Source organism: Roseococcus microcysteis (genome assembly GCF_014764365.1).
Lineage (GTDB): Bacteria > Pseudomonadota > Alphaproteobacteria > Acetobacterales > Acetobacteraceae > Roseococcus > Roseococcus microcysteis.
The window spans coordinates 3618482-3674282 of sequence record NZ_CP061718.1 but is presented as its reverse complement, the minus strand read 5'-3'; the positions used below and the strand labels follow the sequence as shown (position 1 = coordinate 3674282).

Sequence of the window (55801 nt, the reverse complement as noted above, 5' to 3'; positions counted from 1 at the left end):
CGCGGCCTGGCGCACCCGACCGTCACGGAATGGCTGACCGATGTCTGGCGCCGCCTGCGCGAGGCGCTGGTGGCCGATGCCCGCAACCCCAGCGGCCGCACGGTGGCGTTGGTCGAGGCCTCCTTTGCCAATGCCGGCACCTTCCTGGCCGAGGATGCGGTGGCCCGCGCGCGCCTCAACGCCGCCATCGAGACCACCTTCGCAAGCCTGGTCCCCACCGCCCAGGACCGACTGGCCGCCTTCATCGCCCAGGTCGTGGCCGGCTGGGATAGCCGTGAGGTCAGCGACAAGATCGAACTGCGGGTGGGCAAGGACCTGCAATACATCCGCATCAACGGCACGCTGGTGGGCTTCCTGGTGGGCGCCGCCCTCTATTTGCTGATCCACTGGCTGAACGAAGGGAGGGTCGCGCATTGAACACGCCGCTGGAGTCATTCGATGAATTGTCGCCGGGGCAGCGCTTCGACTATGGCAGCTTCCGGCTGAGCGAGGCCGAGATCATCGCCTATGCGCGCGACTTCGACCCCCAGCCCTTCCACACCGACCCCGAGGCGGCGCGCGCCGCGCCCCTGTTCGGCGGGCTGGTGGCCTCCGGCCTGCACACCATGGGCATGTGCTTCGGCATGATCATGCGCAGCGGCATCTGGACGCGGATCAGCCTGGGCGGATCAGGCATAGACACGAAATGGCCCGCGCCGCTCCGCCCCGATGAGGAAGTGGCGGTAGCTTCCGTGGTGGAGAGCGTGAAGGCCTCCCGCTCGCGCCCCGAGATGGGTGTGGCGATGGTGCGCCACACCGGCACCCGCTTGGCCGATGGCGTGGTGGTCATTGATATGCTGGGGACGCATTTCCTGAAACGCTGAAATGCGGAAGGGGCCGGAGGTCTCCCCCCGGCCCCTTCTCTTGTTCGCCTGAAGGCGCCAGCGTCAGCCGGCGGCCTTCATGATCTCGTCCGCCACATTGCGCGGCACGGGGTCGTAGTGGTGGAACTGCATGGAGAAGGACGCACGGCCCTTCGTCATGCCACGCAGGTTGGAGATGTAGCCGAACATCTCCTTCAGCGGCACATGCGCGCGGACGATGACCGAGGTGCCGGCCATGTCCTGCGACTGGATGACGCCGCGGCGGCGGTTCAGGTCGCCCACCACGTCGCCCACATGGTCCTGCGGGGTGGTGACCTCCACGTCCATGATCGGCTCCAGGATCACCGGGCCGGCCTTCTTCATGCCTTCGCGGAAGCAGGCCTTGGCGGCGATTTCGAAGGCGAGCGCCGACGAGTCCACGTCATGGTACTTGCCGTCCGAGAGGGTGAACTTGAAGTCCACCGTCGGGAAGCCGGCCAGCACGCCGGTGTCGGCCTGCACCTTGATGCCCTTGTCCACCGCCGGGATGTATTCCTTCGGCACCGCGCCGCCGACCACGGCGTTCACGAACTCGATGCCCGTGTTCCGCTCCAGCGGCTCGAAGGTGATCTTCACCTCGGCGTACTGGCCCGAACCGCCCGACTGCTTCTTGTGGGTGTAGACCTCGGTGTGCGGCTTGGTGATGGTCTCGCGATAGGCCACCTGCGGCGCACCGATGTCGCACTCCACGCCATATTCGCGGCGCAGGCGGTCCACGATGATCTCGAGGTGCAGCTCGCCCATGCCGGACAGGATGGTCTGGCCCGTCTCCTGGTCGGTCTTGAGGCGCAGGCTGGGGTCCTCGCCCGCCAGCTTCTGCAGGCCGAGCGTCATCTTCTCGACCGCTTCCTTGGTCTTGGGCTCGACCGAGATGTCGATCACGGGCACGGGGAAGGCCATGCGCTCCAGCACCACCGGGTCCTCGGCGGAGGCCAGGGTGTCACCGGTCCCGGTGTCCTTCAGCCCCACGAAGGCCGCGATGTCGCCGGCGATGACTTCCTTGATCTCCTCGCGCTTGTCGGCGTGCATCTGGAACATGCGGCCGATGCGCTCGCGGTGGCCCTTGGTCGTGTTCATGACCATGTCGCCCTGGCGCAGCACGCCCGAGTACACGCGCACGAAGGTCAGGTTGCCGTACTTGTCGTTGATGATCTTGAAGGCGAGGCCGGCGAAGGGGCCGTCTTCCTTCACGGGGATGATGCGGCGCTCGGCCGTCTCGTCCTGACCCTCTTCCGGCGCGACCTTGATGCCTTCCACGTCCACCGGGCTCGGCAGGTAGTCGATCACGGCGTCGAGCAGGGGCTGCACGCCCTTGTTCTTGAAGGCGGAGCCACAGAGCACGGGGCGGAATTCGCCGCTCACGGTGCCCTTCTTGATGCAGCGCTTCAGCGTCTCGACGGAGACGTCGCCCTTGTCGAAATACTCTTCCATCGCCGTCTCATCGATGCCGACGGCAGTGTCGAGCAGCTTCTGGCGGTACTCGGCCACGCGGTCGGCCATGTCGGCGGGGATCGGCGCCTCATGGTACTTGGCGCCGAGCTCGTCGCCTTCCCACACCAGGGCCTTCATCTCGACCAGGTCCACCACGCCCTTCAGCGTGTCCTCGATGCCGATGGGCAGCTGCAGCGCGACCCAGTTGATGCCGAGCTTCTCGGTCAGCGTGGCGGCCGCCTTGTAGAAATCGGCGCCGGTGCGGTCGAGCTTGTTGATGAAGATGATGCGCGGGACGTTGTAGCGGTCCGCCAGGCGCCAGTTCGTCTCGGACTGCGGCTGCACGCCGGCCACGCCCTCGATGATGAAGATGGCGCCGTCGAGCACGCGCAGCGAGCGGTTCACCTCGATGTTGAAATCGATGTGGCCGGGGGTGTCGATGATGTTGATGCGGTGGCCATTCCACTCGGCGGTCACGGCCGCGGAGGTGATGGTGATGCCGCGCTCACGCTCCTGCGCCATGTAGTCGGTGGTGGTGTTGCCGTCATGGACCTCACCGATCTTGTGGCTCTTTCCCGTGTAGTACAGGATGCGCTCGGTCGTGGTCGTCTTGCCGGCGTCAATATGCGCCGTGATCCCGATGTTCCGGATCTTTTCGAGAGCGGTGTGTGCCACTGCGGGCCTCCATGCGGCAAAAGCAGGACAACGCCCATCGAGGGGCGCCGCCTGCTCTTCTGAATCGTGGGCAGAGATCTATACGAGGCGGGACATGCACCTTCCCGCCTTTTTTTGCAACCCTCGCCGGCTACAGGGCCAGGCGCAGGATCGCCGCGACATCTTCGGGCCCGCCCACCGGCCGGGGGTTGGTCGCGATGGGCGGGTCGCCCAGCCAGCGCCCGGCCAGGTCCGGGATGTCCGCCTCCGTGATGCCGACCTCGCCCAGCGTCACGGGCAGGCCGAGCCCGCGGATGAAGCCGCGCAGCGCCGCATGGCAGGGCCCGCCGCCGAACAACCTCGCCAATTCCCCCTGGCGCACGCCGTTCACCGCCTCGTTCCACTGCATCACGGCGGGCAGCATCAGGCAGGAGGTGACGCCGTGCGGCACGCCGCGCGCGCCGCCCAGGATATAGCCGATGCCATGGCTCGCCCCCACCGGCACCCCGGCCCAGCCGCCCATCACCGACATCCAGGCCGCCTGCTGGCACAGGGCGCGGGCCGCGCGGTCGTTCGGGTCCCGCGCCACGGCGAGCAGGCCCTCGGCCAACATCCGCAACGCCTGCCAGGAGACGGCGTCCGAGAAGGGTTGGGGGGCGGCCGAGCACCAGCGCTCCGCCCCATGGTCCACCGCCCGGATGCCGGAGGAGAGGAAGAGCTCCGCCGGCGTCTCCATCACCGCCTCGGGGTCCAGGATGACGCTGCGTGGCACCATCCAGGCCTCCAGCAGCCGGTATTTCCGGCCGGCCACCGTGTCGGTCACACCCGCATGGGGCGCGAATTCCGCGGCCGAGAGGGTGGTGGGCACGGCCACGATGCGGGGTCTCGGGGGCGCCCCCTCCCATGCGCCGGGATGCGCGGCGCGGCCGGCCGCCGCCCCCGTCACATCGGCCACGGCACGGAAGCCCCGCCACACGCCCTGGCAGGCCACCTTGCTGCCATCCACCACCGAACCACCGCCCACCGCCACCACCAGGTCGGCGTCGGTCTCGACCAGCAGGGCGGTCAGCGCCAGCACATCCTCGATGGGACTGTGGGCGCGCATGCGGGCAAAGGTCCCGGCCAAGGCAGAGCCGATGGCGCGGCGGGCCTCGGCGACAATGCGGCTGTCCGCGAGCGAGCGGGTGGTGACCAGCACGACGCGGCGCGCGTCCGTGATCTCGGGCGGAAGCGCCTCGGAGAGCGGCGCGCCGTGGCGCACCCTCTCCTGCGCGGGCCAGCGATGGATGCCGGGGGTGATGGCCATGGCGCTCAATCCACCCGCGCGCCGGCGGCGCGGACCACCTCCGCCCAGAAGGGGATTTCCTCGGCGATGAAGGCGTCGAAGGCGGCGGGCGATTCCGAGGCCAGGCCCTGCAGCCCCTCCCGCGCCAGGCGCTCGCGCACGCCCGGGTCGGCGGTGATGCGGCGCGCCGCCTCGAAGACGCGCTGGCGGATGGGTTCGGGCAGGCCGGCCGGCGCCCAGAGCCCCCACCACCCGCCGATGTTCAAGCCGGGCAGCCCTTCCGTGCCGGTGCCGGGAATGCCCTCGATGACGGGCGAGGCCTCGCGCGTGGTCAGCGAAAGCGCCCGCAGCTGGCCGCCCCGCACCGGCGGCAGCGCCACGGGCGGCGTGCCGATCAGCAGTTCCACATCGCCCGAGAGCACGGCCTGGAGTGAGGGTGCGCCGCCGCGGAAGGGCACATGTGTCAGGTTGATGTTGGCGGCCTTCGCCAGCATGACGCCCGCCAGGTGCGAGGGCGTGCCATTGCCCGGTGTGGCATAGTTCCACCGTCCCGGCTCCGCCCGCACCCGCTCGATCAATTGCGCCAGCGTCGTGATGCCAAGCTGCGGCCGCACGGCCAGGATGGTGGGCAGGTCGGTCAGCCGCGTGATGGCGGTGAAATCGCGCACCGGATGAAAGGGGATGCGGGCATAGAGGGCCGGGTTCACCGCATGGCTGAAATTGCCGCCCAGAAGCAGGGTGTGGCCATCGGGCTCGGCCCGCGCCACGGCTTCTGAGGCGATGTTGGAACCCGCGCCGGGCCGGTTGTCCACCACCACGGCCTGGCCCAGCGCCTCGCGCAGCGGCTCGCTGAGGGTGCGGGCGATGAAGTCACCGGAGCCGCCGGGTGGGAAGCCCACCACGAGGCGGACGGGCCGCGTGGGCGACCAGGATTGGGCGATAGCCAGGTTCGGGGCAGCAAGCAGCGCGGCACCGGCAGCGCCGAGGGCGCGGCGGGAGATGGGCATGGACGTTCCTCCGAGGGGCTTCTTGGCCGGGGAACACGCCCGGCCCCGGAAGCTTCGGCCAGGGGCCCTGCCCGCGCAACCCGCGCGGAGAATGGGATGCGGCGGCATGACCCGCCGCATCCAGGTCAGCGCTGCTTCACTTCAATCCTTTGCAGAAGCGCTGGATGCGCGTGCAGGCCTCGACCAGCGTCGCGTCATCGGTCGCGTAGCTGATGCGGAAATGGCCGGGGAACATGAAGGCCGAGCCGTGGACGGCGGCGACACCCTCCTCCTCCAGCAGCGCCTCCACGAAATCGGCGTCGGTCTCGATCTTGCGCCCACCGGCCGAGGTCTTGCCCAGGCAGCCATGCAGCGAGGGGAAGACATAGAAGGCGCCCTCAGGCTTGGCGCAGCGCAGGCCAGGCGCCTGGTTCAGCATATCCACCACCAGGTTGCGGCGGCGCTGGAACACCTCGCCCATCGCGGCCACGCTGTCCTGCGGGCCATCCAGCGCCTCGATCGCCGCGGCCTGGCTGACGCTGCTGGTGTTCGACGTGCTCTGCCCCTGCAGCTTGTCCATGGCCTTGATGAGCGCCACCGGCGCGCCCGCGAAGCCGATGCGCCAGCCCGTCATGGCATAGCCCTTGGAGCAGCCATTCATCGTGATGGTGCGGTCGCGCAGGCGGGGTTCCACCTGCACGATGGTGGCGGGCTTGAAGCCGTCGAAAGCCAGCTTCTCATAGATGTCGTCGGTGAAGATCCACACATCGGGGTGGCGCAGCAGCACGTCGGTGAGCTTCTTCAGCTCCTCCGCGCTGTAGGCCGCGCCCGTGGGGTTGCAGGGGTTGTTGATGATCAGCCACTTGGTCTTGGGCGTGATCGCCGCTTCCAGCTGCTCGGCCGACATCTTGAAGCCGGAATTCTGCCCGCAGGGGACGAAGACGGGCGTGCCCTCGGCCAGTGCCACGATGTCCGGATAGCTCACCCAGCAGGGGGTGGGGATGATGGCCTCGTCGCCCGGGTTGATGGTGGCCAGCAGCGCGTTGAAGATCACCTGCTTGCCGCCGGTGGTGACGATGATCTCCTCGGGCGAGTACTCGATGCCGCTGTCGCGCTTGAACTTCCGCGCCACCGCCTGCCGCAGCGCCATGGTGCCGGCCACGTCGGTGTATTTCGTCTCGCCGCGCTCGATGGCCGCGATGGCCGCGTCCTTGATGTTGCGGGGGTGTCGAAATCGGGCTCGCCCACCGAGAGGCTGATCACATCCTTGCCGGCCGCCTTCAGCGCGCGGGCCTTGCCGGTGATGGTGATGGTCTGGGAGGGCGAGATGCGGTCGAGACGATCGGCGGTGAGGTTCATATCCGTCCAGGTCCTGGCGTGGAGCTGATTCACGGTTTTGGCGTGCCCGCCAAAGCCGATCAGGCTCCAGGACGCGGACCCTATTCCCGTGACGGAGGGGTTTCAACCCGCGCCCACCCCTTGGCGGCGATGGCAAAGGCCAGAAGCAACGCCGCGGCCGCCCCCAGGAGCAGGCTGGCCAGCGCATTGGCCTCGGGCGTCAGGCCCAGCCGCAAGGCGGAGAAGAGATAGACCGGCAGGGTCGTGGCGCCGGGGCCGGAGACGAAGCTCGCCAGGACCACATCATCCAGGGACAAGGTGAAGGCCAGCCCCCACCCCGCCAGCAGCGAGGGCGTGATGAGCGGCAGGGTGATGGTGCGGAAGATGGTGAAGGGCCCCGCACCCAGATCCGCCGCCGCCTCCTCCAGCCGCGGGTCGAGCGCGGCCAGGCGCGCCTGCACCAGCACCGCGACGAAGGCCATGCCGAGCGCCGAATGCGCGAGCCAGACGGTCATGGCCCCACGCTGGGCGGGCCAGCCCGTCAGCCCCTGCAAGCCCACGATGAGCAGCAGGAAGGCAAGGCCCATCACCACCTCGGGCAGCACCAGCGGCGCACCCGCCAGGGCGCCAAACAGCGGGCGCCCGCGAAACGGCCCATGCCGCGCCAGCACCCAGCCGAGCACCAGGCCCAGCAGCGTGGCCAGCGTGGCGGCGGCGGCGGCGATCCGCAGCGAAAGCCAGGCGGCCTCCAGCAGCCGTTCATTCGCGGCCAGGGCATGGAACCAGCGGAGGGAAAAGCCGCCCCAGATGTAGGGCGTGCGACCATCCGAGAAGGCATAACCCACCATCAGCGCGATGGGCGCCCAGAGGAAGAACAGGCCGAGAAAGAGGGCCGCGCGCCTCATCGCGCCGCCAACCGCTGGAAGGCGGCCAGGGGCAGCAGCAGCAGGGCCAGCAGCGCGGTGGCCAGGGCGGCCGCCACGGGCCAGTCGAGGGTCTGGAAGAATTCCTGCCAGATGGCGCGCCCCACCAGCAGCGCCTCCGGCCCGCCCAGCAGTTCCGGGATCACCACCTCGCCGGCGGCGGGGATGAACACCAGCAGAAAGGCGGCCGCCAGCGCGGGGGCGGCCAAGGGCAGCGTGATGGTGAACAGCACCCGCCACCGCCCGGCGCCGAGGTCGGCCGCCGCCTCCTCCAGCGTCAGGTCGCGCCGCGCGAGGCTGGCGTAGAGGGGCAGCACGGCGAAGGGCAGATAGGCATGGACCATGCCGAGGATCATCGCGCCCTCGGTGTGGAGCATCCGCAGCGGCGCCTCGATCAGCCCGAGCTTCATCAGCATGCCGTTCACCCAGCCCGAATCCCGCAGCAGCCCCACCCAGGCCGAGACCCGCAGCAGGAAGCCCGTCCAGAAGGGCAGCAGCACGAGTGCGAGCCAGGTGAATTGCCGCGCGGGTGGGACGGCCGCGATGCCCATGGCCATGCCGAAGCCCAGCACCAGGCAGAGCGTGGCCGTGAGGAAGGCAAGCCGCAGCGACTGCCACAGCGCGTCACGATAGAAGGGATCGGACAGCACCAACCCCCAGGCCTCCAGGCTGCCCTGCCAGCCCGAGGCACCCCAGGGCGGGATCACCGGCGGCACGCCAGAGGTGGCGGTGCTGAAGCCCATGGCCAGCACGATCAACAAGGGCGCGGCCACCAGCACCCCCAGCGCCAGCCAGCCCGCCGCGCGCATCACGCGGAAAGCGGCGCCAGGGCGGACGCCTCCCAGCCCAAAGCCACGCGCTGGCCCGGTTCGGGCGCGGCCTGGCCGGCCACCAGCACCACGCGCAGCGACAGCCCGCCCGGCGCGCGCGCCAGGACCAGGGTATCCGCGCCGCGGAAGGCGACCTCCTCCACCAGGGCCTCGGTGCCGTTGCGGACGGGGGCGGCCGGCAGCAGGGCGATGCGCTCGGGCCGCAGCGCATAGGCGGGCGCGGGTGTCGCGGCGTCGAGCGGCACGGAGCCCCCCGCCTCCAGGATGTTCGCGGCGCCCAGGAAGCGCGCCACCGCCCGCGTGGCCGGGCGTTCATACAGCGCGCGCGGCGTGTCGAACTGGGCGATGCGCCCGGCATCGAGCAGCGCCACGCGGTCGGCCAGGGCCAGGGCCTCGGCCTGATCATGCGTCACCATCACGAAGCTGGCGCCCGTGCGACGTTGCAGGGCGCGCAGTTCCAGCCCGGTGCGTTCGCGCAGCCCGGCATCCAGCGCGGCCAGGGGTTCGTCCAGCAGCACCAAGGCGGGGCGGCGGGCCAGGGCGCGGGCCAACGCCACGCGCTGCTGCTGCCCGCCCGAAAGCTGGGAGGGCCGGCGGCGCTCCAGCCCTTCCAGCCGCAGCAGCCCCACCAGTTCGGCCACGCGGGCGCCGATGTCACGCGCATCCATGCCGGCGCGGCGCAGCCCGTAGGCGATGTTCGCCGCCACATCCATGTGCGGGAACAGCGCATAGGACTGGAACATCATCGCGACATCGCGCGCCTGCGGCGGCAGGGCGGTGATGTCCTGGCCGTCCAGATGGATGCGCCCCGCATCGGGCCGGTCGAACCCCGCCACCAGCCGCAGCAGCGTGGACTTGCCCGAACCCGAGCCGCCCAGCAGCGCCACGAATTCCCCCGCCCCCACCTCGAGGCTGAGCGCATCCAGCGCCACCGCCGCACCGAAGCGGCGGGTCACGTCCTCCAGGCGCAGCAGGGCGTCAGCGCCCCGCGCGGAAGCGGGCCCAGACGCGGGCACGGGCACGTTCCCCCGCCGCGGCGGGGGTGCCGGCCACGAAGCTGGCGGCCAGCGTGGCGGTGTCGGGATAGACGGAGCTGTCCTCGCGGATCTCGGCCGCCAGCAGGGGCAGGCTGCCCGGCACCGCGTTGGGATAGCCCACCTGGGTGGTGATGGCGGCCATCACATCGGGTTGCAGCACGAAGTTGATGAAGGCGTGGGCGGCCTCAGGGTTTGGCGCGTCGGCCGGGATCGCCATCACGTCGAACCAGAGCTGGGCGCCCTCGCGCGGAGCGACATAGGTGATGGTGTGCCCGCGGTTGGTCTCCGCCGCGCGGCCCGCGGCCTGGATCACATCGCCCGAGAAGGCGAAGGCCAGGCAGATCTCGCCGGCCGCCAGCGCCTCCAGCAGCGCGGGCGGCGAGGGGATGGAGCGCAAGTAGGGGCGGATGGCGAGAAGCGCGCGCTGGGCGGCCTCCAGCTCGGCCGGCGCCACGCTGTCGGGGCTGAAGCCCAGATGGCGCAGCACGCTGGGCAGCACGTCGCCCGCACTGTCCATCACCGCGATGCCGCAGGGGGCGATGCGGCGCGCATGCCGCGGGTCAAGCAGCAGGGCAAGGCTGTCCAGCGGCGCGTCGGGGGCCAGTGCGCGGATGCGCTCGGCATTCATGCCCAGCCCGATGCTGCCCCAGAGGTAGATCAGCCCGTGCCGGTTGCCCGGGTCCACATTCGCCACGCGGGCCATCAGCGCCGGGTCGAGGTTCGCCGCGTTGGGAATGCGCGCCATGTCGAGCGGCCGCAGCGCGCCCGCACGCAGCAGGCGGGCAAAGGTGGGCTCGGCGGTGGGGACGATGACGTCATAGCCGGAGCGGCCCGCGGACAACTTTCCTTCCAACGCTTCCAGCGTGTCGAAGACATCGTAGCGTACGCGAATGCCGGTCTCGGCCGTGAAACGCTCGATCACGGCGGGGTCGATGTAGTCGGTCCAGTTGTAGACGTTCACCACCTGCTGCTGGGCGGGGGCCGGTGCGCCCGGCAGCGCGGCGAGGGCCAGGGCGGCGACGGCGGCAAGGAGGATGCGGCGCATGGACCATGTCTCCGGCTGGGGCGCCCTCGCTCATGCAACAAGGGATGGGCGGCGTCCATACCTGAATATATTCCTTGACTGCGGCAGGAATTCATTCTATTTCGGCCAGGCCAAGGGGCGAATTGCGCCCGCATGGCATCCCCCATTCCCCGCCCGACGCCCCAGCACCGCGCCCCCCGCGCGGGAGGAGATGCACGCCCATGCCCTTCGCGCCCACCGCCCTCACCCCCGTCTTCCAGTCGCAGAGCTTCAGCCTGTGGCACTACCGCAGCACCGACACGCGCGACCAGATCACGACCGTGGGTTACTTCGCCCCCGCCCGCACGCAGCTGCGGGTGGGCGACGTGATCATCGCCCAGGCCTCGGACGCGCTCTCCATCCTGCCGGTCCGCAGCAACGCCGTCATCGGGACGGGTGTGAACCTCGACGGCGCGGTGGCGCCGATCGCCCTGACGCGCACCGTCGCCAAGTCCTTCCAGTTCGTGCAGCAGGCGAGCGCGGTGGTCACCACCATCATCCTGGCACCCCTGCTGGCGGGGCTGATCGCGGGCACCTCCATCCCGGTCTCGGCGCAGGTGGTGGGCCCCATCAGCCAGGTGGTCGTCTCGATCCGTGACGCGCAGGGGCAGCTTGTCCCCCCGCGCAGCTGGTGGACGTGTCGCAGGGCTTCGCCACCACCACCCTGCCCACGCCGCCCGTCGGCACCGGCTACCGGCTTCGTGTCGAGGACGCCGGCGACAGCGGCGTGGCCGCCATCTCCTCCAGCTTCAACATCCTGCCCGACCTGCGGCTGATCCTCACCGAGGCCGGCGTGAAGCTGCTCCAGGAGGACGGATCGGCCATCGCCCAGGGCTGAGCCACCGCCGCCGCCCTTCCCCCAAGCGCCCCAGCCCGGACGGAGCCCCATGCCCGACCTCAAGATCAGTGAGCTGCCCGCAGCCACGACCCTCAACGACGCGGATATCACCGCGCTCGTCCAGCCCAGCCCCAACACCACCCGCCGCGCCACGATGGGTCAGCTTCGCCGCCAGCTGCTGACCGACCGCGGCGTGGACGTGCGCGACTTCGGCGCGGTGGGCAATGGCGTGGCGAACGACGCGCCCGCCATCCAGGCCGCCATCAATGCGCTCGGCAGCGCGGGCGGCGTGGTGAACCTCGGTGCGCGCACCTATCGCCTCGCCTCGGCCATCGTCGTGAACAGCGGTGCCATCCGCCTGGTGGGACAGGGTTTCAACGAGGGCGGGAGCCCCGGCGCGGGCACCTGGCTCACGGTGGACCAGACGAACTTCACGCCTTTCACCTTCAGCACGACGGCCGCACGCGGCTCGGCCGTCGTGAACCTCGCCGTGCGCCAGACGCACAGCGCGGCGCAGGACGCCTCCTGGGCCCCCACCGCCTATGACTGGTTCTTCCGCGTCGAGAACTGCCTGGGCGGCGTGGACTTCGACAACATCCTGCTCTCGGGCATCAACCGCGGCATCTTCATCCGCAATTCCGGCCGCGCCGACCTCAGGCGCATCCGGGGCCAGGTCTTCACCGCCGGCATCGAGATCGACGAATCCTTCGACACCGCGCGGCTGATGAACATCCACTTCTGGCCCTTCTGGTCGGCGAACAACAACGTGGTGCGCTGGCAGCAGAACAATGGCGACGCGATGATCTTCCGCCGCGTGGACGGCATCTTCATCGACCAGTCCTTCGTCCTCGGCTACCGGACGATGTTCCGCTTCTCCAGCTCGGCCGCGGGCTTCACGCAGAAATTCTCGATCGGCCAGGCCTATGCCGATTTCGTGCGCCACGGCGTGCTGGTCGAGGCGAACGGCACCGACGGTCAGATCGACAGCATGACCGTGCAGTGCGAGCTCTTCAACGCGGCCGGCGCGCCGCTGCCCGGCTCGGTCGGCATCATGCTCAATGCCAATTCGAGCCGCATCCAGATCGCGAACCTGCGCGTGGATGACGCGGAGGACAACGCGATCCGCCTCGAGCAGCATTCCAACCGCCTCGACATCGGCGCGCTGCGCGTCGTGAACTTCAACCTGCGCGCCAATGGCGCCTCGGCCATCCACCTGGTGAACGCCACGACCGGCGTGCCCAACCGCGTGAATCTCGGCAGCAATCCTCTGCTCCAGACGGCGGTCATGGGCCCCTTGTTCAACGCCGGAACCAATGGTTCGGTCGGTGTGCTGGGGCCCGCGGGCGAAACCGCGAGACCGGGCATCGCCGTGGGCGAGGCAGGCACGGGCCTCTCGATGCCCACACCAGGCGTGCTTGCGGTGAGCAGGGCCGGCGTCGAGGTGCTCAGAGCGGACGGCACATCGGTCAGCCTTGGCGCCGCCCCGGGAAGCCATGGCCTGGAGGTCCTGACGCCCAGCGGCAGCATCAACCGCATGCAGGCGCAGGGCGGGCCGACCGGAACGCCGGGGCGCGTCGGATGGATCGCGTCTGGCGCGGACGCGAACATCGATGTCGTCGTGGGCCAGGCCAAGGGCAGCGGCGCCCTGTTGGCGCAGTTTCCCGACGGGGCCACCACGGGCGGCAATGCGCGCGGCGCGCAATCCGTGGACCTGCAGGTGTCCCGGACGGCCGCCGCGCAGGTGGCATCCGGCGCCAACAGCACCATCAGCGGCGGGTCCAACAACACCGCATCGGGCACCAATTCGGTGGTGGCTGGCGGCATATCCAATGCCGCGACAGGGACCAATTCGAGCATTGGAGGGGGCAACACCAATCAGACCGGAAGTGCTGGCGCGTGGGTTCCGGGTGGTGAACGGGCCAACACGCGAAACATCCTCGGCCGAGGCGCTTGGGCGTCGGGACGCTTTTCGAGTGAAGGTGACGCACAGGCGGGCGAACATGTCTTGCGTCAGCTCACTACTGACGCCGTGCCTGCTCGCGTCACAGCCAACGCGTCGGCAGCCACCGGGGTAAACTCGGCCAACCTGCCGAACAACGCCACCTATCGCATCAAGGCCCTGGTGGTCGCGCAGCAGACCGGGGGCAGCGCCGGCACCGTGGGCGACTGTGCCTCATGGGAGGTCAACCTCCTGGTCAAGCGCGGCGCCAACGCGGCAGCCACGTCCTTCGTGGGTGGCCAAACCACGACGACCGCGCCCGCGCTGGCTTCCATCGTGGCGGGAACACCCTTCGCGCCCGGATTGCGCGACGCGGGGGCGGCCAACTGGCGGCTGACGGTGTCTGCCGACACCAGCTTCGGCGGCCCGGACTTCACCGTCACCGGCGAGGCGAACAAGACCATCCGCTGGGTGGCGCGGATCATGAGCGTCGAGGTCAGCGTCTGACACCATCCATCCCCCCCCACAGGAGAATCTCATGGCCCTGCTTCAACCCATCGAACTGCCGCAGACCGGTGTCACGGCCTCATATTGGCGCATCACCCATATCCAGATGGATTGCGGCGCGCGCGTCACGGAGGCGCAGCTGCACGGCTACCTGGACGAAGACGCCCGCCGTGCCGGGCGCGCGCCGTTGCACCACATCCCTTTCCGCTTCGAGGCGGACGCCCTGCCGGACCACTTCACCATCTCGGTGGCGGATCTCTATCGCGCCATCCGCGAGGCGCCAGGCGAGCTGGACGCGGCGGGCAAGCCGCTGCCGTCGCGCTTCCATGACGCGGCAGATGCCTGAGCGCCGCATTCCCCCCGCTTCTTCCAACCTCCCGCATGAGGATCTCCCCATATGAGCTCGCTGACCGACCACGGCCGCAACATCCTCGCCCGTGCCCTCTGCGGCCGCCTGCCCGTCCTGCCCAACCAGGTGTTCCTGGCGCTGGGCAGCGGCGGCAGCGTGGCCGCCGGGCTGGCGGGTGAGCCGGTGGGCAATGGCTACGCCCGCCAGCGCGTCACCTTCACCGGTACCGGCAACCAGCAGAATGCCGAACTGGTGCGCTTCACCTTCACCGGCGCGGCCGGCACCTTCACCCATGTGGGGCTGTTCGACGCCTCCTCGGGCGGCAATGCGCTGACCTGGTCGCCGCTTGCGCAGAACGTGACCGTGGGCGGGCCGGGCACGGTCACCATCAACCCGGGCGGCCTGACCATGACCGGCACCTGAGCCGTGCAAGGGGCGCCGCGCCTGGCTTGCCGGGGCGGGCCGGCGCCCCAGCCATGCCAATTCTTGTTGACAGCCCGCGCATTCGCTCAGGTTGAAACTCAGGTAAGCTTTGACTTATGCTCCCCCTCGGTGTGGGAGGCTGTGTTTCGTGAATCCATTGGACTCAGCGCGCTGGTCGGGAAGCGAACCTCGCACCCAGGACCCTTGCCTCGGCTGCGCCAGCAAGCGCTTCGGCATCTGCCATCCGCTGGACGCCTCGGCGCTGGATGAGATCTCCCACGACAGCGACCGCCACTGCCTGCCGGCCAAGAGCGTGCTGTTCCGCGAGGGTGACACCGCCACGCGCAGCTACAGCGTGCTGGAGGGCACCGTGAAGCTCAGCCGCCTGCTGCCGGACGGGCGTCAGCAGGTGGTGGGCTTCCGCTTCCGTGGCGATCTGGTGGGCTACACCGCCGGCCCCACCTATCCTTTCGACGCTGAGCTGCTGACCCCAGGCCAGTTCTGCCGCATCGAGCGCGGGCGTCTCGACACATTGCTGCGTCGCTATCCCTTGATGGAGCGCCGCGTGCTGGACATGTGCCTGGGCGAACTGGCGGCGACGCAGGAACACCTCGTCACCGTCGCCCGCCGTTCGGCGGAATCGCGCGTGGCGGCCTTCCTGCTCGGGCTTTCCGAGGCGCATCGTCGCCGCGGCCTCGCCCAGGCCGATCTGCCGATGCCCATGACCCGCGGCGATATCGGCGATTTCCTGGGCCTTACGCTCGAGACCGTCAGCCGAACCTTTACGGCCTTCAAGCGCGCCGGCTGGATCGCGGAGCCGGGCGGGCAGAAGCTGCGCATCCTGGACATGGGCATGCTGCAATCCCTCGCCGCCGGAGAGATGGCGGACATCTGACGCCGCCCCCATCCCTTGACCCCCATCCCTTGACCCTCTGCCCCGCCCGCGCGAAGAACCGCGCGGGGGCGCGCCAGCATGGCCGGCGGCCATGACGCGACGAATGGGCGGAGGACAGGCTTTCATGCACGACCCATCGGCGGGCCAGCGGGCCCGGGCCACGCGGCCATGAACGGGCTCAAGCCCGTGCTGGCGCGCCTGGCCGAAGGTGCCCGCCTCGCGGAATCCGAAGCCGAGGCCGCCTTCGGCGTCATCATGGCCGGCGAGGCCACGCCCGCGCAGATCGCGGGCATGCTCATGGCCATGCGCGTGCGCGGCGAGACGGTGGCGGAACTGACCGGCGCCGTGCGCGCCATGCGCGCCCACATGATCCCGGTGGAAGTCCCGCCCGATGCCATTGATGTGGTGGGCACGGGCGGCGATGCCTCCGGCAGCCTGAACATCTCCACCGCCAGCGCCATCGTCGTGGCGGGCTGCGGCGTGCCGGTGGCCAAGCATGGCAACCGGGCGCTCTCCTCGAAATCGGGGGCCGCGGATGCGCTGGCCGCACTCGGCGTGAACCTCGACGTGCCCCTGCCCCGCCTGCCGCGCGTGCTGGCCGAGGCGGGCATCTGCTTCCTGCTGGCCCCCCGCCACCATGCGGCACTTCGCCATGCCGGCGGCGCGCGGGCGGAGCTGGGCACGCGCACCATCTTCAACCTGCTGGGGCCGCTGGCCAATCCGGGCCGGGTGAAGCGCCAGATGACGGGCGCCTTCAGCACCGCCTGGCTGCGCCCCATGGCCGAGGCCCTGGCACGGCTCGGCACCGAGCGCGCCTGGGTGGTGCATGGCCAAGGTCTGGACGAGATCGCGCTGTCGGGCCCCACGCATGTCGTCGAGCTGGACCAGGGCCATTTCCGCGAGTTCACCGTCAGCCCCGCGGATGCCGGCCTGGACGAAGCGCCACCCGAGGCCCTGCGCGGCGGCGACCCGGCCGAGAACGCGGCGGCACTCCGCGCCGTGCTGGAAGGGGCGCCGGGCGCCTATCGCGACGTGGTGCGCCTCAATGCGGGAGCGGCCCTTGTCGTGGCGGGCCGGGCGGCCGATCTTCGGGAGGGCGCGGCGATGGCCGCCGCCTGCCTGGACGAAGGCCGCGCGCGTGCGACACTGGACCGCCTCATCCGCGCCACCGCCCCCACCGAACCCGAGTTGGCCTGAGCATCATGGACACGAACTCCACGCCTGACGTCCTCATCCGCATCCTGGCCGACAAGGCGGAGGAGGTGGCCGCCCGCATGGCCGACACTTCCGTGGCCGAGATGGAGCGCGCCGCCCGCCACGCCGAGCCCCCCGCGACTTCGTGGGCGCGCTGTGCAGCGCGGTGGCCGAGGGCCGCACCGGGCTGATCGCGGAGGTGAAGCGCGCCTCGCCCTCGGGCGGGCTGATCCGCGACCCCTTCGAGCCCGCCGAACTGGCGAAGGCCTATGCCGCGGGCGGTGCCTCCTGCCTGTCCGTCCTGACGGATGGGCCGCATTTCCAGGGCAGCCCCGCCCATCTCAAGGCCGCCCGCGCCGCCTGCACCCTGCCGGTGCTGCGGAAGGACTTCATGATCCATCCCTTCCAGGTGCATGAGGCCCGCGCCATGGGGGCGGATGCCATCCTGCTCATCATGGCCGCCCTCACCGACGAGATGGCGGTCGAGCTGGAAGCCATCGCCCATTCGCTGGACATGGCCGTGCTGGTCGAGGTGCATGACGCGCCGGAGCTGGAACGCGCGCTGGGCCTGCGCACGCGCCTGATCGGGGTGAACAACCGCAACCTGCGGACCCTGGTGACCGACCTCGGCACCAGCGAGACGCTCATCCCCATGATCCCGCCCGACCGCATTCCCGTGGCGGAATCCGGCATCCGCACCGCCGCCGATGTGAAGCGCATGGCCGCCGCCGGCGCCAACTGCATCCTGGTGGGCGAGCACCTGATGCGCCAGCCCGACGTGACGGCCGCGACCCGCGCGCTGATCGGCCCCTGAGGGAGCGCGGATGAGCGGCCTCACCCATTTCGACGCGGCGGGCCAGGCCGCCATGGTGGACGTCTCGGCCAAGGCCGAGACGGCCCGCGTGGCCCGTGCCCGCGCCCGGATCGTGATGCGGCCCGAGACCCTGGCGCTGATCCAGGAAGGTCGCGCCGGCAAGGGCGATGTGCTGGGCGTGGCCCGCGTCGCCGGCATCATGGCCGCCAAGCGCACCCATGAGCTGATCCCGCTCTGCCACCCGCTGCTGATCAGCAAGGTGGCGGTGGAATTCAACATCCAGCCGCCGGATGCCATCGAGGTGGAGGCCATGGTTTCGCTGACCGGCCGCACCGGGGTGGAGATGGAGGCGCTGACCGCGGCCTCCGTCGCGGCGCTGACCATCTACGACATGGTGAAGGCGGTGGATCGCGGCATGCGGATCGAGGCGCTGCGCGTGGTCCACAAGGAGGGCGGCAAGTCCGGCACCTTCTCGGAAACCCCCGCATGATCTCGGTGGCCGAGGCACGGGCGCGCATCCTGGCGCGTGTGACCCCCGTCGCGGCCGAGACGGTGGCGCTGACCGATGCTTGGGGCCGCGTGCTGGCCGCGCCCGTGCTCTCCCGCGTGACCCAGCCACCGGCCGATCTCTCGGCGATGGATGGCTATGCCGTGCGCGCCGCCGAAGCCAATGCCGGCCAGGCGCTGCGGGTGGTGGGCCAGGCGCCGGCGGGCCAGCCCTATGGCGCCGCGCTGAACCCGGGCGAGGCCGTTCGCATCTTCACCGGCGCCTATATCCCCGAGGGGGCGGACGGCATCCTGCTGCAAGAGGATGCGCGCGCCGAAGATGGCCTCGTCACCGCTACCGACAGCGTGACCCCCGGCCGCTGGGTGCGCCGGCGCGGCCTCGACTTCGCCGAGGGCGACACGCTGCTGCCCGCCGGCCATCGGCTGACGGCGCGCGATGTGGGCCTGGCCGCCGCCGGCAACCATGCCTTCCTCACCGTGCGCCGGCGCCCGCGCATCGGCATCCTCGCCACCGGCGACGAGATCATGCTGCCCGGCGAGCCGCCGCGCCCGGCCAGCATCTATTCCTCCAACAGCTTCGCCATCGCCGCCATGGTGCGGGCGGCGGGGGGCGAGCCCTCCATCCTGCCCGTCGCCCCCGATGACCGCGCGGCCATCGCTTCCCTGGTAGAAAGTGCGGCGGGCCTCGATGTGCTGGTCACCAGCGGCGGCGCCAGCGTGGGCGAGCATGATCTGGTGCGCGAGGTGCTGGAGGGCGCGGGCTTCTCGCTCGACTTCTGGCGCATCGCCATGCGGCCGGGCAAGCCGCTGTTTCATGGTCGGCGCGCGGGCGGCCCGGCGGTGCTGGGGCTGCCGGGCAACCCTGTTTCGGCCTTCGTCTGCGGGGTGCTCTTCCTGCTGCCGCTGCTGGCGGCGCTGCAAGGGCGCGTGGGCTTCGCCCTGCCCGCGCAGCGCTACCGCCTGGGCGTGGACCTGCCCGCCAACGACCAGCGCGAGGATTATCTGCGCGCCGAGCTGCGCCCCGGCCCCGATGGCGCGCCCGAGGCCCACCCCGCCGCGCGCCAGGACAGTTCCATGCTGCGGGTGCTGGCCGGCGCGCAGGCGCTCGTCATCCGCGCGCCCCACGCCCCTGCCCTGCCGCGCGGCGCCGAGGTGGAGGCGATCCCGCTCGACGCGCTCGGGCTGTGAGGTGGGCACTGGCGCTGGCCCTGCTGCTGGCCGCCGCCCCCGCCGAGGCCCAGCGCCGCCAACCCAGCGCGGCCGCTCTCGAGGCCGCCCGCGCCTTCCTCTGCCCCAATGGCGGAACGCCCCAGCGCGGCGGCCGCTGCCGCCCCGGCCAGGATGCGCGGGGTTGGGACCGCGGTTTGCCGGCGCCCAGCCGCGCCCAGCAACCCTGCCCGCCCGGCACGCGGCCGCAGACGGCGCGCGCCCAGACGGATGTCACCCGCTGCGTGCCGGAGTGAGCCAATCCCGCAGGGCCTGACCGGCGGCGTCAGGCACCTCCATGGTGGGCAGATGGCCGGAGCCCGCGAAGCGCACGAGTTTCGCCCCAGGGATCATCGCCGCCATCTCGTCATGCAGTTCGGGCGGCGTCAGCGCATCCTCCGCGCCGCAGGCGACCAGGGTGGGCACGCGGATGCCCCCCAGGTCCGGCCGTGAATCCGGCCGATGCATGATGGCGTTCTGCTGGCGCAGGAAGGCCTCGCTGCCCACGCGCTCGGCCATGTCCATCACCTCCTGCGCGAGCGGCGTGCCCTGGCGCGAGGGATGGATCAGCAAGGGCAGCAGGCGCGGCGTCACCCCCCGGAACTGCCCCTGGCGGCTGAGGCTGAGCAGGCCGCGCCGGCGTTCGGTCTGCTCTTGCGTGTCGGGGCGGGCCGAGGTGTCGAACAAGGCCAGCTGCGTCACCCGCGCCGATGCCTGGCGCATGATCTCCAGCGCCACATAGCCCCCCATGGAGAGGCCGGCGACCGCGAAGCGCGGCGCGTCATTCACCAGCGCCAGCGCATCCCGCGCCATGCCGGCCAGGTTGTCGGAGCGCGTGAGGTCCGCGATGCGCGGTTCCACCATGTCCGCGAGGGGGGGCAGCGCATCGCGCCACAGCCGCGCATCACAGAGCAATCCGGGCAGGAGAAGCAGGGGAAGGGCCATGGAAGGGGCATAAATCCGTGACCCCGCACACGCAATCCACGCGTTTGCGGTTGCGTTCCGCCCCATCCGGGCGCATATGCAGGGCGTTGCAGCAGAGGGCGGTTCCCGCCCGGACCGCGGCGCGCGCCCGCCCCTTGGCCGGATATCCCGACGCTCGGGGGTGCGCCGCGCGGTTTACGTGGCGCAGGATGCCAGAGACTTGAACGAACCGACCCCGCGCGCGGCCGACACGGCCGCCGAGACGGACCAGAACAACGCCCCGACTCAGGACGCCATGACGAAGGTGGAGGCGCAAGTCGCCCCCGAGCCCGAAGCGTCGGTGCCCGAAGAGCGCGCGCCCGTGGAGGTCGCGGCCGAAGCCGCCACGCCTGAGGAAGCACCGCCTGAGGCGGCACCGCCCGAGGCCGAGCCCGCCGAGGTCGCAGCCGCGGAGCCGGCGATGACCGACGGCGCCCCATTGTTGACCACCGCGGGCGAGCAGGCCGTGGCCGAGGAGGCCCCCGCCCCCGAGGAACCCGTCGCCCCGCGCACGACCTTCGCCGATATCGGCCTGTCGGAGTCCATCCTCCGCGCCGTCAGCGAGGCCGGCTACATCCACCCCACGCCCATCCAGGAACAGGCCATCCCCATCGTCCTGATGGGCCGTGACGTGCTAGGCTGCGCCCAGACCGGCACCGGCAAGACGGCCAGTTTCACCCTGCCGATGATGGACATCCTGGCCGGCAGCCGCGCCAAGGCGCGCATGCCGCGCAGCCTCATCCTGGAGCCCACGCGCGAGCTGGCCCTTCAGGTGGCGGAGCAATTCGTCAAATACGGCAAGTATCTGAACCTGACCCACGCGCTGCTCATCGGCGGCGAGAGCATGAACGACCAGCGCGACGTGCTCGACAAGGGTGTGGACGTGCTGATCGCGACGCCGGGCCGCCTGCTGGACCTGTTCGACCGCGGCCGCATCCTGATGGCCGACTGCAAGCTGCTGGTCATCGACGAGGCCGACCGCATGCTGGACATGGGGTTCATCCCTGATGTCGAGCGCATCGTGCAGATCATCCCGCGCCTCCGGCAGACGCTGTTCTTCTCGGCCACCATGGCGCCCGAGATCCGGCGCCTCGCCGATGCCTTCCTGTCCAACCCCAAGGAAATCACGGTCAGCCGGCCCGCCACGGTCGCGACCACGATCACCACGGGCATCGTCTATGTGCAGCCGCGCGACAAGCGCGAGGCACTGCGCCGGCTGATCCGGCGCGAGCAGGTGCAGAACGCCCTGATCTTCTGCAATCGCAAGATCGAGGTGGACATCCTCTACAAGTCGCTGAAGCGGCACGGCTTCTCGGTTGGTGCCTTGCACGGCGACATGGACCAGTCGGCCCGCTTCGCCACGCTCTCCGCCTTCAAGGCCAACGAGATCCGGCTGCTGGTCTGCTCGGATGTGGCGGCGCGGGGCCTCGACATCGGCGGGCTGTCGCATGTGTTCAACTTTGACGTTCCCTTCCACTCGGAAGACTACGTCCACCGCATCGGCCGCACCGGCCGCGCGGGGCGCGAGGGCCATGCCTACAGCATCGCCACCGCCGATGACGCGAAGCTCGTCACCGCCATCGAGAAGCTGACGGGCGCCCCCATCCCGCGCCTGGAGGTCGAGGGCCTCGACCCCGTCACCGATGAGGAACTGGCCGAGGCGGCGACGCGCAAGCGCGGCCGGCCTGGCTCCTCTTCCTCCTCCTCCCCGCGCTCCGACAGCCGTGGCGGCGACCGTGGCCGTGGGTCCCGCGACCGTGGCCCTCGGCGCGATTCCGCGCCCCGCCCCGCCCGCGAGGAAGCCCCCCGCGCCGAGGCTGCCCCGCGCGAGGAAACCCCCCGTCCGCCCCGCCGGAGCGAAAACGATCGTGGCCGGCGCGACGAAAGCTCCCGCCCGCCGCGCGATGAAGCGCCCCGGATGCGCGACGAGCGCCCCCGCCGCGACGACCGCGGCGATCGTGGCCGCGACCGCGACGACATGGGCCCCGCCGTGCGTGGCTTCGGCGACAGCGTGCCGGCCTTCATGCTCATCCCCATCCCGCGCCCCAAGCGCGAGACGGCCGAGCGCGAAAACGGCACCGAAGCCGCCGCCTGAGACCACAGGAGACCAGCCGGCGCGAGAATATCGGCGCGCGGGCTCGTCCACCCTGCACAAGTCCGGCCACGGCGTGTACACCGTGGCGGATGCGCGGACACCCGGCCCCTGCGCGACCGGTGCCTCACCGGTCCTTGCGCCGCTGCCCCGGCCGGGCCGCCACGGAAGGAAGAAGCCATGAACGTCGTCACCTCGCCCGGCAAGACCAAGCTCGCCCCCTTCACCTGGGAGGACGCCTTCCTCCTCGAGGAGCAGCTGACGGAAGACGAGCGCATGATCCGCGACGCGGCGCGCGCCTTCTGCCAGGACCGGCTGATGCCCGGCGTGCTGATGGCGAACCGGCACGAGACCTTCGACCGCTCCATCATGAACGCCTTCGGTGAGCAGGGCTTCCTGGGCGCGACGCTGGAGGGCTATGGCTGCGCCGGCGTCTCCTACGTCGCCTATGGCCTGATGGCGCGCGAGGTGGAGCGGGTGGACAGCGGCTATCGCTCCGCCTTCTCCGTGCAGTCCTCGCTCGTGATGTTCCCCATCCACGCCTATGGCAGCGAGGCGCAGAAGCAAAAATTCTTGCCCAAGCTGCGCACCGGCGAATGGGTGGGCTGCTTCGGCCTGACCGAACCCGATGCGGGCTCCGACCCCAACTCCATGCGCACGCGCGCGAAGCGCGTGGATGGCGGTTGGCTGGTGTCCGGGTCCAAGACCTGGATCACCAACTCGCCCATCTCGGATGTCTGCCTGGTCTGGGCCAAGGATGACGAGGGCACGCTCGGCGGCTTCCTGCTGGAACGCGGCATGAAGGGCCTGACCACGCCCAAGATCGAAGGCAAGTTCTCGCTGCGTCCCAGCATCACCGGCATGATCATGATGGACGAGGTCTTCGTCCCCGATGAGAACCGCCTGCCGGGCGCCCGTTCCTTCGCCGCGCCCTTCTCCTGCCTCAACCGCGCGCGCTACGGCATCGCCTGGGGCGTGCTGGGGGCCGCCGAGTTCTGCATGGCCGCCGCGCGCGACTACACGCTGAACCGCAAGATGTTCGGCCGCCCGCTGGCGCAGACGCAGCTGATCCAGAAGAAGCTGGCGGACATGGAGACCGAGATCACCCTCGGCCTGCAGGCCTGCCTGCGCGTCGGCCGCCTCTTCGACGAGGGCAAGGCGGCGCCGGAGATGATCAGCCTGATCAAGCGCAACAACTGCGGCAAGGCGCTCGACATCGCGCGCATGTCCCGCGACATGCACGGCGGCAACGGCATCGTGGACGAGTACCACGTGATCCGCCACGTCATGAACCTCGAGACGGTGAACACCTATGAGGGCACGCATGACGTGCATGCCCTGATCCTGGGGCGCGCCATCACGGGCCTCAACGCCTTCGGCTGATCTGATCCCCAACACGTCGCTTCGCGCCGTGCCGGGGGCCCCTCACCACCCCAACACGTCGCTTCGCGCCGTGCCGGGGGCCCCGGTTTGGCGCCGGTTCTCTGGGGTGGTTCCGCCTGGCGAGGCAAAGCTTCGCCAGGGCACCGGGGGGCGGAGGAGATCCCGGGCGTCCCTTGCGCCCGCCGCTTTGACCTGCCCTTTGGGCTTTTTCGCCCGGAGGGCGCCGTGACCGAGCTTTCCATCACCACCATGGGCGCCCAGGGCGACGGCATCGCGCCGCTGCCTGAGGGCGGCCATGCGTTCATCCCCTACACCCTGCCCGGCGAAAGGGTGGAGGCGCATCTCGGTGCGGCGCGCCAGGGTGTGGTGCCCGGCTTGGCCCTCTCCATCCTGTCCGCCAGCCCGGAGCGTGTCGCGGCCCCCTGCGTGCATTTCGGCCGCTGCGGCAGCTGCGCCGTGCAACACTGGGCTGATGCACCCTATGCCGCCTGGAAGCGCGGACGCCTCGTCGCCGCGTTGGAATCCGCGAGCTTCCTGGACCCGCTGGTGCATGACCTGGCGCGCACGCCCCCCGGCGCCCGCCGCCGCGCCGATCTGGGGTTGGAGCGGCTGGCCGATGGGCGCGTCACCATCGGCTTCCACACCCGCGGCAGCCATGAGCTGATCCCGCTGACCGAATGCCCGGTGCTGCAACCCGCCCTGGTGGCGCTGCTGCCGCCTCTGGCGGAGACGTTGCGCAGCCTCTCCGCGCTGAAGCGGCTGGGGGCCGTGGTGGTGAACATGCTGGACAGCGGGCCGGACCTGCTGCTGCGCACCGACGCGCCGCTGACCATGCCCGACCGGCAGCGCCTGGCCGCCTTCGCCGCCACCCACCGCATTCCGCGCATCGCCTGGTCCACCAAGGGCGCGAACGAGGTGGCGGCGCAGCATGACCCGGTGCGGCACCATCTCTCGGGCGTGGCCATCACGCCGCCGCCCGGCGCCTTCCTCCAGGCCAGCCGCGAGGGTGAGGCCGCCATCATCGCCGCCGTCCTGGCCGGGCTGCCGGCCAAGCTGTCCAAGCGGGCGCGGCTGCTGGATCTCTACGCCGGCATCGGCACGCTCTCCCTGCCGCTGCCCGCGCATGGGGTGGTGCAGGCCTATGAGGGCGATGGCGCGGCGGTCACGGCGCTGGCCGGCGCGCATCCGCGCGTCACGGCCACACGGCGCGACCTGGCGCGACAACCTCTTCTGCCCGCCGAGCTGAAATCCTATTCCGTGGTGGTGCTGGACCCGCCCTTCAATGGCGCGCCCGAGCAGGTGGCGCAGATCGCGCGCAGCGCGGTGCCGCATGTGATCTACGTCTCCTGCAACCCGGCCGCCCTGGCGCGGGACGGCGCCACCCTGCGCGCGGCCGGCTTCGCGCTGCGCGAGGCGACGCCGGTGGACCAGTTCCTGTGGTCGCCGCATCTGGAAAGCGTTGCGGTCTTCGCGCGGTAGCTTGCCAGGGACCGCCGGCGGCGGGATGTTGCGCCCATGCCCCGCATCCTCACGCTCGCCGGCGCGCAGACCGGCCCCATCCAGCGCGCCGACAGCCGCCGGCACACGCTGGACCGCCTCATCGCCCTGCTCGAAGAGGCCGCCCGCCAGGGCGCGCAAATGGTCGTCTTCCCGGAACTGGCGCTGACCACCTTCTTCCCGCGCTGGTTCATCCCGAACACGCAAGAGCTCGACACCTGGTTCGAGCGCGCCATGCCCAACCCCAACTGCCAGGCCCTGTTCGACCGCGCGCGGGAGCTGCGGGTGGGTTTCTACCTCGGCTATGCGGAACTGACCGAGGACGGCCACCGCTTCAACACGGCCATCACCGTGGGCCCGGACGGCGAGATCCTGGGCAAGTACCGCAAGGTCCACCTGCCCGGCAGCGTGGAGCCCCGCGAGGGCAGCCGCTTCCAGCAGCTCGAAAAGCGCTATTTCGAATATGGCGACATGGGCTTCCCCGCCTTCCGCGGCCCCGCCGAATGGCACCGCCCCGTCATGGGCATGCTGATCTGCAATGACCGCCGCTGGCCCGAGGCCTGGCGCTGCTACGGCCTCCAGGGCGTGGAGCTGATGGTGATGGGCTACAATTCCGCGGCCTATGACCCCAATGGCGGCAGCACCGAGAACGAGGACATCCGCACCTTCCACTCCACCCTGGCCGCGCAGTCCAACGCCTACATGAACGCGACCTGGGCGGTGAGCGTGGCGAAGGCCGGCAATGAGGATGGCTCGGGGCTGATCGGCGGCTCGGTCATCGTGAACCCGGACGGCGTCGTGGTGGCCCAGGCGAAGACCCTGGGCGACGAGGTCGTCATGGCGGAATGCGACCTCGACGCCTGCCTCCAGGGCAAGGAGAAGATGTTCAACTTCGCCGCCCATCGCCGCCCGGAGCACTACCGGCGCATCGTGGAGCAGGTAGGCGCCGAACCCCCGGCCTGAAACGGCCCTCGGCGCCGCGGGGGGTCAATCCCGCGCGACGCCGAACTCCAGGTCCCGGTGGACCCAGACACTGAGCAGCAATCCGAAGCCAAGCATGGTGGTGAGCATGGCACTCCCGCCATGGCTGATCAGCGGCAGCGGCACGCCGCCAACAGGAATGCCGCCGGTCACCATGGCCACGTTCACGAAGACATAGAGGAACCAGTTGGCGCCCAGCCCCAGCGCCAGCAACCGCCCGAACTGGTGCTTGCAGCGCAGCGCCACCAGCACGCAGAAGGCCACCACCAGCAGCAGCAGAGCCAGCGTCACCAAGGCGCCCACCAGGCCGAATTCCTCGGCGATCATGGTGAAGATGAAGTCGGTTTCCTTCTCGGGCAGGAAGTTCAGGTGGCCCTGCGTGCCTTGCAGGAAGCCCTTGCCCCAGATGCCGCCCGAACCCAGCGCGATCTTGGACTGGATGATGTTGTAGCCCGCCCCCAACGGGTCGCTCTCCGGGTCGAGGAAGGTGGTGATGCGCGCGCGCTGATAGTCGCGCAGATTGGCGTAGAGGATGGGTGCGGCGGCCGCCATCAGCCCCAGCACGCCGGCGAATTTCCACCAGCGCACGCCCGCCGCCCAGAACATCACGCCGCCCAATGCCAGCACGATCAACGAGGTGCCGAGATTGGGCTGCTTGAAGATCAGCGCGACCGGGACCAGCACCAGCAGCAACGGCGGCAGCAGGAAGAAGGGGTTGCCCATGCGCTCCCAGCTCGCCCGGTGGAAATAGGCGGCCAGCATCAGCACCAGCATGATCTTCATCAGCTCGGAGGGCTGCAATTGCAGCGGGCCGATCGCGATCCAGCGCTGCGCCCCGCCCCCCACCTGTCCATGCAGCGCCACCAGCACCAGCAGCCCCAGCGCCGCCGCATAGCCGAGCCAGGCCAGCCGCGCGAAGAGCCGCACATCCACCAGCGCAAGGCAGAGCACCATCACCAGGCAGAAGCCGAAGCGCAGCCCGTGGCGGTTGGCGTAGAGATCGGGGTTGCCGCCACCCGCCGAATAGAGCGCCACATACCCCACCCCCGCCACGGCGCAGAGCAGCAGGACGAACAGCCAGGGAATCCGCCAGAGCTTCTGGAACACACCCACGCCACGGTCGCGCGTGAGAAGCCGGCGCTCGAAGACCGCGCTCATGGCTCGCGCCTCTGCGCCACGCGGGGCGGGATGGGCTGGCGGAAGCGGCTGAAGGTCTCGACCAGCACATCGCGCGCCAAGGGGGCCGCGGTGCCGGAGCCGGAGGTGCCGTGCTCCACCACCACGCTGACCGCATAGCGCGGGTTGTCATGCGGCGCGTAGCCGACGAAGAGCGCGTGCGGGCGCCATTCGCGCGGCACGTTCTGGACGTTGAAGCCGCGCTCCCGCTGCTCACGCGTGACGCGACGGACCTGGGTGGTGCCGGTCTTGCCCGACATCTGGCCGAAGCCCTGCATGTTGCGGGAGGCATAGGCGGTGCCGCCCTGCTCATTCATCACGGACCACATGGCGTCGCGCATCAGGCGCAAATTGCGGTCCTGGATGCCGAGGCTGGGCCAATCCTCCGGCCGGCGCCCGAGGATGGGCCGCCCCCCCACAGCGCGCGTCAGGTGCGGCTGGATGGCCCGTCCGGAGGCGAGACGCGCCGTCATCACGGCCAGCGACAGCGGCGTGAGCTGATAAAAACCCTGGCCGATGCCGTGCACCACCGTATCGCCCACCGACCACGGGCGGCCGCGTGCCTCCTGCCAGGCGCGGCTGGGCACGACGCCCGGCCGCGCGCCTGGCAGCTCGATGTCCAGGTCCACCCCCATGCCGAAGCGCCGCGCCATGGCCGTGATGCGGTCCATGCCGATGCGCCGCGCGATCTCGTAGTAATAGACGTCGCAGGAGACCTTGAGCGAGGTCCGCAAATCCACGCCCCCGTGGCCATTGCGGTTCCAGCAATGGAAGCGCGTGTTGCCGAGGTCGAGATGGCCCGGGCAATGGATGCGCTCGCCCGGCGTCACCAGCCGCGCCTCGAGCGCCGCCAGCGCCACCATCATCTTGAAGGTGGAGCCCGGCGCGTAGAGCCCGTTCGTCGTCTTGTTGATGAGCGGCGTGGAGCGGCCCGAGGTCCATTGCCGCCACTGTGCGGCCGAGACGCCGGAGTTGAAGATGTTGGGATCGAAAGAGGGCTGGCTCGCCATGGCCAGCACCTCGCCATTGGTGGCGTCCAGCACGACGACCGAGGTGCCCTCCTCGATCTTGCCGCGCACGGCCTTCTGGAGTTCCACGTCAATGGTCAGCTCCACGTCGGAGCCAGGCACGCCCTCGCGCCGGTCCATCTCGCGGATGATGCGGCCGACGGCATTGACCTCGAGCTGCACGGCCCCCGCGCGGCCGCGCAGGGTGGTGTCGTGGAAGCGCTCCACCCCCGCGCGGCCCACGCGGATGCCGGGCAGTTGCAGCAGCGGGTCGCCATCCAGGTCGGCCTCGCTGGGGGGGGCCACATAGCCCACCACATGGGCCAGGTGCTCGGCCTCGGGGTAGATGCGGGTGGTGCCGACATCGATCACGATGCCGGGCAGATCGGGCGCGTTCACCTCGATGCGCGCCATCTCCTCCCATTCCAGGAATTCGCGCACGGTGACGGGCACGAAGCGGCGGCGGCGGCGCACGTCGCGGGTGATGCGCGCGCGGTCTGCCTCGGTCAGCGGCACGATGCGGCTGAAGGTTTCCAGCGTGGCGGCGACGTCGGTCGTGTGCTCGGCCACCAGCAGGGCGCGCCAGTTCAGCCGGTTGCCGGCCACCACCTCGCCATTGCGGTCGAAGATGCGGCCGCGGGGGGCGAGAGCAGCCGGGCGGAGCGGCGGTTCTCCTCGGCCAGGGTGGCGAAGCGCTCGCCCTGGTCCACCTGCAGCGTGTGCAGCCGCCAGCCGAGGAAGCCGAAGGCGCCGAGCTGCACGCCCCCCAGCAGCAGGGCGCGGCGGGTGAAGACGGTGCGGCGCAGCTCCTCCTCGCGCTTCACGCCGCGCATGGAGAAATTGGCGATGCCGCCCTTCTCGCGCCGCCGCAGGATGCGGGGCCATTTCATCGCAAGGCGTCCTCCGCCCGCTGCATGGCCATGTGCATGCGCGACAGCACGAAGGCCAGCGCCGGGTAGCCGCCCGCCATGATGCCGAATAGCGCGAGCCCCGGCACGAAGGGCGGCCGCTGCCAGCCCAGCAGCGCCTGGAACAGCCAGCCCAGCAGCACCGCGCCCGCCGCCACGGCGCAGAAGGCGAGCCAGCCCCAGAGGAAGGAGGCCCGCGCCAGCCATGTGCGCCCGCGCAGCGCCACCCCATGCACCAGCAGCAGGACCAGGACACCGCTGCCCAAGGGGGTGAAGCCCAGCAGGTCCTGCAACAGGCCCAGCGCGAAGACGATGGGCGGGGGCATGGCGCCGGGGCGGAACACCGTCCAGAAGAAGACGCTGGGCACCGCCACCGCCACCACGAGGCCCGGCACGCCCACGGGCACCGCGCCCATGACGAGCAGGAAGACGGTGAAGGCCGCGGGAAACACCGCCCGCGCGCCGGAATCGAGCTGACGCATCAGCCCCATGGGTGGCGCGGGGCGCCCCTTCCTGGCCATGGGCCTCAGCGCCGACCGCGTGGCTCGGGCCGGGCCACGGCCTCAGGGGGGAGGATGCCGGCCAGGCCGAAGTCGAAGAGGCGCAGCACGTCCAGCCGTTCGAGCTGGGCGAAGAGCTCCACCTCGGCGGCCCCACCCTCGGTGCGGCGCACCACGCCCACGGGCAGGCCCGCCGGGAAGGCGCCGGCCTCGGCCGAGGTCACCACCCGGTCGCCATCGCGGGGCTGCACGCCCTCGGGCCAATGCTGCAGGCGGGGGCGGGCGGTGTTGCCGCCCACCATCATGGCGCGCGCGCGGGAGCCCTCGATGATGACGGGCACGCGGCTGTTGATGTCGGTGGCCAGCAGGACGCGCGCCGAACGCGCGCCCACCTCCGTGACGCGCCCCACGAAGCCACGCTCATCCAGCGCCACCTGGCCCTTGCGGATATCGTGCTGGGGGCCGGTGGCCAGCAGCACGGCGCGGGCATAGGTGCCGCCGCCATCGGCCACCACGCGGGCGGTGCGGAATTGCGGCGTGGGGTCGGGAATCCAGGAGAGCTGTCGGCGCAGCAGGGCGTTCTCCGCCTCCAGCGCCAGGGCCGCGGCCTGCCAGCGGCGCAGCCGGTCATTTTCCTCGGTGAGGCGGGCATTCTCGCTGCGGAGATACCAGAGCGACTGGACCTCCTCGATGCCCTGGCGCACCGCCGTGACAGGCTCCTGCACGGCGGCCCAGATGGGGGTCAGGGCATCGGCCAGCACCATGCGGGCGCGTTCCACCAGCAGCGCGTCGGCGCGGCCCAGCAGCATGGTGCCGAAGGCGACGGCGATGAGCACCGGCAAGGAGAGCCGGGCCAGCGCCTGCCGCAAAGGGATGCTCAGACGGATCAAGTCCCCCCCGGGTTCCGCACATCACTCCACTTCAATACATCGAACTCAGCACCTGGCGAAGCCGCTTCAGTTCCTCCAGGGCGCGCCCCGTGCCCAGCGCCACGCAGGAGAGGGGTTCCTCTGCCACCACGACGGGCAGGCCTGTCGCATCGCGCAGCACTTCGTCCAGGCGGTAGAGCAGCGCGCCGCCCCCGGTCAGGACGATGCCCTTGTCCACGATGTCGGCGGCAAGTTCGGGCGGCGTGTTCTCCAGCGCCACCTTCACCGCGTCCACGATCTGGGTCACCGGCTCGTTCAGCGCCAGGGCGATCTCGCGCTGGGTCACGACCACCTCGCGCGGGACGCCGTTCATCAGGTCGCGGCCCTTGACCTCGGTCATGGGGCCGTCCTCGCCGTCCAGCGGGGGGGCGGCGGCGCCGATCTCCATCTTGATCCGCTCGGCCGAGCTTTCGCCCACCAGCAGGTTGAAGGTGCGGCGGATGTAGCTGATGACGGCCTCATCCATCTTGTCGCCGCCCACACGGACGCTGCGGGCATAGACGATGCCGCCCAGCGAGATGACCGCGACCTCGGTCGTGCCGCCACCGATGTCCACGACCATGGAGCCCGAGGGCTCGGTCACCGGCAGGCCGGCGCCGATGGCCGCCGCCATGGGCTCCTCGATCAGCAGCACCTTGCGGGCACCGGCGCTCTCGGCGCTTTCCTGGATGGCGCGGCGCTCCACCGCCGTGCTGCCCGAGGGCACGCAGACGATGATCATCGGCGAGGTGAAGCTGCGCCGGTTGTGCACCTTGCGGATGAAATGCTTGATCATTTCCTCCGCCACCTCGAAATCGGCGATGACGCCGTCGCGCAGGGGGCGGATGGCCGCGATGTTGCCCGGGGTGCGGCCCAGCATCTGCTTGGCTTCCTCGCCCACCGCCAGCACCTGCTTGCGGCCGCGATGGTCGGAGATCGCCACCACCGAGGGTTCATTCAGCACGATGCCCCGCCCCTTCACATAGACCAGCGTATTGGCCGTGCCGAGGTCGATGGCCATGTCGGCGGAGAGGAAGCCGAACAGGCGTGCAAACATGGGGTGCGACCTTCCTGGGGGAAACCGGGGGGAGGCGCGATGCCTAGCGGCTTGGCCCCGGCAGGGCAAGACGGGCCCAAGGGGCAGGGCGCGCCGGCGCCGTCAAGGCCGCGCCCGCAATCTCATCCGCCCCCCCCGGTGCCCTTGCGAGGCTTCGCCTCGCAAGGCGGAGCCAAGCTGGCAGGGCGGGCGCCAAACCGGGGCCCCGGCACGACGCGAGGCGGTGTGCCGGGAGTGTTGGGGCCCCCACGAAAGCGCCAAAGGCGATTTCGTGGGGCGCGCGCTATGCGCGCAACACCGCCGGCGGCTCCGTCCGCTCCCGCTTCACCAGCAGCTTGTTCAGCGCATGCACATAGGCACGGGCGGAGGCGACGATGGTGCAGGTGTCCGCCCCCTGCCCGTCCACCAGCTTGCCCTTCTCCTCGAAGCGCACGGTCACGCGCGCCTGGGCGTCGGTGCCGCCGGTGACGGACTGCACCGCATAGAGCTTCAGGTTCACCTCATGCGGGTAGGCCTGGCGCAGCGCGTTGAAGGTGGCGTCCACCGCGCCATCGCCGATGGCCATGCCGTCTCGCCGCTCGCCATCCACCTCCAGGGTGATGGTGGCCATGGGCTTGGTGCCCATGCCGGTGGAGACGTTCAGCCCCGTGAGGCGGATGGTCTCGTTGGCGCGGCCCACCTCGTCATCCACCAGGGCCGCGATGTCCTCGTCGTAGACGACCTTCTTGCGGTCGGCCAAGTCCTTGAAACGCTTGAAGGCGTCGTTCAGCTGGTTGTCGCCGATCTCATAGCCCAGGCTCTTCAGCCGGTCGCGGAAGGCGGCGCGGCCCGAATGCTTGCCCAGCACCAGGGAATTGGTGGTCCAGCCCACGGATTCGGGCGTCATGATCTCGTAGGTCGAGGCATCCTTCAGCACACCATCCTGATGGATACCGCTTTCATGCGCGAAGGCGTTGCGGCCCACGATGGCCTTGTTGGGCTGCACGTCGAAGCCCGTGGTGGCCGCCAGCAGCTTGGACACCTTCAGCAGCTTGGTGGTGACGATGCTGTTGGTGGTGGGAATGGCGTCCTGGCGCGTCCGCAGCGCCATCACGGCCTCCTCCAGGGACGCATTGCCCGCCCGTTCGCCGATGCCGTTGATGGTGCATTCCACCTGCCGCGCGCCCGCGCGGATGGCGGCCAGCGTATTGGCGACGGCCAGGCCCAGGTCATTGTGGTTGTGGGTGGAGAAGATCACCCCATCCGCACCGGGAACCTTCTCCCGCAACATGTTGAAAATGTGGAACATGTCCTCCGGCACGGCGTAGCCCACCGTGTCGGGGATGTTGATGGTGGTCGCTCCCGCCTTGATGGCGGCCTCCACGCAGCGGCACAGGAAGTCATGCTCGGTGCGGGTGCCGTCCTCGGCGGACCATTCCACGTCATCCGTGTGCTGGCGCGCGAGGGAGACGCTGGCCGTGACCAGTTCCAGCACCGCCTCCGGCTCCATCCGCAGCTTCACCCGCATGTGCAGGGGCGAGGTGGAGACGAAGGTGTGGATGCGGCGCCGCGCGGCGGGCTTGATGGCCTCGGCCGCGCGCAGGATGTCCGCCGGGGAGGTGCGGGCCAGGCCGCAGACCACCGGGCCATCCTTGGCGAAGCGCTTGGCGATGGCCTCGACGCTCTCGAAATCGCCCATGGAGGCGATGGGGAAGCCCGCTTCCATGACGTCCACGCCGAGATCGGCCAGGGCCTCGGCCATGCGCAGCTTCTCGTCCAGGTTCATGGAGAAGCCGGGCGATTGCTCGCCATCGCGCAGGGTCGTGTCGAAGATGATGATGCGGTCTTCGGCCAGGGTGCCGAAGGAGGGGTGGTTGATGGCCATGTGACGTCTCGCTTCGTTTCGTTCCGACATGCGGCATCTTCGCCGCCGGGGCTACCCCCTGAGCGACACCGGCGCACGGCCGGGCATCACGCTCAGGGGCGCGTAAGTCGAAGGAGAAGGAGCGAAAGGGCGCGCAGCGAAGCGCCGGCCTGGGGCCGGATGGTGGGCTTCGCGAAGGGCGTCGCAGCGCGCATGTGTGAAGGCTAGCCCGGGCGGGCGCGGGAAATCAAGCGCCCCGCGCCGTCCTGCTTCCGCCCCCGCGACGCGCGGGATAGCCTGCCGGAAAATCCGGAGGAAACCCATGCGTCGCACCCTTCTCGCGCTTGCCGCGCTGCTGCTGGCCGTGCCCGCGGCCGCGCAGGAATGGAACCCCGAGCGGCCGGTGCGCATCATCGTGCCCTTCCCGCCCGGCGGCGCCACCGACATCATCGCCCGCGTCTTCGCCGACCGGGCCAGCCGCGACCTGCCCCAGCGCTGGGTGGTGGAGAACCGCGCCGGCGCCAATGGCAATATCGGCATGGACCTGGCGGCACGCAGCGCGCCCGATGGCTACACGCTCGGCGCCTGCACCATCGGCAACTGCGCCATCAACGCCAGCATCTATGCGCGCATGCCCTATGACATCTCGCGCGACCTGGTGCCGGTCTTCTGGTCGGGCAGCGTGATGAACGTGCTGGTGGTGCGGCCCGACCATCCGGCGCAGGATTTTCCCCAATTCCTGGCCTGGGCGCGGCAGCAGGGCACGGCGGTGAACTTCTCCTCCTCCGGCTTCGGCAGCTCCAACCACCTGCTGCCGGAGCTGCTGAACTTCCGCCTCGGCCTGCAGCTGACCCACGTGCCCTTCCGGGGTGGCGCGCCGGGAATGCAGGCAGTGATGCAAGGCGCCACCCAGATGAAGTTCGAGAACGTCCCCACCCTGATCGGCGCCATCCGCGGCGGCCAGCTGCGCCCCCTGGTCGTCAGTGGGCGCGAGCGCGACCCGCAGCTGCCGGACGTGCCCACCCTGGCGGAGGTCGGCGTGGCGGATGCGGTGGTCGAGCCCTGGTTCGGCTACATGGCCCCGCGCGGCACGCCCCCGCATATCGTGGCGCGGCTGAACGCCCTGCTGAACGAGGCCAATGCGGACCCCGCCGTGCAGGAACGTCTCCGCACCCTGGGCGCCCGCCCCGAGGGCGGCCCGCCCGAGCGCTTCGCCGCCCATGTGCAGGGTGAGATCGCCCGCTGGCGCCAGGTGGTGGAGGCGAACCGGATCGAGCGCATCTCCGACTGAGGCGCCCGCCTCAGCCCGGCGGGTGCGTGGCCCACCAGTGGCGCGCGATGTCCTCGCGGCGCGCCACCCAAACATCGCCGCAGGCCACGACATGGTCGAGGAAGCGGGCCAGCGCGGCCGCGCGGCCCGGCCGCCCCACCAGGCGGCAATGCAGCCCCACGCTCATCATCCGCCCGCCCTCGGCGCGCAGCAGGTCGCAGGCATCGCGCAAATGGCGCTCGAACCCGTCCGGGTCGCCGAAGCCGGGGGGCACGGCGAACTTCATGTCGTTGTTGTCGAGCGTGTAGGGCAGCACCAGATGCGGCTTGCCCGCCACCTGCACGTAATGCGGCAGGTCGTCGTCATAGGCGTCGCTGTCGTAGAGGAAGCCGCCATGCTCGGCCACGAGACGGCGCGTGTTGGGCGACATGCGGCCCGTATACCAGCCCACCGGCCGGCGGCCGGTCAGGCGCTCGATCGTCTCGACGCAGCGGGCGATGTCGGCGCGCTCCTCGGCCTCGGGCATGTTGTGGTAGTCGATCCAGCGATAGGCGTGGCTGGCCACCTCATGGCCCTGCTCGGCGAAGGCGCGGGCGGCCGTCGGGTTGAGTTCCAGGGCGCGGCCCACGCCATAGACCGTCAGCTTCAGGCCGCGCGCCGCGAAAAGCCGCAGGATGCGCCAGACGCCGGCGCGCGCGCCGTAGTCGAACTGGCTCTCCACGCCGCGGTTGCGGGCGCCCAGCGTAGGGGCGCCACCGGGCACCTCATGCAGATAGGCCTCGCTGCCCGCATCGCCGTTCAGCACGGTATTCTCGCCCCCCTCCTCGTAATTCAGCACGAAGGAGAGGGCGAGGCGGGCACCTCCCGGCCATTTCGGGTCGGGCGGATTCGGGCCATAGCCCAGGAAGTCGCGCGGGGAGCCGGTGCCGTCGTCGAGGATCTGCGTCATACCCACAAGGATTTCCGGCCGGACTGGGCGCGGTCAAGCGGAATGGGCGCCGTGACAGCCCGCCCCGAAGCCGGCAAGACTGCGCGCCACCTTGTCCAGGAGAGATTCGATGGCCCATCTGAGGTTCGCCGGCACCGCCGCCCTGCTAGGCCTGCTGGCCGCCTGCGCCGAGCCGTCCAGCAACACGCGCTTCCCCGCACCCACCCTGTCGGGCCAAGCCGCGCCCGCTACGGCGGCCCCGGCGCCCGCCCCAGCCGCCACGCCGGCGCCCAACGCGCCGCATGGCAGCGAGCGCGCCTTCGTGGTGTTCTTCGAGGAATGGTTTGCGGCGCTCTCGGAACCCGCCCAGGCGGGGTTGAACCGGGTGGCCCAGATGGCCCTGGCTGAGCCGCGCGTGGGCGTGCTGGTGCTGGGCTACACCGGCCCGCGCGGCAGCGAGGAGGCCAATGCCCTGCTGGCCCGGCTGCGCGCCCGCCAGGTGGCGGATGCGCTGATCGAGAAGGGAATCGCGGCCTCGCGTATCCGCATCCTCTCGCGCGGGCCCATTCCGGGCTTCGAGAGCCTGGAGAGCCGGCGCGTGGAGGTGCGGATCGACGACGGGCGGCGGTGATCCACCGCCCGCGCCTTGCCTAGTACCCGGCGGAGAAATCCACGAGGTTGATCAGCGGGCGCCCCTCGCGCGCCCGCTGCAAATTCTCCACCACCTGCGGTGCGGCGCTCGACGGAATGGTGATGCTGGCCGCGTGCGGCCAGACCAGCACCTTGGGGTGGGTCCAGAAGCGATGATCGGCCGGCAGGGGCTCGGGCTCGAAGACGTCGAGCGCGGCGCCGGCGATATGGCCGGAATCAAGTGCCGCCAGCAGGTCGTCCGCCACCACATGCCCGCCGCGCGCGGCGTTGATGAGGAAGGCGCCCTTGGGCAGCAGGGCCAGCGTGCGGGCGTTGATCACGCCGCGCGTGTCCGGCGTCAGCGGCAGCAGGCAGACCAGGATGTCGGTCTTGGCCAGCATGGCGTCCAGGCCCGCCGCGCCGTGGAAGGTTTCCACACCGTCCAGGCTGCGCGGGTTGCGCGTCCAGCCCATCACCGGGAATTCCAGCATGCGGAGGAGGCGCGCCGAGGCCCCGCCCAGCTCGCCCAGGCCCAGGATGCCGACGCGGCGCTTGTGCGTGTCGGGCGCGGGCAGTTCGTTCCACACGCGCGCGGCCTGCTGTTCGCGGTATTCCAGGTCCTGCCGGTGGAAGCGCAGCACGTTCAGCAGCACCCATTCGGCCATGCCCTGGGTGAGGCGCGTATCCTTCAGCCGCGCCACCGGAATGCCAGGCGGCGGCCCCGGCGGGCGCAGCAGGTGGTCCACGCCCGCGCCCATGGAGACGATCAGCTTCAGGTTCGGATAGCGCCGCAGCTCCGCCATGTCGTGCTGCGTCCAGCACACCGCGGCCTCGATGCCGGCGGGGTCGCCCACATCGGGAAAGAGGCGGATGTCGAGGCTGGGGTCCACGGCCAGCAGCGCGTCGCGCCAATCCTCCATGGTCGCGGCTTTGGTGGAGAGCAGGATGGCCATTCAGGACCCCTCATGGAAAGAGCGCACGTAGCCCCGCCAGTCATCACGCTTGCGGGCGAGGCGCTCTGTGCCATCGGGCATGCGCGCGAACAAGGTGATGGTGCCGCGCGCCCATTGCGCGTCGAAGTTGCGTGGGTCCGCCAGGACATGCGCCGTGGTGCGGTCCATCACCGCGTCGCGGATGGTGGGGCGCACGCGAAACCACCACCAGGCGCAGCCCGCCAGCAGCAGCAGGCCGCCCAGCCAGCGATGGATCACCACCGCCGCCGCGAAGGAGGTGAGCAGGATGGCGGCCGCCGGCAGGATGTTCTCCGCGTGCGAATAGACCGGTGTGCCGGGCGTGTTCATCTTGCGGATGAGCACGCCGAGCGTGACCTTCTTCTCATCGAGAAGCCGGCGGAGTTCCTGGAGTTCCCGCCCCTCCCAAGGGTGCGGGTCAGCCCCGGACATCGGCGGTGGGCTCGGCGCGAAGCTCGAAGGCCGCGGCCATCAGGGCGCGGGTGTAGGGCTGTTGCGGGTTCTGGGTGAGCGCCTCGGCCTCGCCCATCTCCACGATCTTGCCGTTCCGCATCACGATGATGCGGTGCGCCATGGCGCGCACCACGCGCAAATCATGGCTGATGAACAGGTAGGCCAGGCGGTGCTTCGCCTGCAGCCCGCGCAGCAGCTCCACCACCTGCGCCTGCACGCTGACGTCGAGCGCGCTGGTCGGTTCGTCCAGCACCAGCAGCCGCGGCTTCAGCACCAGCGCGCGCGCGATGGCGATGCGCTGGCGCTGGCCGCCGCTGAATTCGTGCGGGTAGCGTTCGGCGCTGGCGGGGTCGAGGCCCACCTCCTCCAGCGCGGCCGCCACGCGGGACGCGCGTTCGGCGGCGGTCATGCCAGGTTCATGGACGGAAAGCCCCTCGCCCACGATCTCGGCGGCACTCATGCGCGGCGAGAGCGAGCCATAGGGGTCCTGGAAGACGATCTGCATGCGCGCGCGCAGCGGCCGCAACTCCCCGCGCGAGAGGTTCTGGATCTCGCGGCCCTGGAAGCGGATCACGCCCTGGCTTGTCTCCAGCCGCAGCAGCGCGAGACCGAGCGTGGTCTTGCCCGAGCCGCTCTCGCCCACCAGGCCCAGCGTCTCGCCCTCGCGCACGGCCATGTCCACACCGTCCACCGCCTTCACATGGGCCACGGTGCGGCGCAGGAAGCCGCGCCTGATGGGGAAGTGGACGCGCACATCCTCGCCGCGCAGGATTTCCGCGGCGCCCTCCGCCACGGGGGCAGGCCGGCCGCGCGGTTCGGTGGCCAGCAGCATCTGCGTGTAGGGGTGCCGCGGATTGGCGAAGACCTCGGCCACCGGGCCCTGCTCCACCACGCGGCCATCCTTCATGACCACCACGCGGTCGGCGTGGCGCTTCACGATGGTGAGGTCATGCGTGATGAGCAGCAGGGCCATCCGCATCTCGCGCTTCAGCCGAGCCAGCAGTTCCAGGATCTGCGCCTGGATCGTGACGTCGAGCGCGGTGGTGGGTTCGTCCGCGATCAGCAGCCGCGGATCGTTGGCCAGCGCCGCCGCGATCATCACGCGCTGCCGCTGCCCGCCCGAGAGCTGGTGCGGATAGGCGGCGAGGCGTTCCTCCACCTGCGGCAGCCCGGCGCGCTGGAGCTTCGCGATGACCTCCGCCCGCAGGGCGTCGCCGCGCAGAGGGCGATGGAGCGTGATGGCCTCGCTCACCTGCCGGCCGATGCTGTGCAGCGGGTTGAGCGAGGTCATGGGCTCCTGGAACACCATGCCGGCCACGCCGCCGCGCAGCCGCTGCATCTGGGCTTCCGTGGCGGCCGTCACATCGGTGCCATCCAACGTGATGCGGCCCTCGGGGTTGGAGCCGGTGGCGGCCAGCAGCCGCAGGATGGACAGCGCCGTGACCGACTTGCCGCTGCCGGATTCGCCCACGATGGCCAGCGTCTCGCCCGCATGCAGGGTGAAGGAGACGCCCTCCACCACCCGCTTGCCACGAAAGGCGACGGAGAGGTTTTCGACGGAGAGCAGGGGGCCGTCGGTCATCGTCGTCGCGCTCATCTTCCGCCACCCGGCAGTTTGCGCGGATCGAAGGCGTCCCGCACCGCCTCGCCGATGAAGATCAGCAGCGTCAGCACACCGCCCAGCACGAAAAAGCCCGTGAAGGCGAGCCATGGCGCCTGCAGATTGTTCTTCCCCTGTTGCAGCAATTCACCCAGCGAGGGCGAGCCGGGCGGCAGGCCGAAGCCCAGGAAGTCCAGGCTGGCCAGCACCGTGACGCTGCCGGAGAGGATGAAGGGCAGGAAGGTCAGCGTCGCCACCATCGCATTGGGCAGGATGTGCTGGAACATCAGCCGCCCGTCCGAAACGCCCAAGGCCCGCGCCGCGCGCACATAGTCGAGGTTCCTCCCGCGCAGGAATTCCGCGCGCACCACGCCCACCAGCCCCATCCAGGAAAACACCAGCAGGAAGATCAGCAGTGACCAGAAGGAAGGTTCGATCACGCTGGCCAGGATGATAAGCAGGAAAAGCTGCGGCATGCCCGACCAGATCTCGATGAAGCGTTGGAACAGCAGATCCGTCCAGCCGCCGTAATAGCCCTGCACCGCGCCGGCCGCGATGCCGATGATGGAGGCCGCGATGGTCAGCGTGAAGCCGAACAGCACCGAGATGCGAAAGCCGTAGATCACGCGGGCCATCACGTCGCGCGCCTGGTCGTCGGTGCCGAGCCAGTTGGACGCGCTGGGTGGCGAGGGCGCGGGCGTGGGCAGGTTCCGCACCAGCGTCGCGTGGCTGTAGGGGATGGGCGGCCAGATCACCCAGCCGCCGCGCTCGCGGATTTCGTCGGTCAGCACCGGGTCCTGCCAGTCGGCCGCGGTGGGGAAGCCGTCGGGGATGATGTCGCTTTCGGCGTATTCGACCAGGACGGGGAAGAAGTTGTTGCCCTCCATCCGCACGAAGAGCGGACGATCATTGGCGATGACCTCGGCGAAGAGCGTCACCACGAAGAGGATGCCGAAGATCCACAACGAGATCATGCCGCGCCGGTTCGCGCGGAAATTGGCCAGGCGGCGACGGGTGATGGGCGTCATGCGGCGGGGGTGAGGCGGAAGGAGAGTGCCACACGCGGCGCCGCGGCGAGCCCCGCCTGCATGGCGGCCGCATTGGCGAAGCGGCTGGGCAGGCGACGGGCCTCGGTGGTCAGCGTGATCTCGGCGGGTGCGAGCGGCCAGGGATCGAGCGTGGCGGTGAAGGGGCCGGTGCGCGTCATCTGCACGCCCGCGCAGTCGAAGCGCTCCTGCCCCCAGCAGAGGCCCAGCGCCACGGCATCGGCGAAGGCCACCTTCTGTTGCTGCGGCCGCACCTGTTCCTCGGTGACGCCGAGTTCCGCCATGATCTGCGCCGCCCAGGCGGGCGTGCGGGCCACATAGCCCTCCATGGCCGCGAGGCCGGCGGGCGTGGGCGCCATGCGGTTGTGCAGGATGTTCATGCCGTAGATGTGCCGCCCGTGCAGCAGCACCAGCAAGCCCACCCAGCCGCCCCAGTTGGCCAATGCGGCGCGCACGCCCGCCTCCCACATCGGCACATGCTCATCGCCCGCCAGCGCGTTGAACTGGCGCGGCAGGCCGGTCGCCTCGTCGAAGTCGGGCGCGGCCTCCCAGGGCATCCAGGGGCAGTCATGCTGGGCGGCGGCGAGGCACACGGCCTCGAAGGGTTCGGGCGGTTCGGCCAGCGCGCGAGCCAGTTGGCCGGAGAGGATGGCATGGGCGGGCTGCGGCGTGGCGATCACGCTGCCATCGGGCTGGGTCCAGAGGATCACGCGCTATCTCCTTGCCTCGAAGTCGATGCGCGGGTCCACCAGGGTGTAGGTGAAATCGCTCACGATCTGCAGGATCAGCCCCAGCAAAGTGAAGATGTAGAGGGTGCCGAACATCACGGGATAATCCCGCCGCAACGCCGCCTCGAATCCCAGCAGCCCGAGTCCATCCAGCGAGAAGATGATCTCCACCAGCAGCGCTCCCGTGAACAGGATGCCGATGAAGGCCGCCGGGAAGCCCGCGATGATGATGAGCATGGCGTTGCGGAACACATGCCCGTAGAGCACGCGCGATTCCGCGGCGCCCTTGGCGCGCGCGGTCAGCACGTATTGCTTGTTGATCTCCTCCAGGAAGGAGTTCTTGGTCAGCATGGTCAGCCCCGCGAAGCCGCCGATCACCAGGGTCAGCGTGGGCAGGAAGATGTGCCAGCCATAGTCCAGCGCCCGCTGCCAGAAGGGCCAGTCGCCAGCGCCCGGCGAGGCCAGGCCACGCAGCGGGAACCACTGGAAGAAGCTGCCGCCCGCGAAGAGCACCACCAGCATGACCGCGAACAGGAAGCCCGGGATCGCATAGCCCACCAGCACCACGCCCGAGGTCCAGAGGTCGAAGCGCGTCCCGTCCCGCACGGCCTTGCGGATGCCGAGCGGGATGGACACCAGGTAGATGATCAGCGTGGACCACAGCCCGAGCGAGATGGAGACCGGCAGCTTCTCGATCACCAGATCCCAGACCGCCCGGTCCTGGAAGAGCGACCGCCCCAGATCGAAGCGCAGATAGCCCGCCAGCATGGTGAAGAAGCGCTCATGCGCGGGCTTGTCGAAGCCGAAGGCGCGCTCGATCTCGGCCACCACCGCGGGGTCCAGGCCGCGGGCGCCGCGATAGGTGCCGACCGGCCCGCCCTCGCCGCCGCCGCCCGTGCCGAAGGCGCTGGGCTGGGCGGTGCGGACCTCGCCGCCGCCCTCGCCCGTCAGGCGGCCGAGGGTCTGCCCCTCGCCGCGCAGCTCGGCCAGCATCTGCTCCACGGGGCCGCCCGGGGCGAACTGCACCACGGCGAAGTTGATGAGGATGATGCCGAACAGCGTCGGCACCACCAGCAACAGGCGGCGAAGGAGATAGGCGCCCAACTCAGCCCCGCCGCGCGGCGGTCAGCGCGGCGTCGCGCGCCGGGTCTATCCACCAGCTGTCGAAGCCGAGCCCGTAGCGCGGGTTGCGCTCCGGCCGGCCGAAGCGGTCCCAGAAGGCCACCCAGAAGCGGCGGTTGTGCCATTGCGGGATGACGAAGTGGTGGTGCAGCAGCACGCGGTCCAGCGCGCGGGTGCGGTGGATCAGTTCCTCGCGGTCGGGCGCGTTGATCAGCAGTTCGACCAGCTCGTCCACCACGGGGTCGCAGATGCCAGCCACGTTCTGGCTGCCATTCTCGCGCGCCTTCTCGCAGGTCCAGTAGTCGCGCTGCTCATTGCCGGGGCTGAGGCTCTGACCCATCACGTCCACGGTCATGTCGAAGTCGAAGGCGTCGGTGCGGACCTGGTATTGCGCGGGGTCCACGGTGCGGACCCGCGCCTCGATGCCCAGGCGCTGCAGCCATTGCACATAGGGCAGGGCCACGCGCTCGAAGCTCGCGCCGTTCAACAGGATCTCGAAGCTGAAGGGCTGGCCCTGCGGGTTGACCATGCGGCGGTTCCGCACCTCCCACCCCGCCTCACGCATCAGGGTCAGCGCGCGGCGCAGCCCGTCGCGGTTGTTGCCGCTGCCATCGGTGACGGGCAGGCGGAATTCCGTGGTGAAGACGCTCTCGGGCACGCGGCCGCGGTAGCGTTCCAGGATTTCCAGCTCGCGCCCCTCGGGCAGGCCGGAGGAGGCGAGTTCGGAATTGGAGAAGAAGCTGGTGGTCCGCGCGTAGAGCCCGTTGAAGATGTTGGCGTTCAGCCATTCATAGTCGAACACGGTCATCAGCGCCTCGCGCACCCGCGCATCCTGAAAGAGCGGGCGGCGGAGGTTCATCACGAAGGCCTGCATGCCGGTGGGCAGCTCGTGCCGGATTTCGTCGCGGATCACGAGGCCGCGGCGCATGGCCGGGAAGTCGTAGCCCGTGGCCCAGTTGCGCGCGATGTTCTCGGTGCGGAAATCGATCTGCCCGGCCTTGAAGGCCTCGAAGGCCACGGTGGCGTCGCGGAAGTATTCATAGCGCATCACGTCGAAATTCTCGGTGCCGCGCTTTGTGTTGAGGTTGGCCGCCCAGGCATCGGGCACGCGCGCATAGGTGATGCTGCGGCCGGAATCGAAGCTCTCCACCCGATAGCTGCCGGAGCCGAGCGGGGCTTCCTGCAAGGGCCGCGCGAAGTCGCGCCCCTCCCAGAAATGCTTCGGCAGGACGTAGAGCTGGCCCAGAATGAGCGCCAGCTCCCGGTTCTCATTGCTGCGGAAGCGGAAGGTGACGCGGCGCGGGCCCTCGGCCACCGCCTCCGCCACATCGCCCCAATAGGAGCGAAAGAAGGGCCTTCCCTGGGCGCGCAGCGTCTGGAAGCTGAACACGACATCCTCGGCCGTGATGGGGCGGCCATCATGCCAGCGCGCCCCCTCGCGCAGCTCGAAGGAGACGCCCATTCGGTCCGCCGGGATTTCAATGGTCTCGGCCAGGTGCGCGTATTCGGTGCTGGCCTCGTCCGAGGAGGTGGCGAGGAGCTGGTCGTAGATGTTGATCAGCCCCACCGCCGGCGTGCCGCGCAGGATGAAGGGGTTCAGGCTGTCGAAGCTGCCCAGCGCCGTCAGCGTCACCTGCCCGCCCTTGGGCGCATCCGGGTTCACCCAGGGCCAATGCGGGAAATCCGCCGGCAAAGCGGGTTCGCCCAGCAGCGAGAGAGCATGGGTGCGGATGGGCCCCTGCTGGGCCATCGCCCGCCCGGAGAAGGCGACGAGGCCAAAGCCGGCGGCGAAGAGGTCACGGCGCTTCATGCCCACAGGATGGGGGTGCGCGAGGCGCAGGACAACCGCCCGTTCGCGCCCCGGATACCGGCGCCGCCCGATCCGCGCTAAATGGCCCTCATGCTGGCACTCACCATGGGCGAACCGGCCGGGATCGGCCCCGAAATCACCGCCCGCGCCTGGGCGGCGCTGCGGCAAGGCGGGCCGGAATTCCTCTTCCTGGGCGATGCCGACCTGATCCGGGGTGTCCCGGTGGCGCGCGTGGACAGCCCCGAATCGGCGCGTGCGGCCTTTCCCCAGGCCTTGCCCGTGCTGCACCGCCCCCTGCCCGTCCCCGCCACGCCGGGCCAGCCGCAGGCCGCGACCGCGCCCGCCGTGCTGGCCGCGATCGAGGAAGCGGTGGCGCTGGCGCGCGCGGGCCGGGTCGGCGGCGTGGTCACCAACCCCATCCAGAAATCCGTGCTGACGGCGGCCGGCTTCCCACATCCCGGCCACACCGAGTTCCTGGGCGAATTGGCCGGCACCGGCGTGCCCCCCGTCATGATGCTGGCCTGCCCACAGCTGCGCGTGGTGCCGGTGACGGTGCACGAGCCACTCGCACGCGCCATCGCGCGCCTCACCCCCGAACTCATCGTGGAACATGCCCGCATCGCCCATGCCGGGCTGCGGCGGGATTTCGGGATCGCATCCCCCCGCCTCGCCGTCGCGGGGCTCAACCCCCATGCGGGCGAGGCCGGCACGCTCGGCCATGAGGACCAGGCCATCGTGGCCCCCGCCGTCGCCATGCTCCGCGCCGAGGGCATCGAGGCCACCGGGCCCCACCCCCCGACACCCTGTTCACCGCCAAGTCCCGCCCCCTCTATGACGCGGCGATCTGCCTCTACCACGACCAGGCGCTGATCCCGATCAAGACGCTGGACATGGACGGGGGGGTGAATGTGACGCTCGGGCTTTCCATCATCCGCACCAGCCCGGACCATGGCACCGCGCTCGACATCGCCGGGCGCGGGATCGCCAGCCCGGACAGCCTGATCGCCGCCATCCGCCTCGCCGCGCAACTCGCCCACCACCGCAGGACCCACGCCGCATGAGGCTTTCCGTCAACATCGACCATGTGGCCACGCTGCGGAATGCGCGGGGCGGCCATCTCCCCTGCCCGGTCGCGGCCGCGCAGCTCTGCGTGGCGGCCGGCGCCGACGGCATCACCTTTCATATGCGCGAGGACCGGCGGCACATCCGCGATCAGGATGTGCGCCGCCTGCACGCCGAGGTCACCACGCGCCTGAACTTCGAAATGGCCGCGACGCCCGAAATGGTGGCGCTGGCCGAGGAGTTGGCGGGCTCCGGCCAGGGCCTGGCCGCCTGCTGCTTCGTGCCGGAGAAGCGCGAGGAGCTGACCACCGAGGGCGGGCTCGACGTCACCCGCGCCGGCCCCTTCCTGGGCGAGGCCATCGCGCGCCTGGCCGCGAAGGGGGTGGAGGTGTCGCTCTTCGTGGAGCCCGACCCCGTGCAGATCGAGGCCGCGCGCGCCCTGGGCGCCCAGGCCGTCGAGCTGCACACCGGCACCTATGCCGATGCGGCGCCCGAGGCCCGCCCGGCCCTGGCCGCCCGGCTGGCGGAGGGCGCGCGGGTGGCGGCCGGCCTCGGGCTGCATTGCCATGCGGGGCATGGGCTCTCCTTCGAGACCATCACGCCCATCGCCGCCATCCCCGAGATCAGCGAGGTCTCGATCGGGCATTTCCTCATCGGCGCCGCGGTGTTCGAGGGGCTGCCTTCGGTCATCGCGCGCATGCGCGGGCTGATGCGGGCCGCAAGGGGCGCCTGAACCCGGCGACGCGCAAGGCGCCTCGCAAAATGCGAGGCCTCGCGCTTCGCAAGCGTGAAGGCCCTGACGTGGCGCCGCGGCACGGGCTTCTTCCCATCGCGGCACCGCCTCGGCATTTGGCGTTTAAGCCCCTGTTAATATTTGGATGTCTTGCTCCACCATGCGGGCCCGCTGTTGGAGTGTCTCTCCTGGCACAGGCCTTGCTGACCTGACGGGCAGATCGAACCGATCCGTGGAGACCGAAAATGGCCAATCCGAACAGCGACCTCGCGACCACCTACGTCCGCAAGAACCAGGAGGCGCCCGTGTCGCTCCGCAGCTATATCCTGCAGGGCGCGGTGTGGCTCACCGTGATGCTCGGCCTGTTCTTCACCGCCGGGCTGCGTTTCTGAGACGCCACTCAGCGTCCCTGAAGGCGCCACGGGCTCGAACCCCATGGCGCCTTGACCGGACCTTCAGGCCTTGCGGGTGAGGGTCGGAATTTCCTCGCGCAGGCGGAAGCGCAGCGCGGACCAGATGTGATCGAGGGCCACCTGCGTCACCGGCAGCAGCCCGGCCTGGGTCAGCGGTTCCCAGCCATGGTCACGGTCGAGGTCGGACCGCACCGGCCCCGTCTTCTTGGGGTAGGCGAACCACAGACGCCCACCGACCCCGTAAAGGTCCAGCGCCCGCGCCGCGACCCGCGCCAGGGTGGCACGGTCGCTCGCGAAGGCGAGGATCAACTCAGGCTCGGACGCATTGGTGGCCGGCAGGCCGTGCTTGAAGCCGGCGGGCGGGTCAATGACGGCGCAGACCATCCCGGGCTTGAATCCGAGCTTCCGAGGGATCGGAGCTTCTAGGGCAGTGTCAATCAACGTCACCCCGGCGGCCAGGCCACCGGCCCCAATAAAAAACGTCGCGCGGATGATGACCGGAACTCCGAACGACCCTGGACCCAGGGTGCGATGACGGAATCACACGGCCTCTCGACCTCCGAAGGCGCACGCGCCGCCGCGGAGGTCGCGGCCACTTCTTGCCCGCGGGGCGATGGGGTCGCGGGGAAGCCGGGGCCAGGGCCCTCTTTCCGCCGTTTCTCCTCCCGGAGCCTTCAAGGCCCACCGGTCATGACCGCGCCAAGCGCAAGTCAGGTGGACCGGCCAAACCGAAGGTCGTCGAACGCCGATGGCAAACAAGTGACAGCCCTGGGGACATACCCCCGTATGGGTGTCCGGATCAATTCTGGAACTGCACGCGTGCCACCCGCTGCACGCAGGTGACGGTTGCGCCACGCGACGGGGAAGCCGCGCGAAGGCGCTCGCGCCAGGGTGGCGCAAAGCATGTCCGTTTCTGACGCTATACAGAATCGCCGGGGCGGCGGAAATCCAGGCTTCGCGCGGCGACGCCAACCGTTGCTTCTTCGTATCTTCCACTTCGGCGGGGTTCGGTTGGATTGACGCCGCAACGCCTGGACGCCTACAAGACCGGCCGAGGACGCAAAGCTGGAGCGAAGGCGATGACGCCGCGCGATAACACAGGCCGCATCCCTGCGATGGCGGTCCGCAACCGGGAATTGGCGGCATGAAGGACCCCCGCGAGGCCGGCATGGTCGGCCGGCGCACCGACGGCACGCTGATCCGCCGTCCACTGTCGCCGCATCTGCAAGTCTATGACATGATGCAGATGACGAGCGCGCTTTCCATCATGCACCGCGCCACGGGCGCCGCATGGTCGGTGGGCACCGTGCTGCTGGTCTGGTGGCTGGTGGCCGCCGCGGCCGGGCCCGAGGCCTTCGCCCGGGTGGAATGGTTTCTCTCTTCCATCCTCGGCATGCTGGTGCTGTTCGGCCTGACGGCCGCGGCCTGGTATCACACGCTGGCCGGCATCCGGCATTTGGCCTGGGATGCGGGGCATGGCTTCGAACTGGCGCAGGCCTATCGCAGCGGCCGCATGGTGCTGGTCGGCACCGCCGTTCTGACGGTGCTGACCTGGGTTCTCGTCTTCGTGTTTCGGGGTTGAAGATGGCCGTCAAGGATAGCGTGAGCCAAAGCGCCCTTCGCACCCCGCTCGGCCGCGTGCGCGGCCTGGGCTCGGCCCGTGGCGGCACCCATCACTGGTGGATGCAGCGCGTCACATCCATCGCCCTGCTGCCGCTGACCCTCTGGTTCGTGTTCAGCGCGGTGGGGCTGGCCGGCGCGGGCTATGCCGAGACGCGCGCCTTCATCGGCGCCCCCCTCAACGCGGTGCTGCTGCTGGCATTGATCGGCCTGACCTTTCACCACATGGCGTCCGGCCTGCAGGTGGTGGTCGAGGACTACACGCGCGGCGAATTCGCGCGGATGGCCACGATTTTGGTCATCAAGGGCGTGTGCCTGCTGATGGCGCTGGCCTCGGCGTTGGCGGTGCTGCGGATCGCCCTCGGTTCGTAGCGATCGCGTAACGGGATTGGCGACCCCTTCCGGGCCGCCCAAAACAGGTTGGGGTGGTGGCGCGGCGTCTCGCGCCCCGCAAAGGATGGATCGGGAACGATGAACGCGATCAGCAAGCCGTCTTCAGGGGCCTATCGTGTGGTGGACCACACCTATGACGTGGTGGTGGTCGGCGCCGGTGGCGCGGGGCTGCGCGCCACCTTCGGCATGGGCGCCTCGGGCCTGAAAACCGCCTGCATCACCAAGGTCTTTCCCACGCGCAGCCACACCGTGGCGGCGCAGGGCGGCGTGGGTGCCGCGCTCGGCAACATGGGCGAGGATGACTGGCGCTGGCACATGTACGACACCGTGAAGGGGTCGGACTGGCTGGGTGACCAGGACGCCATCGAATATATGTGCCGCGAGGCGGTGCCGGCCATCATCGAGCTGGAGCACTATGGCGTGCCCTTCAGCCGCACCGAGGATGGCCGCATCTACCAGCGCCCCTTCGGCGGCCACATGAAGGAATACGGCAAGGAGCCCGCGATGCGCGCCTGCGCCGCGGCCGACCGCACGGGCCATGCTATCCTGCACACGCTCTACCAGCAGTCGCTCAAGCATGGCTGCGAGTTCTTCGTGGAGTACTTCGCCCTCGACCTCATCATGGATGATGAGGGCGTGTGCCGCGGCGTGATCGCGTGGAACCTGGAAGACGGCTCCATGCACCGCTTCCGGGCGCAGAAGGTGGTGCTCGCCACCGGCGGCTATGGCCGCGCCTGGTTCTCCGCCACCTCCGCCCACACCTGCACCGGCGATGGCGGCGGCATGGTTTTGCGCGCCGGCCTGCCCCTGCAGGACCAGGAATTCGTGCAGTTCCACCCGACCGGCATCTATGGCGCGGGCTGCCTCGTGACCGAGGGCGCCCGCGGCGAGGGCGGATACCTCACCAACTCCGAGGGCGAGCGCTTCATGGAGCGCTACGCCCCCACCGCCAAGGACTTGGCTTCGCGCGACGTCGTCTCCCGCGCCATGTCGCTGGAAATCCGCGAGGGGCGGGGCTGCGGCCCGCTCAAGGACCACATCATGCTCCACCTGGAGCATCTCGGCGCCGACATCCTGCATGAGCGCCTGCCGGGCATTTCCGAGACGGCCCGCATCTTCGCCGGCGTGGACGTGACGAAGGAGCCGATCCCGATGCTCCCGACCGTCCACTACAACATGGGCGGCATCCCGACCAACATCCACACCGAGGTGCTGCGCCCCACCCGCGAGGACGAGGACGCCATCGTCCCCGGCCTGATGGCGGTGGGCGAGGCGGCCTGCGTCTCGGTGCATGGTGCGAACCGCCTGGGCACCAACTCCCTGCTCGACCTGGTGGTGTTCGGCCGTGCGGCCGCCCATCGTGCCTCCGAGACGGTGAAGCCCGGCGCCAGCCAGCCGCCTTTGCCGCCGCGTGCCGGCGAGGGCAGCCTCGACCGCTTCGACCGCATCCGCCATGCCAAGGGCAGCACCGGCACGGCCGAGCTGCGCCTCGAGATGCAGCGCACCATGCAGGCCCATGCGGCCGTGTTCCGCAATTCGGAGCTGCTGCGCGAGGGCGTGGACAAGATGAAGAAGGTCCACACCGGCTTCAGCGACCTGCGCGTGAACGACCGCAGCCTCGTCTGGAACACCGATCTGGTGGAAGCGCTGGAGCTGGACAACCTGGTCGGCAACGCGATGACCACCATCGTCAGCGCCGAGGCCCGCAAGGAAAGCCGCGGCGCGCACGCCCAGGAGGATTTCCCGGACCGTGACGACGACAACTGGATGAAGCACACGCTCGCCTCGATGAACGAGAAGGGCGAGGTGAGCCTCGACTATCGCGGCGTGAAGATGCGCACCCTCACCAACGAGGTGCAGGTGTTCCCCCCAAGGCCCGCGTCTACTAAGGACCCCAGATCATGGCCACCTTCACCCTGCCCAAGAACTCGACCATCCAGGGGGGCAAGACCTTCAAGGCCGAGCCGGGCGCGACCAACGTCAAGGCCTTCAAGATCTACCGCTGGGATCCGGATGACGGGGCCAACCCGCGCACGGACACCTTTGAGCTCGATCTCGACAAGTGCGGCCCGATGGTCCTGGACGCGCTCATCAAGATCAAGAACGAGGTGGACAGCACGCTGACCTTCCGGCGGTCCTGCCGCGAGGGTATCTGCGGCTCCTGCTCGATGAACATCGACGGGCTGAACACCCTGGCCTGCCTCAAGCCCATCGACGAGGTGAAGGGCGATGTCCGCATCACCCCCCTGCCCCACCTCCCCGTGGTCAAGGACCTGGTGCCGGACCTGACGCAGCTCTACGCGCAGTATCGCAGCGTCGAACCCTGGCTGAAGGCCTCCACCCCGCCCCCGCCGGATGAGGAGCGCCGCCAGTCCAAGGAGGAGCGCGCCAAGATGGACGGGATGTGGGAGTGCATCCTGTGCTTCTGCTGCTCCACCGCCTGCCCCTCCTACTGGTGGAATGGCGACCGCTTCCTGGGTCCGGCCATCCTTCTCGCCGCCTATCGCTGGATCAGCGACAGCCGCGACGAGGCGACGGGCGAGCGCCTGGACAACCTCGAAGACCCGTTCCGCCTCTACCGCTGCCACACCATCATGAACTGCACCCGGACCTGCCCGAAGGGGCTGAACCCGGCCGAGGCGATCGGCAAGATCAAGCAGTTGATGGTGGAGCGCCAGGGCTGAGGTAAGGGCTTGCCCGACTCCGGTCGGGCGCCACATTCAGGAGGGATGGTGCACCTCCTGAAACTCTCGGTCGGCGTGCGGGACGTGGCGCATCTGCGCGCCATCCAGGCCCTGCGCGCCACCGCCGCCCCGCCGCTGCGCCACCAGACGCGCATGGCGCCCAAGCGCCGCGACGAGCTGCTCGACGGCGGCAGCATCTATTGGGTCATCGGCGGCTATATCCAGGTGCGGCAGCGCCTTCTCGACATCATCGAGGACCGGTGGGATGACGGCACCGCCTGCGCGGGGCTGGTGCTGCACCCGGAACTGATCCCCGTCGCCGCAAGGCCGATGAAGCCCTTCCAGGGCTGGCGCTACCTCGACGCCGAGGCCGCGCCCGCGGACATCACCGAGGCGGCCGCCATCTCCGATGACCTGCCGCCCGCCCTGAAGGCGGCGCTGCGCGAAGCCTGCCTGATCTGACGCGGCTGTAACCCCGCGCGCCGCTGGCGCGTTGCGTTCCCGCCAGTCCAGGAGGGGTGCATGCGCCGGTTCAAGTCAGGTCAGCGCCATGCTGGCTGAGCTTCCGATCGAGGATGTCATTCTCCAATTCGCCGTGGTGATCACCGCGGCGCTGGTGGTGCAGCTGCTCTTCGAACGCACGCGCGTTCCGGGCCTGATCGGGCTGATCCTCCTGGGCATGGCCATCGGGCCGGGTGGGGCGGGCGTGCTGCCGGAAGGGCCGGTGGTGGAGCTGTTTGGCTCCATCGGCCTGCTCTACATCATGTTCCTGGCCGGGGTGGAGATCGACCTCGACCTGGTGCGGGAACGCAAGCGGGAGGCGCTGGGCTTCGGAACGCTGGCCTTCGTGCTCTCCTTCGCGCCCGCCTTCGGCGCGGGGCTGGTCTTCGGCCTGGGGCTGCCGGGCGCGCTGCTGCTGGGCGCGGCCCTCGCCTCCCATACCCTGGTCGCCTACCCGATGATCAGCCGGATGGGGCTGGCGGGCCGCCGCCCCATCGTGGCCGCAACCGGCGGCACCCTGCTGACCGACACGCTCTCCCTGCTCGTGCTGGTCGCCGTCATCCGCATCGCGGGGGGCGAGGGCGGCTGGACCTGGCTGGTACCGGTCGCGGCGCTCGCCGCGCTGTCGGCTGCGGCCCTGCTGCTGATTCCGCGCCTGGCGCGGCTGATACTGGCGGCAGAGAAGCACACCGCGGCCGAAAAGGCGCTGTTCCTGCTGGCCGTCCTGCTGCTGCTGGCCGTGGCGGCGGAGGCGATCGGCACGGAGGACATCCTGGGCGCCTTCCTGGCCGGCCTCTGCCTGAACCGCGCCCTGCACCGGCGCGAGGAGCTGAAGGAAAACCTCGAATTCGTGGGCCGCATGCTCTTCGTCCCCTTCTTCTTCGTGGAGACGGGCATGCGGCTGCGGCTGGACGCGCTGGAGTCGGTCACGACCTGGCTCTTCGCCCTGGCGCTGGTCGCGGTGATCGTGCTGTCGAAATCCCTGGCGGCCGCAATCGCCGCGCGTCTCTTCGGCTACTCGCGGATCGAGGGACTGGCCATGGCGAGCCTCTCCTTCCCGCAGGCGGCGGCCACGCTCGCCGTGGTCGTGATCGGCATGGAGATGGACCTGATCGACGCCGTCACCGCCGACGCCATCATCATCGTGATCTTCCTGACCTGCCTGTTCGGCCCGCTGCTGACCCGCTACGCGGCCCGCAAGATGGCGGGATGAGGGGCGGTCATCCCGCCCCCCCTTTTCATCACGCCGGCACCGGCAGCTTCATCCGCTCGGCGATCTGCACGGCGTTCAGCGCGGCGCCCTTCAGCAGTTGGTCGCCGCAGAGAAACAGGTCGAGGCCCCGGTCCCCGAACACGTCATTGGCACGGATGCGGCCGGCCTCCACATCATCGGCGCCGGTGGCCGTCAGAGGCATGGGGTAGAGCTTCGCGCCCACATCATCCATCAGCCGCACGCCCGGCGCCTTGGCCAGGACCGCGCGGGCGGCCTCGGGCGTCACGGGACGCTCGGTCTCGATGGTCACGGCCTCGGCATGGACGCGCATGGTCGGGATGCGGACGGCGGTGCAGGAGATCAGCAGCTCCGGCATGGCCATGATCTTCCGGCTTTCCCAGGCCACCTTCATCTCCTCCCGCGTGTAGCCATTGGGCTGGAAGCTGTCGATGTGCGGGATCACGTTGAAGGCGAGGGGGTGGGCGAAGACCTCGGCCTGGGCGGGCTGGCCCTCGACCAGCACGCGGCGGGTCTCCCGCTCCAGTTCCACCATCCCCTCCGCCCCGGCGCCCGAGGCCGCCTGGTAGGTGGAGACGATGACGCGCTTCAGCCCGAAGGCCTGGCGCAGCGGCTCCAGCGCCACCACCAGGATGGCCGTGGTGCAGTTGGGGTTGGCGATGAGGCGGTGGTCGCCGATGGCGTGGCCGTTCACCTCCGGCACCACCAGCGGCACATCGGCTTCCAGGCGCAGCGCGGAGGAATTGTCCACCACGGCCACGCCCTCGGCCGCGAGCGCGCGGGCATGCGCCTTGGCGAAATCGCCCGAGACGGCCAGCAGCGCGAGGTCCAGCTTGCGCGCGCGCTCCATCGAGAATTCCTCGATGGTCACGTCACCGAAGGGCGTTTTCTGCGTGGTGCCGGCGCTGCGCGCCGAGGCGAAGAGGCTCAGCTGCGTCACCGGAAAGCGGCGACGGGCCAGAACATCCACCAATTCCTTGCCGACGGCGCCGGTCGCGCCAATCACACCCACACGCATTGGTCAGGCTCCTTTCGAAGCCTGAGGGGTTACCGCGCGAAACCCGGCCCAACAAGGCCGGATTCGCGGCGGCAGACCCGCGCCGTCAGAATTCCCGGCGGGGCGGGCGGCGGTCGCGGGGCGGCGGGGCGGGGGCGGCCAAATCCGCCTCCAGCTCCTTGATCTTCGCCTTCACGCTGTCCCGCAGGGCGGGGGTGGCGTGGGGCTTCATGCCGGCCAGCACCTCGCGCAGTTCACGCAGCTGCTTCTCCTTCTCGGGGCGCGATCGGGAGATGGGCCGGTTGTCGCTGAGCTGGCCTTCGCGCGAACGCATGGTCAGACGCCCAGCATGAGGCGGCGCGGATCCTCGATGGCCTCCTTCACGCGGACCAGGAAGCTCACCGCCTCCTTCCCGTCCACGATCCGGTGGTCATAGGACAGGGCCAGGTACATCATGGGCCGCACCTCGACCTTGCCACCGACCGCCATGGGCCGGTCCTGGATCTTGTGCATGCCCAGGATGCCGGACTGCGGCGGGTTCAGGATGGGCGTGGACATCAGCGAGCCATAGATGCCGCCATTGGTGATGGTGAAGCTGCCGCCCGCCATCTCCTCCAGCTTCAGCTGGCCGTCGCGCACGCGCTTGCCGAAATCCGCGATGGTCTTCTCGATCTTGGCGAAGTCCATCTCATCGGCATTGCGCAGCACGGGCACCACGAGGCCCGAGGGCCCGCCCACCGCGATGCCCATATGAACGAAGTTCTTGTAGATGACCTCGTCGCCCTCGATCTCGGCGTTGACGGCGGGGAATTCCTTCAGCGCGGCCACGCAGGCCTTCACGAAGAAGGACATGAAGCCGAGCTTCACGCCGTGGCGCTTCTCGAAATGGTCCTTGTATTCGGCGCGCAGCGCCATGACCGCGCCCATGTCCACCTCGTTGAAGGTGGTCAGCATGGCGGCGGTGTTCTGCGCCTCCTTCAGGCGGCGGGCGATGGTGGCGCGCAGGCGCGTCATCTTCACCCGCTCCTCGCCGCCTTCCAGCTTGCGGGCGGGCTTGGCGGCGGCAGGGGCGGGCGCGCCGGCGCCGGCCGGGCGGCTCAGGAAGTCGAGCACATCACCCTTGGCGATGCGGCCATCCTTCGCGGAGCCCTGGCCGATCTGCGCCTGCGTCACATTGTTCTCGGCCATCAGCTTGGCGGCCGCGGGAAGGGGCGCGTGGCCGCCCGGGGCGGTGCCATGCGCCTCGGCCTGCTTCACCGAACCCCCGCCCGTGCCGACGGGCTTGGCGGCGGAGGTCGGCGCGGCGGCAGGGGCCGCGGCGGGCTTGGCCGCGGCGCCGGCGCCGACGGCGATGGAACCCAGCACGGCGCCCGGTTCCACCTCGGCGCCCTCCTGGGCGGTGATGGCCTCCAGCACGCCGGCGGCGGGGGCATTCACCTCCACCGTGACCTTGTCGGTCTCCAGTTCCACCAGCGGCTCATCCGCCGCCACGGCCTCGCCGGCCTGCTTCATCCAGCGCGCCACGGTGGCCGTGCTCACGCTTTCGCCCAGGGTGGGCACAACGATGTCCGTCGCCATTGGTCTCTGCCTTCTTTGCCCCTGATCTAGGGCATCGGGGGGCCGGGTGTCATCCGGCCCCATGCTTCAGTTTGTCGAAATCCGCGGTGTCAGACCGCCAATGCCGTGCGAACGAGCGTCTCCTGCTCGGCCGCGTGCACCTTCGCCAGGCCCGTGGCGGGGCTCGCCGCCCCGGTCCGGCCCACGAAGCGGGGGCGCTTCGCGGCGATGTCCAGCCCGGCCAGCACGCCCTCGATCCGCCGGTCCACGAAGGACCAGGCGCCCATGTTCTCGGGCTCCTCCTGGCACCACACCACCTCGGCATTGCGATAGGCGCCGATGGCGGAGGCCAGGCTGCGCTCCGGGAAGGGATAGACCTGTTCCAGCCGCACCAGGGCCACGTCGTCGCGGCCCTGCTCGCGCCGGGCTTCCAGCAGGTCGTAATAGACCTTGCCGGTGCAGAGCACGACGCGCTTCACCTTCTCCTCCGGGGCGATCGCGTCGGTCTCGGGGATGACGTAGCGGAAGGCGCTGCCGGGGCCGAACTCGGCCAGGCTACTGACGGCCAGCTTGTGCCGCAGCAGCGACTTCGGCGTCATCACCACCAGCGGCTTGC

At 70.1% G+C, this 55801-nt stretch carries 54 protein-coding genes and 3 pseudogenes (2 of these 57 cut by a window edge); 28 read left to right on the top strand and 29 right to left on the bottom strand.

The window, feature by feature from the left end; all coding sequences use genetic code 11:
* Both ICW72_RS17715 and ICW72_RS17710 read left to right on the top strand, forming a co-directional pair.
* A protein-coding gene (locus ICW72_RS17715; RefSeq protein WP_223880664.1) for a DUF445 domain-containing protein crosses the window boundary here: on the top strand, positions 1-417 show its final stretch. Its footprint begins 852 nt before the window's first position; only the last 417 of its 1269 coding nucleotides appear in the window; its start codon lies beyond the left edge, outside the window; its stop codon occupies positions 415-417.
* Positions 414-863 carry a MaoC/PaaZ C-terminal domain-containing protein gene (locus ICW72_RS17710; protein WP_191083905.1) on the top strand — a complete coding sequence of 150 codons (450 nt, stop codon included), beginning with the start codon at positions 414-416 and terminating at the stop codon, positions 861-863. The genes ICW72_RS17715 and ICW72_RS17710 overlap by 4 nt, the downstream gene beginning before the upstream one ends.
* 63 nt (positions 864-926) lie before the next feature.
* Here the strand turns inward: ICW72_RS17710 and fusA are convergent, their stop codons facing one another.
* The 8 genes and pseudogenes from fusA to ICW72_RS17670 all read right to left on the bottom strand — a co-directional run bounded on the left by fusA (position 927) and on the right by ICW72_RS17670 (position 10431).
* The gene (gene fusA, locus ICW72_RS17705) at positions 927-3008 is read right to left on the bottom strand and encodes an elongation factor G (RefSeq protein WP_191083904.1); all 2082 of its coding nucleotides are present in this window, start codon (positions 3006-3008) and stop codon (positions 927-929) included.
* Positions 3009-3138: 130 nt separating this feature from the next.
* A complete protein-coding gene (locus ICW72_RS17700) occupies positions 3139-4293 on the bottom strand; it encodes an iron-containing alcohol dehydrogenase (protein ID WP_191083903.1) in 1155 nt (384 codons plus the stop codon).
* Positions 4294-4298: 5 nt separating this feature from the next.
* The gene (locus tag ICW72_RS17695; protein WP_191083902.1) at positions 4299-5279 is read right to left on the bottom strand and encodes a Bug family tripartite tricarboxylate transporter substrate binding protein; all 981 of its coding nucleotides are present in this window, start codon (positions 5277-5279) and stop codon (positions 4299-4301) included.
* A 136-nt stretch (positions 5280-5415) separates the two neighbouring features.
* Positions 5416-6617: pseudogene (locus ICW72_RS17690) on the bottom strand (pyridoxal phosphate-dependent aminotransferase).
* Between the two features lie 80 nt (positions 6618-6697).
* Positions 6698-7501: an ABC transporter permease subunit gene (locus ICW72_RS17685; protein ID WP_191083901.1), complete on the bottom strand. Its 804-nt coding sequence runs from the start codon at positions 7499-7501 to the stop codon at positions 6698-6700.
* Positions 7498-8328: an ABC transporter permease gene (locus ICW72_RS17680; RefSeq protein WP_191086319.1), complete on the bottom strand. Its 831-nt coding sequence runs from the start codon at positions 8326-8328 to the stop codon at positions 7498-7500. Before ICW72_RS17680 ends, ICW72_RS17685 begins: the two co-directional genes overlap by 4 nt.
* Positions 8328-9305, bottom strand: a complete 978-nt coding sequence (locus tag ICW72_RS17675) for an ABC transporter ATP-binding protein (protein WP_223880663.1) — start codon at positions 9303-9305, stop codon at positions 8328-8330. Before ICW72_RS17675 ends, ICW72_RS17680 begins: the two co-directional genes overlap by 1 nt.
* Positions 9306-9327: 22 nt before the next feature.
* Entirely contained in the window at positions 9328-10431 is a 1104-nt protein-coding gene (locus ICW72_RS17670; protein WP_191083899.1) for an extracellular solute-binding protein, read from the bottom strand.
* Positions 10432-10631: 200 nt separating this feature from the next.
* On the opposite strand from ICW72_RS17670, the gene ICW72_RS17665 reads away from it, so the two are divergent.
* The 11 genes from ICW72_RS17665 to ICW72_RS17620 all read left to right on the top strand — a co-directional run bounded on the left by ICW72_RS17665 (position 10632) and on the right by ICW72_RS17620 (position 19378).
* On the top strand, positions 10632-11225 hold the full coding sequence (locus ICW72_RS17665) for a hypothetical protein (RefSeq protein WP_191083898.1): 594 nt from the start codon (positions 10632-10634) through the stop codon (positions 11223-11225).
* A 111-nt stretch (positions 11226-11336) separates the two neighbouring features.
* Positions 11337-13733, top strand: a complete 2397-nt coding sequence (locus ICW72_RS17660) for a glycosyl hydrolase family 28-related protein (RefSeq protein WP_191083897.1) — start codon at positions 11337-11339, stop codon at positions 13731-13733.
* A 31-nt stretch (positions 13734-13764) separates the two neighbouring features.
* On the top strand, positions 13765-14079 hold the full coding sequence (locus tag ICW72_RS17655; protein ID WP_191083896.1) for a hypothetical protein: 315 nt from the start codon (positions 13765-13767) through the stop codon (positions 14077-14079).
* Positions 14080-14130: 51 nt separating this feature from the next.
* Complete coding sequence (locus ICW72_RS17650) at positions 14131-14505, top strand: phage tail fiber protein (RefSeq protein WP_191083895.1); 375 nt, start codon at positions 14131-14133, stop codon at positions 14503-14505.
* A 148-nt stretch (positions 14506-14653) separates the two neighbouring features.
* The gene (locus ICW72_RS17645) at positions 14654-15400 is read left to right on the top strand and encodes a Crp/Fnr family transcriptional regulator (protein ID WP_191083894.1); all 747 of its coding nucleotides are present in this window, start codon (positions 14654-14656) and stop codon (positions 15398-15400) included.
* 168 nt (positions 15401-15568) lie between these two features.
* Positions 15569-16597, top strand: coding sequence for an anthranilate phosphoribosyltransferase (gene trpD, locus ICW72_RS17640; RefSeq protein WP_191083893.1), 1029 nt, complete (start codon positions 15569-15571; stop codon positions 16595-16597).
* A 5-nt stretch (positions 16598-16602) separates the two neighbouring features.
* A complete protein-coding gene (locus tag ICW72_RS21425; RefSeq protein WP_456300167.1) occupies positions 16603-16785 on the top strand; it encodes a hypothetical protein in 183 nt (60 codons plus the stop codon).
* Positions 16740-17408 (top strand): indole-3-glycerol phosphate synthase TrpC, encoded by a 669-nt coding sequence (gene trpC / locus ICW72_RS17635; protein ID WP_456300166.1) that lies wholly within the window; start codon positions 16740-16742, stop codon positions 17406-17408. The genes ICW72_RS21425 and trpC overlap by 46 nt, the downstream gene beginning before the upstream one ends.
* A gap of 10 nt (positions 17409-17418) precedes the next feature.
* Positions 17419-17898 (top strand): cyclic pyranopterin monophosphate synthase MoaC, encoded by a 480-nt coding sequence (moaC, locus tag ICW72_RS17630; RefSeq protein WP_191083892.1) that lies wholly within the window; start codon positions 17419-17421, stop codon positions 17896-17898.
* Positions 17895-19103, top strand: a complete 1209-nt coding sequence (locus ICW72_RS17625) for a molybdopterin molybdotransferase MoeA (RefSeq protein WP_191083891.1) — start codon at positions 17895-17897, stop codon at positions 19101-19103. The genes moaC and ICW72_RS17625 overlap by 4 nt, the downstream gene beginning before the upstream one ends.
* Positions 19100-19378, top strand: coding sequence for a hypothetical protein (locus ICW72_RS17620; RefSeq protein WP_191083890.1), 279 nt, complete (start codon positions 19100-19102; stop codon positions 19376-19378). The genes ICW72_RS17625 and ICW72_RS17620 overlap by 4 nt, the downstream gene beginning before the upstream one ends.
* Here the strand turns inward: ICW72_RS17620 and ICW72_RS17615 are convergent.
* Complete coding sequence (locus tag ICW72_RS17615) at positions 19356-20066, bottom strand: alpha/beta fold hydrolase (RefSeq protein ID WP_191083889.1); 711 nt, start codon at positions 20064-20066, stop codon at positions 19356-19358. The two genes, ICW72_RS17620 and ICW72_RS17615, sit on opposite strands and share 23 nt — an antisense overlap.
* Positions 20067-20505: 439 nt before the next feature.
* Between ICW72_RS17615 and ICW72_RS17610 the strand changes: the two genes are divergently transcribed.
* From ICW72_RS17610 to ICW72_RS17595, 4 genes are all read left to right on the top strand, one after another.
* On the top strand, positions 20506-22179 hold the full coding sequence (locus ICW72_RS17610; protein WP_223880993.1) for a DEAD/DEAH box helicase: 1674 nt from the start codon (positions 20506-20508) through the stop codon (positions 22177-22179).
* 177 nt (positions 22180-22356) lie between these two features.
* A complete protein-coding gene (locus ICW72_RS17605) occupies positions 22357-23559 on the top strand; it encodes an acyl-CoA dehydrogenase (RefSeq protein ID WP_191083888.1) in 1203 nt (400 codons plus the stop codon).
* 225 nt (positions 23560-23784) lie between these two features.
* Positions 23785-25038 carry a class I SAM-dependent RNA methyltransferase gene (locus ICW72_RS17600; RefSeq protein WP_223880662.1) on the top strand — a complete coding sequence of 418 codons (1254 nt, stop codon included), beginning with the start codon at positions 23785-23787 and terminating at the stop codon, positions 25036-25038.
* 36 nt (positions 25039-25074) lie between these two features.
* The gene (locus ICW72_RS17595; RefSeq protein ID WP_191083887.1) at positions 25075-26019 is read left to right on the top strand and encodes an N-carbamoyl-D-amino-acid hydrolase; all 945 of its coding nucleotides are present in this window, start codon (positions 25075-25077) and stop codon (positions 26017-26019) included.
* Between the two features lie 24 nt (positions 26020-26043).
* Here ICW72_RS17595 and rodA read toward each other — a convergent pair whose 3' ends face one another.
* From rodA to ICW72_RS17565, 7 genes are all read right to left on the bottom strand, one after another.
* The gene (gene rodA, locus ICW72_RS17590) at positions 26044-27195 is read right to left on the bottom strand and encodes a rod shape-determining protein RodA (RefSeq protein ID WP_191083886.1); all 1152 of its coding nucleotides are present in this window, start codon (positions 27193-27195) and stop codon (positions 26044-26046) included.
* Positions 27192-28829 carry a penicillin-binding protein 2 gene (gene mrdA / locus ICW72_RS17585; protein WP_232370747.1) on the bottom strand — a complete coding sequence of 546 codons (1638 nt, stop codon included), beginning with the start codon at positions 28827-28829 and terminating at the stop codon, positions 27192-27194. Before mrdA ends, rodA begins: the two co-directional genes overlap by 4 nt.
* A complete protein-coding gene (locus ICW72_RS20805; protein WP_223881023.1) occupies positions 28808-29110 on the bottom strand; it encodes a hypothetical protein in 303 nt (100 codons plus the stop codon). Before ICW72_RS20805 ends, mrdA begins: the two co-directional genes overlap by 22 nt.
* Positions 29107-29619 (bottom strand): rod shape-determining protein MreD, encoded by a 513-nt coding sequence (locus tag ICW72_RS17580; RefSeq protein WP_223880661.1) that lies wholly within the window; start codon positions 29617-29619, stop codon positions 29107-29109. The genes ICW72_RS20805 and ICW72_RS17580 overlap by 4 nt, the downstream gene beginning before the upstream one ends.
* Before the next feature lie 35 nt (positions 29620-29654).
* Positions 29655-30518 carry a rod shape-determining protein MreC gene (gene mreC / locus ICW72_RS17575; RefSeq protein WP_191083884.1) on the bottom strand — a complete coding sequence of 288 codons (864 nt, stop codon included), beginning with the start codon at positions 30516-30518 and terminating at the stop codon, positions 29655-29657.
* Between the two features lie 31 nt (positions 30519-30549).
* Positions 30550-31593, bottom strand: coding sequence for a rod shape-determining protein (locus ICW72_RS17570; RefSeq protein WP_184385185.1), 1044 nt, complete (start codon positions 31591-31593; stop codon positions 30550-30552).
* Positions 31594-31876: 283 nt separating this feature from the next.
* Positions 31877-33457, bottom strand: a complete 1581-nt coding sequence (locus tag ICW72_RS17565) for a 2-isopropylmalate synthase (protein ID WP_191086316.1) — start codon at positions 33455-33457, stop codon at positions 31877-31879.
* A 301-nt stretch (positions 33458-33758) separates the two neighbouring features.
* On the opposite strand from ICW72_RS17565, the gene ICW72_RS17560 reads away from it, so the two are divergent.
* Positions 33759-34727, top strand: coding sequence for a Bug family tripartite tricarboxylate transporter substrate binding protein (locus tag ICW72_RS17560; RefSeq protein ID WP_191083883.1), 969 nt, complete (start codon positions 33759-33761; stop codon positions 34725-34727).
* Between the two features lie 10 nt (positions 34728-34737).
* On the opposite strand, the gene puuE is transcribed toward ICW72_RS17560, so the two are convergent.
* Positions 34738-35655: an allantoinase PuuE gene (puuE, locus tag ICW72_RS17555; protein ID WP_191083882.1), complete on the bottom strand. Its 918-nt coding sequence runs from the start codon at positions 35653-35655 to the stop codon at positions 34738-34740.
* 109 nt (positions 35656-35764) lie between these two features.
* On the opposite strand from puuE, the gene ICW72_RS17550 reads away from it, so the two are divergent.
* Positions 35765-36265, top strand: a complete 501-nt coding sequence (locus ICW72_RS17550; RefSeq protein WP_191083881.1) for an OmpA family protein — start codon at positions 35765-35767, stop codon at positions 36263-36265.
* Positions 36266-36284: 19 nt separating this feature from the next.
* On the opposite strand, the gene ICW72_RS17545 is transcribed toward ICW72_RS17550, so the two are convergent.
* Genes ICW72_RS17545 through ICW72_RS17515 form a run of 7 tightly spaced genes read right to left on the bottom strand, consistent with a single transcriptional unit; the run spans position 36285 to position 43994 of the window.
* Positions 36285-37217 carry a 2-hydroxyacid dehydrogenase gene (locus ICW72_RS17545; RefSeq protein ID WP_191083880.1) on the bottom strand — a complete coding sequence of 311 codons (933 nt, stop codon included), beginning with the start codon at positions 37215-37217 and terminating at the stop codon, positions 36285-36287.
* Positions 37218-37667, bottom strand: a complete 450-nt coding sequence (locus ICW72_RS17540; RefSeq protein ID WP_191083879.1) for a hypothetical protein — start codon at positions 37665-37667, stop codon at positions 37218-37220.
* Complete coding sequence (locus tag ICW72_RS17535) at positions 37654-39285, bottom strand: ABC transporter ATP-binding protein (protein WP_408639215.1); 1632 nt, start codon at positions 39283-39285, stop codon at positions 37654-37656. The genes ICW72_RS17540 and ICW72_RS17535 overlap by 14 nt, the downstream gene beginning before the upstream one ends.
* Complete coding sequence (locus ICW72_RS17530) at positions 39282-40316, bottom strand: ABC transporter permease (RefSeq protein WP_191083877.1); 1035 nt, start codon at positions 40314-40316, stop codon at positions 39282-39284. Before ICW72_RS17530 ends, ICW72_RS17535 begins: the two co-directional genes overlap by 4 nt.
* Positions 40313-41044 (bottom strand): DUF3891 family protein, encoded by a 732-nt coding sequence (locus ICW72_RS17525; protein WP_191083876.1) that lies wholly within the window; start codon positions 41042-41044, stop codon positions 40313-40315. Before ICW72_RS17525 ends, ICW72_RS17530 begins: the two co-directional genes overlap by 4 nt.
* Positions 41045-41047: 3 nt before the next feature.
* On the bottom strand, positions 41048-42166 hold the full coding sequence (locus ICW72_RS17520) for a microcin C ABC transporter permease YejB (protein ID WP_191083875.1): 1119 nt from the start codon (positions 42164-42166) through the stop codon (positions 41048-41050).
* A 1-nt stretch (position 42167) separates the two neighbouring features.
* Positions 42168-43994, bottom strand: a complete 1827-nt coding sequence (locus tag ICW72_RS17515) for an extracellular solute-binding protein (RefSeq protein ID WP_191083874.1) — start codon at positions 43992-43994, stop codon at positions 42168-42170.
* Positions 43995-44084: 90 nt separating this feature from the next.
* Between ICW72_RS17515 and pdxA the strand changes: the two are divergent.
* The 3 genes and pseudogenes from pdxA (at position 44085) to ICW72_RS17500 (ending at position 46181) form a co-directional block, all read left to right on the top strand.
* Positions 44085-45055: pseudogene (gene pdxA, locus ICW72_RS17510) on the top strand (4-hydroxythreonine-4-phosphate dehydrogenase PdxA).
* A complete protein-coding gene (locus tag ICW72_RS17505; RefSeq protein WP_191083873.1) occupies positions 45052-45789 on the top strand; it encodes a pyridoxine 5'-phosphate synthase in 738 nt (245 codons plus the stop codon). Before pdxA ends, ICW72_RS17505 begins: the two are co-directional and overlap by 4 nt.
* Positions 45790-46034: 245 nt before the next feature.
* Positions 46035-46181 (top strand): hypothetical protein, encoded by a 147-nt coding sequence (locus ICW72_RS17500; RefSeq protein WP_184385155.1) that lies wholly within the window; start codon positions 46035-46037, stop codon positions 46179-46181.
* 63 nt (positions 46182-46244) lie between these two features.
* Here the strand turns inward: ICW72_RS17500 and ICW72_RS17495 are convergent, their stop codons facing one another.
* Entirely contained in the window at positions 46245-46586 is a 342-nt protein-coding gene (locus tag ICW72_RS17495) for a hypothetical protein (protein WP_184385153.1), read from the bottom strand.
* A 760-nt stretch (positions 46587-47346) separates the two neighbouring features.
* Between ICW72_RS17495 and sdhC the strand changes: the two genes are divergently transcribed.
* The 6 genes and pseudogenes from sdhC to ICW72_RS17465 all read left to right on the top strand — a co-directional run bounded on the left by sdhC (position 47347) and on the right by ICW72_RS17465 (position 52613).
* Complete coding sequence (sdhC, locus tag ICW72_RS17490) at positions 47347-47784, top strand: succinate dehydrogenase, cytochrome b556 subunit (RefSeq protein ID WP_191083872.1); 438 nt, start codon at positions 47347-47349, stop codon at positions 47782-47784.
* A 20-nt stretch (positions 47785-47804) separates the two neighbouring features.
* The gene (sdhD, locus tag ICW72_RS17485) at positions 47805-48194 is read left to right on the top strand and encodes a succinate dehydrogenase, hydrophobic membrane anchor protein (protein WP_332308941.1); all 390 of its coding nucleotides are present in this window, start codon (positions 47805-47807) and stop codon (positions 48192-48194) included.
* Between the two features lie 99 nt (positions 48195-48293).
* Positions 48294-50090 (top strand): annotated as a pseudogene (gene sdhA / locus ICW72_RS17480) (succinate dehydrogenase flavoprotein subunit); the annotation flags it as partial.
* Between the two features lie 26 nt (positions 50091-50116).
* Positions 50117-50899 carry a succinate dehydrogenase iron-sulfur subunit gene (locus ICW72_RS17475; RefSeq protein WP_191083870.1) on the top strand — a complete coding sequence of 261 codons (783 nt, stop codon included), beginning with the start codon at positions 50117-50119 and terminating at the stop codon, positions 50897-50899.
* 45 nt (positions 50900-50944) lie between these two features.
* Positions 50945-51361: a DUF1489 family protein gene (locus tag ICW72_RS17470; RefSeq protein ID WP_184385143.1), complete on the top strand. Its 417-nt coding sequence runs from the start codon at positions 50945-50947 to the stop codon at positions 51359-51361.
* Positions 51362-51449: 88 nt separating this feature from the next.
* Positions 51450-52613: a cation:proton antiporter gene (locus ICW72_RS17465; protein ID WP_191083869.1), complete on the top strand. Its 1164-nt coding sequence runs from the start codon at positions 51450-51452 to the stop codon at positions 52611-52613.
* A gap of 28 nt (positions 52614-52641) precedes the next feature.
* Here the strand turns inward: ICW72_RS17465 and ICW72_RS17460 are convergent, their stop codons facing one another.
* The 4 genes from ICW72_RS17460 to ICW72_RS17445 form a co-directional block, all read right to left on the bottom strand.
* Positions 52642-53649, bottom strand: a complete 1008-nt coding sequence (locus ICW72_RS17460; protein WP_191083868.1) for an aspartate-semialdehyde dehydrogenase — start codon at positions 53647-53649, stop codon at positions 52642-52644.
* Positions 53650-53734: 85 nt separating this feature from the next.
* A complete protein-coding gene (locus ICW72_RS17455; RefSeq protein ID WP_184385136.1) occupies positions 53735-53962 on the bottom strand; it encodes a hypothetical protein in 228 nt (75 codons plus the stop codon).
* A gap of 2 nt (positions 53963-53964) precedes the next feature.
* Positions 53965-55206, bottom strand: a complete 1242-nt coding sequence (gene odhB, locus ICW72_RS17450; RefSeq protein ID WP_191083867.1) for a 2-oxoglutarate dehydrogenase complex dihydrolipoyllysine-residue succinyltransferase — start codon at positions 55204-55206, stop codon at positions 53965-53967.
* Positions 55207-55295: 89 nt separating this feature from the next.
* Positions 55296-55801: the end of a 2-oxoglutarate dehydrogenase E1 component gene (locus ICW72_RS17445; RefSeq protein WP_191083866.1), read on the bottom strand. The gene runs 2371 nt beyond the window's last position; only the last 506 of its 2877 coding nucleotides appear in the window; its start codon lies beyond the right edge, outside the window — the gene reads right to left on this strand; the stop codon is at positions 55296-55298.

Excerpts from the sequence above, each read along its gene's own strand:
- ICW72_RS17655 (WP_191083896.1), top strand. The coding sequence starts at position 13,765 with ATGGCCCTGCTTCAACCCATCGAACTGCCGCAGACCGGTGTCACGGCC.
- ICW72_RS17625 (WP_191083891.1), top strand. The coding sequence starts at position 17,895 with ATGATCTCGGTGGCCGAGGCACGGGCGCGCATCCTGGCGCGTGTGACC.
- trpD (WP_191083893.1), top strand. The coding sequence starts at position 15,569 with ATGAACGGGCTCAAGCCCGTGCTGGCGCGCCTGGCCGAAGGTGCCCGC.
- ICW72_RS17505 (WP_191083873.1), top strand. The coding sequence starts at position 45,052 with ATGAGGCTTTCCGTCAACATCGACCATGTGGCCACGCTGCGGAATGCG.
- ICW72_RS21425 (WP_456300167.1), top strand. The coding sequence starts at position 16,603 with ATGGACACGAACTCCACGCCTGACGTCCTCATCCGCATCCTGGCCGAC.
- ICW72_RS17560 (WP_191083883.1), top strand. The coding sequence starts at position 33,759 with ATGCGTCGCACCCTTCTCGCGCTTGCCGCGCTGCTGCTGGCCGTGCCC.
- ICW72_RS17545 (WP_191083880.1), bottom strand. The coding sequence starts at position 37,217 with ATGGCCATCCTGCTCTCCACCAAAGCCGCGACCATGGAGGATTGGCGC.
- ICW72_RS17530 (WP_191083877.1), bottom strand. The coding sequence starts at position 40,316 with ATGACGCCCATCACCCGTCGCCGCCTGGCCAATTTCCGCGCGAACCGG.
- ICW72_RS17460 (WP_191083868.1), bottom strand. The coding sequence starts at position 53,649 with ATGCGTGTGGGTGTGATTGGCGCGACCGGCGCCGTCGGCAAGGAATTG.
- ICW72_RS17650 (WP_191083895.1), top strand. The coding sequence starts at position 14,131 with ATGAGCTCGCTGACCGACCACGGCCGCAACATCCTCGCCCGTGCCCTC.
- moaC (WP_191083892.1), top strand. The coding sequence starts at position 17,419 with ATGAGCGGCCTCACCCATTTCGACGCGGCGGGCCAGGCCGCCATGGTG.
- ICW72_RS17680 (WP_191086319.1), bottom strand. The coding sequence starts at position 8,328 with ATGCGCGCGGCGGGCTGGCTGGCGCTGGGGGTGCTGGTGGCCGCGCCC.
- rodA (WP_191083886.1), bottom strand. The coding sequence starts at position 27,195 with ATGAGCGCGGTCTTCGAGCGCCGGCTTCTCACGCGCGACCGTGGCGTG.
- ICW72_RS17685 (WP_191083901.1), bottom strand. The coding sequence starts at position 7,501 with ATGAGGCGCGCGGCCCTCTTTCTCGGCCTGTTCTTCCTCTGGGCGCCC.
- ICW72_RS17610 (WP_223880993.1), top strand. The coding sequence starts at position 20,506 with ATGACCGACGGCGCCCCATTGTTGACCACCGCGGGCGAGCAGGCCGTG.
- ICW72_RS17660 (WP_191083897.1), top strand. The coding sequence starts at position 11,337 with ATGCCCGACCTCAAGATCAGTGAGCTGCCCGCAGCCACGACCCTCAAC.
- ICW72_RS17665 (WP_191083898.1), top strand. The coding sequence starts at position 10,632 with ATGCCCTTCGCGCCCACCGCCCTCACCCCCGTCTTCCAGTCGCAGAGC.
- ICW72_RS17580 (WP_223880661.1), bottom strand. The coding sequence starts at position 29,619 with ATGGGGCTGATGCGTCAGCTCGATTCCGGCGCGCGGGCGGTGTTTCCC.
- sdhC (WP_191083872.1), top strand. The coding sequence starts at position 47,347 with ATGAAGGACCCCCGCGAGGCCGGCATGGTCGGCCGGCGCACCGACGGC.
- ICW72_RS17465 (WP_191083869.1), top strand. The coding sequence starts at position 51,450 with ATGCTGGCTGAGCTTCCGATCGAGGATGTCATTCTCCAATTCGCCGTG.
- ICW72_RS17540 (WP_191083879.1), bottom strand. The coding sequence starts at position 37,667 with ATGTCCGGGGCTGACCCGCACCCTTGGGAGGGGCGGGAACTCCAGGAA.
- ICW72_RS17615 (WP_191083889.1), bottom strand. The coding sequence starts at position 20,066 with ATGGCCCTTCCCCTGCTTCTCCTGCCCGGATTGCTCTGTGATGCGCGG.
- ICW72_RS17595 (WP_191083887.1), top strand. The coding sequence starts at position 25,075 with ATGCCCCGCATCCTCACGCTCGCCGGCGCGCAGACCGGCCCCATCCAG.
- ICW72_RS17550 (WP_191083881.1), top strand. The coding sequence starts at position 35,765 with ATGGCCCATCTGAGGTTCGCCGGCACCGCCGCCCTGCTAGGCCTGCTG.
- ICW72_RS17535 (WP_408639215.1), bottom strand. The coding sequence starts at position 39,285 with ATGAGCGCGACGACGATGACCGACGGCCCCCTGCTCTCCGTCGAAAAC.
- odhB (WP_191083867.1), bottom strand. The coding sequence starts at position 55,206 with ATGGCGACGGACATCGTTGTGCCCACCCTGGGCGAAAGCGTGAGCACG.
- ICW72_RS17670 (WP_191083899.1), bottom strand. The coding sequence starts at position 10,431 with ATGCGCCGCATCCTCCTTGCCGCCGTCGCCGCCCTGGCCCTCGCCGCG.
- ICW72_RS17470 (WP_184385143.1), top strand. The coding sequence starts at position 50,945 with ATGGTGCACCTCCTGAAACTCTCGGTCGGCGTGCGGGACGTGGCGCAT.
- puuE (WP_191083882.1), bottom strand. The coding sequence starts at position 35,655 with ATGACGCAGATCCTCGACGACGGCACCGGCTCCCCGCGCGACTTCCTG.
- ICW72_RS17455 (WP_184385136.1), bottom strand. The coding sequence starts at position 53,962 with ATGCGTTCGCGCGAAGGCCAGCTCAGCGACAACCGGCCCATCTCCCGA.
- ICW72_RS20805 (WP_223881023.1), bottom strand. The coding sequence starts at position 29,110 with ATGAAATGGCCCCGCATCCTGCGGCGGCGCGAGAAGGGCGGCATCGCC.
- ICW72_RS17565 (WP_191086316.1), bottom strand. The coding sequence starts at position 33,457 with ATGGCCATCAACCACCCCTCCTTCGGCACCCTGGCCGAAGACCGCATC.
- ICW72_RS17570 (WP_184385185.1), bottom strand. The coding sequence starts at position 31,593 with ATGTTTGCACGCCTGTTCGGCTTCCTCTCCGCCGACATGGCCATCGAC.
- ICW72_RS17605 (WP_191083888.1), top strand. The coding sequence starts at position 22,357 with ATGAACGTCGTCACCTCGCCCGGCAAGACCAAGCTCGCCCCCTTCACC.
- ICW72_RS17500 (WP_184385155.1), top strand. The coding sequence starts at position 46,035 with ATGGCCAATCCGAACAGCGACCTCGCGACCACCTACGTCCGCAAGAAC.
- ICW72_RS17695 (WP_191083902.1), bottom strand. The coding sequence starts at position 5,279 with ATGCCCATCTCCCGCCGCGCCCTCGGCGCTGCCGGTGCCGCGCTGCTT.
- ICW72_RS17495 (WP_184385153.1), bottom strand. The coding sequence starts at position 46,586 with ATGGTCTGCGCCGTCATTGACCCGCCCGCCGGCTTCAAGCACGGCCTG.
- ICW72_RS17700 (WP_191083903.1), bottom strand. The coding sequence starts at position 4,293 with ATGGCCATCACCCCCGGCATCCATCGCTGGCCCGCGCAGGAGAGGGTG.
- ICW72_RS17475 (WP_191083870.1), top strand. The coding sequence starts at position 50,117 with ATGGCCACCTTCACCCTGCCCAAGAACTCGACCATCCAGGGGGGCAAG.
- ICW72_RS17515 (WP_191083874.1), bottom strand. The coding sequence starts at position 43,994 with ATGAAGCGCCGTGACCTCTTCGCCGCCGGCTTTGGCCTCGTCGCCTTC.